The organism is Nocardioides sp. TRM66260-LWL, assembly GCF_020075545.1.
Lineage (GTDB): Bacteria > Actinomycetota > Actinomycetes > Propionibacteriales > Nocardioidaceae > Nocardioides.
In genome coordinates, this window is record NZ_JAIQZK010000007.1 from 56,919 (window position 1) to 113,310 (window position 56,392).

The 56,392-nt window shown below is 74.3% G+C and carries 50 protein-coding genes and 1 tRNA gene (2 of these 51 only partly in view); 15 read left to right on the top strand and 36 right to left on the bottom strand.

Annotated features, from left to right (window positions below):
- Positions 1 to 720, bottom strand: partial view of a leucine--tRNA ligase gene (gene leuS, locus K8Z61_RS15420; RefSeq protein WP_224130806.1) — the 5' portion only. The gene continues 1,767 nt to the left of window position 1, outside the view; only the first 720 of its 2,487 coding nucleotides appear in the window; its start codon is at positions 718 to 720; the stop codon falls past the left edge of the window.
- Between the two features lie 210 nt (positions 721 to 930).
- Between leuS and K8Z61_RS15425 the strand changes: the two genes are divergently transcribed.
- Positions 931 to 1,746, top strand: a complete 816-nt coding sequence (locus tag K8Z61_RS15425) for an SDR family NAD(P)-dependent oxidoreductase (RefSeq protein WP_224130807.1) — start codon at positions 931 to 933, stop codon at positions 1,744 to 1,746.
- On the opposite strand, the gene K8Z61_RS15430 is transcribed toward K8Z61_RS15425, so the two are convergent.
- Positions 1,733 to 2,746: a helix-turn-helix domain-containing protein gene (locus tag K8Z61_RS15430; protein WP_224130808.1), complete on the bottom strand. Its 1,014-nt coding sequence runs from the start codon at positions 2,744 to 2,746 to the stop codon at positions 1,733 to 1,735. The two genes, K8Z61_RS15425 and K8Z61_RS15430, sit on opposite strands and share 14 nt — an antisense overlap.
- Before the next feature lie 50 nt (positions 2,747 to 2,796).
- Here K8Z61_RS15430 and K8Z61_RS15435 point away from each other — a divergent pair, with 50 nt between their 5' ends.
- On the top strand, positions 2,797 to 4,260 hold the full coding sequence (locus K8Z61_RS15435) for an NAD(P)/FAD-dependent oxidoreductase (RefSeq protein ID WP_224130810.1): 1,464 nt from the start codon (positions 2,797 to 2,799) through the stop codon (positions 4,258 to 4,260).
- On the opposite strand, the gene K8Z61_RS15440 is transcribed toward K8Z61_RS15435, so the two are convergent.
- Positions 4,257 to 5,072: a hypothetical protein gene (locus K8Z61_RS15440; protein WP_224130811.1), complete on the bottom strand. Its 816-nt coding sequence runs from the start codon at positions 5,070 to 5,072 to the stop codon at positions 4,257 to 4,259. The genes K8Z61_RS15435 and K8Z61_RS15440 overlap by 4 nt on opposite strands.
- A 98-nt stretch (positions 5,073 to 5,170) precedes the next feature.
- On the opposite strand from K8Z61_RS15440, the gene K8Z61_RS15445 reads away from it, so the two are divergent.
- The 3 genes from K8Z61_RS15445 to K8Z61_RS19065 all read left to right on the top strand — a co-directional run bounded on the left by K8Z61_RS15445 (position 5,171) and on the right by K8Z61_RS19065 (position 7,434).
- Positions 5,171 to 6,658: an MFS transporter gene (locus K8Z61_RS15445; protein WP_224130812.1), complete on the top strand. Its 1,488-nt coding sequence runs from the start codon at positions 5,171 to 5,173 to the stop codon at positions 6,656 to 6,658.
- Positions 6,659 to 6,752: 94 nt separating this feature from the next.
- Positions 6,753 to 7,172: a hypothetical protein gene (locus tag K8Z61_RS15450; RefSeq protein ID WP_224130814.1), complete on the top strand. Its 420-nt coding sequence runs from the start codon at positions 6,753 to 6,755 to the stop codon at positions 7,170 to 7,172.
- Positions 7,173 to 7,308: 136 nt separating this feature from the next.
- On the top strand, positions 7,309 to 7,434 hold the full coding sequence (locus K8Z61_RS19065; protein WP_263431176.1) for a hypothetical protein: 126 nt from the start codon (positions 7,309 to 7,311) through the stop codon (positions 7,432 to 7,434).
- Positions 7,435 to 7,467: 33 nt separating this feature from the next.
- Here the strand turns inward: K8Z61_RS19065 and K8Z61_RS15455 are convergent, their stop codons facing one another.
- The 6 genes from K8Z61_RS15455 to K8Z61_RS15480 form a co-directional block, all read right to left on the bottom strand.
- Positions 7,468 to 8,727, bottom strand: coding sequence for a histidine kinase dimerization/phospho-acceptor domain-containing protein (locus tag K8Z61_RS15455; protein ID WP_224130815.1), 1,260 nt, complete (start codon positions 8,725 to 8,727; stop codon positions 7,468 to 7,470).
- Positions 8,724 to 9,476 carry a response regulator transcription factor gene (locus K8Z61_RS15460; RefSeq protein ID WP_224130816.1) on the bottom strand — a complete coding sequence of 251 codons (753 nt, stop codon included), beginning with the start codon at positions 9,474 to 9,476 and terminating at the stop codon, positions 8,724 to 8,726. Before K8Z61_RS15460 ends, K8Z61_RS15455 begins: the two co-directional genes overlap by 4 nt.
- Positions 9,473 to 9,964: a hypothetical protein gene (locus K8Z61_RS15465; protein ID WP_224130818.1), complete on the bottom strand. Its 492-nt coding sequence runs from the start codon at positions 9,962 to 9,964 to the stop codon at positions 9,473 to 9,475. Before K8Z61_RS15465 ends, K8Z61_RS15460 begins: the two co-directional genes overlap by 4 nt.
- Before the next feature lie 65 nt (positions 9,965 to 10,029).
- Entirely contained in the window at positions 10,030 to 13,914 is a 3,885-nt protein-coding gene (locus K8Z61_RS15470; protein ID WP_224130819.1) for a Pls/PosA family non-ribosomal peptide synthetase, read from the bottom strand.
- A 124-nt stretch (positions 13,915 to 14,038) separates the two neighbouring features.
- Positions 14,039 to 15,748: an asparagine synthase-related protein gene (locus K8Z61_RS15475; RefSeq protein ID WP_224130820.1), complete on the bottom strand. Its 1,710-nt coding sequence runs from the start codon at positions 15,746 to 15,748 to the stop codon at positions 14,039 to 14,041.
- A 213-nt stretch (positions 15,749 to 15,961) separates the two neighbouring features.
- A complete protein-coding gene (locus tag K8Z61_RS15480) occupies positions 15,962 to 16,966 on the bottom strand; it encodes a hypothetical protein (RefSeq protein ID WP_224130822.1) in 1,005 nt (334 codons plus the stop codon).
- A 123-nt stretch (positions 16,967 to 17,089) separates the two neighbouring features.
- On the opposite strand from K8Z61_RS15480, the gene K8Z61_RS15485 reads away from it, so the two are divergent.
- Positions 17,090 to 17,995: an esterase family protein gene (locus tag K8Z61_RS15485; RefSeq protein ID WP_224130823.1), complete on the top strand. Its 906-nt coding sequence runs from the start codon at positions 17,090 to 17,092 to the stop codon at positions 17,993 to 17,995.
- 166 nt (positions 17,996 to 18,161) lie between these two features.
- Here the strand turns inward: K8Z61_RS15485 and K8Z61_RS15490 are convergent.
- From K8Z61_RS15490 to K8Z61_RS15535, 10 genes are all read right to left on the bottom strand, one after another.
- A tRNA-Ala gene (locus tag K8Z61_RS15490) sits at positions 18,162 to 18,237 on the bottom strand.
- A gap of 77 nt (positions 18,238 to 18,314) precedes the next feature.
- Positions 18,315 to 18,929 carry a histidine phosphatase family protein gene (locus K8Z61_RS15495; protein ID WP_224130825.1) on the bottom strand — a complete coding sequence of 205 codons (615 nt, stop codon included), beginning with the start codon at positions 18,927 to 18,929 and terminating at the stop codon, positions 18,315 to 18,317.
- Entirely contained in the window at positions 18,926 to 19,303 is a 378-nt protein-coding gene (gene rsfS, locus K8Z61_RS15500; RefSeq protein WP_224130826.1) for a ribosome silencing factor, read from the bottom strand. The genes K8Z61_RS15495 and rsfS overlap by 4 nt, the downstream gene beginning before the upstream one ends.
- Positions 19,300 to 19,992, bottom strand: a complete 693-nt coding sequence (nadD, locus tag K8Z61_RS15505; protein ID WP_224130828.1) for a nicotinate-nucleotide adenylyltransferase — start codon at positions 19,990 to 19,992, stop codon at positions 19,300 to 19,302. The genes rsfS and nadD overlap by 4 nt, the downstream gene beginning before the upstream one ends.
- Positions 19,993 to 20,002: 10 nt before the next feature.
- Positions 20,003 to 20,161: a hypothetical protein gene (locus K8Z61_RS15510; RefSeq protein WP_224130830.1), complete on the bottom strand. Its 159-nt coding sequence runs from the start codon at positions 20,159 to 20,161 to the stop codon at positions 20,003 to 20,005.
- Positions 20,162 to 20,190: 29 nt separating this feature from the next.
- The gene (locus K8Z61_RS15515) at positions 20,191 to 21,468 is read right to left on the bottom strand and encodes a glutamate-5-semialdehyde dehydrogenase (RefSeq protein WP_374227974.1); all 1,278 of its coding nucleotides are present in this window, start codon (positions 21,466 to 21,468) and stop codon (positions 20,191 to 20,193) included.
- 78 nt (positions 21,469 to 21,546) lie between these two features.
- A complete protein-coding gene (locus K8Z61_RS15520) occupies positions 21,547 to 22,500 on the bottom strand; it encodes an electron transfer flavoprotein subunit alpha/FixB family protein (RefSeq protein WP_224130834.1) in 954 nt (317 codons plus the stop codon).
- Between the two features lie 29 nt (positions 22,501 to 22,529).
- Complete coding sequence (locus K8Z61_RS15525; protein WP_263431177.1) at positions 22,530 to 23,315, bottom strand: electron transfer flavoprotein subunit beta/FixA family protein; 786 nt, start codon at positions 23,313 to 23,315, stop codon at positions 22,530 to 22,532.
- 198 nt (positions 23,316 to 23,513) lie between these two features.
- Positions 23,514 to 23,870 (bottom strand): hypothetical protein, encoded by a 357-nt coding sequence (locus K8Z61_RS15530; protein ID WP_224130838.1) that lies wholly within the window; start codon positions 23,868 to 23,870, stop codon positions 23,514 to 23,516.
- Positions 23,860 to 24,639 (bottom strand): enoyl-CoA hydratase/isomerase family protein, encoded by a 780-nt coding sequence (locus K8Z61_RS15535; RefSeq protein ID WP_224130839.1) that lies wholly within the window; start codon positions 24,637 to 24,639, stop codon positions 23,860 to 23,862. The genes K8Z61_RS15530 and K8Z61_RS15535 overlap by 11 nt, the downstream gene beginning before the upstream one ends.
- A 95-nt stretch (positions 24,640 to 24,734) precedes the next feature.
- Between K8Z61_RS15535 and glgX the strand changes: the two genes are divergently transcribed.
- A complete protein-coding gene (gene glgX, locus K8Z61_RS15540) occupies positions 24,735 to 26,921 on the top strand; it encodes a glycogen debranching protein GlgX (protein WP_224130841.1) in 2,187 nt (728 codons plus the stop codon).
- Positions 26,922 to 26,955: 34 nt separating this feature from the next.
- On the opposite strand, the gene glgP is transcribed toward glgX, so the two are convergent.
- On the bottom strand, positions 26,956 to 29,541 hold the full coding sequence (gene glgP, locus K8Z61_RS15545) for an alpha-glucan family phosphorylase (protein WP_224130843.1): 2,586 nt from the start codon (positions 29,539 to 29,541) through the stop codon (positions 26,956 to 26,958).
- 167 nt (positions 29,542 to 29,708) lie between these two features.
- On the opposite strand from glgP, the gene K8Z61_RS15550 reads away from it, so the two are divergent.
- The 4 genes from K8Z61_RS15550 to glgB all read left to right on the top strand — a co-directional run bounded on the left by K8Z61_RS15550 (position 29,709) and on the right by glgB (position 37,316).
- Positions 29,709 to 31,733, top strand: a complete 2,025-nt coding sequence (locus tag K8Z61_RS15550) for an alpha-1,4-glucan--maltose-1-phosphate maltosyltransferase (protein WP_224130844.1) — start codon at positions 29,709 to 29,711, stop codon at positions 31,731 to 31,733.
- A 71-nt stretch (positions 31,734 to 31,804) separates the two neighbouring features.
- Entirely contained in the window at positions 31,805 to 33,562 is a 1,758-nt protein-coding gene (gene treS, locus K8Z61_RS15555) for a maltose alpha-D-glucosyltransferase (RefSeq protein ID WP_263431193.1), read from the top strand.
- Positions 33,559 to 35,073, top strand: coding sequence for a maltokinase N-terminal cap-like domain-containing protein (locus tag K8Z61_RS15560; RefSeq protein WP_224130847.1), 1,515 nt, complete (start codon positions 33,559 to 33,561; stop codon positions 35,071 to 35,073). The genes treS and K8Z61_RS15560 overlap by 4 nt, the downstream gene beginning before the upstream one ends.
- Complete coding sequence (gene glgB / locus K8Z61_RS15565) at positions 35,073 to 37,316, top strand: 1,4-alpha-glucan branching protein GlgB (RefSeq protein ID WP_224130849.1); 2,244 nt, start codon at positions 35,073 to 35,075, stop codon at positions 37,314 to 37,316. Before K8Z61_RS15560 ends, glgB begins: the two co-directional genes overlap by 1 nt.
- 18 nt (positions 37,317 to 37,334) lie before the next feature.
- Here the strand turns inward: glgB and K8Z61_RS15570 are convergent, their stop codons facing one another.
- Both K8Z61_RS15570 and K8Z61_RS15575 read right to left on the bottom strand, forming a co-directional pair.
- Positions 37,335 to 38,846, bottom strand: coding sequence for an LCP family protein (locus K8Z61_RS15570; protein ID WP_224130850.1), 1,512 nt, complete (start codon positions 38,844 to 38,846; stop codon positions 37,335 to 37,337).
- A gap of 106 nt (positions 38,847 to 38,952) precedes the next feature.
- The gene (locus K8Z61_RS15575; protein WP_224130851.1) at positions 38,953 to 39,459 is read right to left on the bottom strand and encodes an acyl-CoA thioesterase; all 507 of its coding nucleotides are present in this window, start codon (positions 39,457 to 39,459) and stop codon (positions 38,953 to 38,955) included.
- A gap of 22 nt (positions 39,460 to 39,481) precedes the next feature.
- Here K8Z61_RS15575 and K8Z61_RS15580 point away from each other — a divergent pair, with 22 nt between their 5' ends.
- Both K8Z61_RS15580 and K8Z61_RS15585 read left to right on the top strand, forming a co-directional pair.
- On the top strand, positions 39,482 to 40,702 hold the full coding sequence (locus K8Z61_RS15580) for an LCP family protein (protein WP_224130852.1): 1,221 nt from the start codon (positions 39,482 to 39,484) through the stop codon (positions 40,700 to 40,702).
- The gene (locus K8Z61_RS15585; RefSeq protein WP_224130854.1) at positions 40,699 to 41,586 is read left to right on the top strand and encodes a crotonase/enoyl-CoA hydratase family protein; all 888 of its coding nucleotides are present in this window, start codon (positions 40,699 to 40,701) and stop codon (positions 41,584 to 41,586) included. Before K8Z61_RS15580 ends, K8Z61_RS15585 begins: the two co-directional genes overlap by 4 nt.
- 40 nt (positions 41,587 to 41,626) lie before the next feature.
- Here K8Z61_RS15585 and K8Z61_RS15590 read toward each other — a convergent pair whose 3' ends face one another.
- The 6 genes from K8Z61_RS15590 to K8Z61_RS15615 all read right to left on the bottom strand — a co-directional run bounded on the left by K8Z61_RS15590 (position 41,627) and on the right by K8Z61_RS15615 (position 47,330).
- Positions 41,627 to 42,190, bottom strand: a complete 564-nt coding sequence (locus K8Z61_RS15590; protein ID WP_224130856.1) for a Dps family protein — start codon at positions 42,188 to 42,190, stop codon at positions 41,627 to 41,629.
- A 61-nt stretch (positions 42,191 to 42,251) separates the two neighbouring features.
- Positions 42,252 to 43,007, bottom strand: coding sequence for a dienelactone hydrolase family protein (locus K8Z61_RS15595; RefSeq protein WP_224130857.1), 756 nt, complete (start codon positions 43,005 to 43,007; stop codon positions 42,252 to 42,254).
- 88 nt (positions 43,008 to 43,095) lie between these two features.
- Positions 43,096 to 43,905 carry a protein-glutamate O-methyltransferase CheR gene (locus K8Z61_RS15600; RefSeq protein ID WP_224130858.1) on the bottom strand — a complete coding sequence of 270 codons (810 nt, stop codon included), beginning with the start codon at positions 43,903 to 43,905 and terminating at the stop codon, positions 43,096 to 43,098.
- Between the two features lie 32 nt (positions 43,906 to 43,937).
- Positions 43,938 to 45,506 carry a methyl-accepting chemotaxis protein gene (locus K8Z61_RS15605; protein WP_224130860.1) on the bottom strand — a complete coding sequence of 523 codons (1,569 nt, stop codon included), beginning with the start codon at positions 45,504 to 45,506 and terminating at the stop codon, positions 43,938 to 43,940.
- A gap of 210 nt (positions 45,507 to 45,716) precedes the next feature.
- The gene (locus K8Z61_RS15610) at positions 45,717 to 45,971 is read right to left on the bottom strand and encodes an RNA-binding S4 domain-containing protein (protein WP_374227975.1); all 255 of its coding nucleotides are present in this window, start codon (positions 45,969 to 45,971) and stop codon (positions 45,717 to 45,719) included.
- Between the two features lie 18 nt (positions 45,972 to 45,989).
- Positions 45,990 to 47,330 (bottom strand): DUF445 domain-containing protein, encoded by a 1,341-nt coding sequence (locus K8Z61_RS15615; RefSeq protein WP_224130861.1) that lies wholly within the window; start codon positions 47,328 to 47,330, stop codon positions 45,990 to 45,992.
- A gap of 58 nt (positions 47,331 to 47,388) precedes the next feature.
- Here K8Z61_RS15615 and K8Z61_RS15620 point away from each other — a divergent pair, with 58 nt between their 5' ends.
- Positions 47,389 to 47,826 carry an adenylyltransferase/cytidyltransferase family protein gene (locus K8Z61_RS15620; protein WP_224130862.1) on the top strand — a complete coding sequence of 146 codons (438 nt, stop codon included), beginning with the start codon at positions 47,389 to 47,391 and terminating at the stop codon, positions 47,824 to 47,826.
- Between the two features lie 117 nt (positions 47,827 to 47,943).
- Entirely contained in the window at positions 47,944 to 49,503 is a 1,560-nt protein-coding gene (locus tag K8Z61_RS15625; RefSeq protein WP_224130864.1) for an MXAN_6640 family putative metalloprotease, read from the top strand.
- 15 nt (positions 49,504 to 49,518) lie between these two features.
- Here K8Z61_RS15625 and K8Z61_RS15630 read toward each other — a convergent pair whose 3' ends face one another.
- The 8 genes from K8Z61_RS15630 to K8Z61_RS15665 all read right to left on the bottom strand — a co-directional run.
- A complete protein-coding gene (locus K8Z61_RS15630; RefSeq protein ID WP_224130865.1) occupies positions 49,519 to 50,217 on the bottom strand; it encodes a hypothetical protein in 699 nt (232 codons plus the stop codon).
- Between the two features lie 236 nt (positions 50,218 to 50,453).
- On the bottom strand, positions 50,454 to 52,445 hold the full coding sequence (locus K8Z61_RS15635) for a cytochrome c oxidase assembly protein (RefSeq protein ID WP_224130866.1): 1,992 nt from the start codon (positions 52,443 to 52,445) through the stop codon (positions 50,454 to 50,456).
- Positions 52,442 to 53,035 (bottom strand): copper resistance CopC family protein, encoded by a 594-nt coding sequence (locus K8Z61_RS15640; protein ID WP_224130868.1) that lies wholly within the window; start codon positions 53,033 to 53,035, stop codon positions 52,442 to 52,444. Before K8Z61_RS15640 ends, K8Z61_RS15635 begins: the two co-directional genes overlap by 4 nt.
- Positions 53,032 to 53,688, bottom strand: coding sequence for a vitamin K epoxide reductase family protein (locus tag K8Z61_RS15645; RefSeq protein ID WP_224130869.1), 657 nt, complete (start codon positions 53,686 to 53,688; stop codon positions 53,032 to 53,034). Before K8Z61_RS15645 ends, K8Z61_RS15640 begins: the two co-directional genes overlap by 4 nt.
- Positions 53,685 to 54,506, bottom strand: a complete 822-nt coding sequence (locus tag K8Z61_RS15650) for a thioredoxin domain-containing protein (protein ID WP_224130870.1) — start codon at positions 54,504 to 54,506, stop codon at positions 53,685 to 53,687. The genes K8Z61_RS15645 and K8Z61_RS15650 overlap by 4 nt, the downstream gene beginning before the upstream one ends.
- 83 nt (positions 54,507 to 54,589) lie before the next feature.
- Complete coding sequence (locus tag K8Z61_RS15655; RefSeq protein ID WP_224130871.1) at positions 54,590 to 55,360, bottom strand: hypothetical protein; 771 nt, start codon at positions 55,358 to 55,360, stop codon at positions 54,590 to 54,592.
- Positions 55,361 to 55,384: 24 nt separating this feature from the next.
- The gene (locus K8Z61_RS15660) at positions 55,385 to 56,086 is read right to left on the bottom strand and encodes a DapH/DapD/GlmU-related protein (protein ID WP_224130872.1); all 702 of its coding nucleotides are present in this window, start codon (positions 56,084 to 56,086) and stop codon (positions 55,385 to 55,387) included.
- A 41-nt stretch (positions 56,087 to 56,127) separates the two neighbouring features.
- Positions 56,128 to 56,392, bottom strand: partial view of a DUF1905 domain-containing protein gene (locus K8Z61_RS15665; RefSeq protein WP_224130873.1) — the 3' portion only. The gene runs 47 nt beyond the window's last position; 265 of the gene's 312 nt are visible here — the last part of the coding sequence; the start codon falls outside the window, past its right edge; the stop codon is at positions 56,128 to 56,130.

Genomic DNA, 56,392 nt, shown 5'->3' on the forward strand with positions numbered 1-56,392 from the left:
GCCCTCGGAGCGGCCGATCCAGTTGCGCTGGGCGTTGACGACCTTGCCGATCCAGGTGGCCTGCAGCTCCTCGAGGCAGTCGTGCAGCTCCTGGGCGTAGGCGGTGGTGCGGAAGTACCACTGGGTCAGCTCGCGCTTGGTGACCTCCGCGCCGCAGCGCTCGCACGTGCCGTCGCCGAGCACCTGCTCGTTGGCCAGCACGGTCTGGTCCTGCGGGCACCAGTTGACCGGGCTGTTCTTGCGGTAGGCCAGGCCGCGGGCGTGCAGCTGCAGGAAGAGCCACTGCGTCCAGCGGTAGTACGCGGGGTCGGAGGTGTGCAGGCGCCGGGTCCAGTCGAAGCTGACGCCGTAGCGCTGCATCGAGGCCAGCTGGGTCTCGATGTTGGCGTAGGTGTAGGTGGCCGGGTGCTCGTCGTTGCGGATGGCGGCGTTCTCGGCCGGCAGGCCGAAGGAGTCCCAGCCCATCGGGTTGAGCACCTCGTAGCCGCGCTGCCACCAGTAGCGCGCGATGACGTCGTGCAGCGCGAAGACCTCGGCGTGACCCATGTGCAGGTCGCCGCTGGGGTAGGGGAACATCGTCAGGGCGTACCGCTTCTCGCGCTCGCCGGAGAGCACGGCGGCGTCGTCGGCGCGGAACGGCTCGAGCCGCTGCCACACCGGCAGCCACCGCTCCTCGGCGGCCTTGACGTCGTACCCCTCGCTGGCGTGCGTCTCGCTCATCGTCATCTCTCTCGCGGTGGTCGTCGGGTCCCGGACATGAAAAAGCCCCTCGGGCAGAGGGGCGGCCGCGTCGTGTGCGCTGGTCAGCGCGGGCGACGCGGCTGGAGAAGGAGCAGGGTCCGGGCCACGGGCGCATGTTACCGCTCCGCGCGCGCCGACCGCTCCCCGGCGCCGTGCCCCGCCCTGCCCCGCCGTGGCTACAGTGCGCGCATGACGCGTGACGCCGACCACTCCCCCGCTCCGACCACGGCCTCGACCCCCGCCGGCACCGTGCCCGAGCTGTTCCGCCTCGACGGCCGGGTCGCCATCGTCACCGGCGCGTCCAGCGGCCTCGGGGTCGCGTTCGCGCAGGGCCTGGCCGAGGCCGGCGCCGACGTCGTGCTCGCGGCCCGACGGGTCGAGCGGCTGGCCGACACCGCGGCGCTGGTCGAGGCGGCCGGACGCCGGGCGGTCGTCGTCGAGGCCGACGTCGCCGACCCCGAGGCGTGCACCCGGGTGGTCGCGGTCGCGATGGAGCAGCTCGGCCGGGTCGACGTGCTGGTCAACAACGCGGGCATCGGCACCGCCGTGCCGGCCACCCGCGAGAGCGTCGAGGAGTTCACCCGGGTCATCGACGTCAACCTCAACGGCTGCTACTGGATGGCGCAGGCCTGCGGACGCGTCATGGGCCGGGGCTCGAGCATCATCAACATCTCCTCGGTGCTCGGCATCACCACCGGCGGGCTGCCCCAGGCCGCCTACTCGGCCTCGAAGGCGGGCCTCAACGGCCTGACCCGCGACCTCGCGCAGCAGTGGACGGGCCGCAAGGGCATCCGGGTGAACTCGATCGCGCCGGGCTTCTTCGCCTCCGAGATGACCGAGCAGTACCCGCCGGGCTACCTCGAGGCGATGCAGGCGCGCATCCCCACCGGACGCAAGGGCGACCCGCGCGAGCTCGCCGCCACCGTCGTCTTCCTCGCCTCCGACGCCGCGGGCTACGTCACCGGCCAGACCATCCCGGTCGACGGCGGGCTCACGATCGCGTAGTCGACCGGCCGGGCGTCCGGCCGGTCCAGCGCCGGTGCGCCCGGATGAACGTGGTGGCGTCGGCGTACCCGAGCCGGCGCGCCACCTCCTGCACCTCCAGCGCCGCCGGCGGGGCCAGCAGCTGGGCCGCCAGCGCCGAGCGGACGGCGTCCAGCTGCTGCTGGTGGGTCGTGCCCTCCGCGCCGAGCCGGCGCCGCAGCGTCCGCTCGCTCCAGCCGAGGTGGGCGGCGACGTCGACGGCGCGGGCGCCGTCGAGCAGCCGCTGGGCGATCACCACCCGCACCTCGCGCGTGGCCGGCCCGAGGTCGCGCCGGGCCTGCGCCAGGGCGTCGCACCACGCCTCGGCGGTGGCGCGCTCCACCGGGACGTCCCCCGGGGTCACCGGGACCTCCAGACCGGCGAGCGGGAAGCGCAGCAGGGCCCGCTCGGGGCCGACGACGAGGTCGGCGTCGAGCGTCGGCGCCAGCTCGCGCAGCACCCGGACGATCGCGACGGCGTCGCGCTCCACCAGGTAGGACCGCACGTCGGCGGGGATCGTCGCCCCCTCCAGCACCACCTCGACGGTGTCGCCCTCGAGCCGCGCCTGCGGCACGACGAAGGCGTGGCTGAGGTCGACGTAGCGCAGGAAGAGGTCGACGAGGTCGAGCACCGTGCGGCTGGTGGCCAGCGCGTAGCCCAGCGCCCCGAAGGTCGCGGCGCGGTACGAGGCGCCGAGGGCGGCGGCGCCGTGCGGCCGCAGCCGCTGCAGCGTCCGGACGACCCGCAGCTCCTGCGCCGCGGTGACGGCCGCAGGACGCTCGCCCGGACGCGTGCCCCAGGCGGCCTCCAGGCCCGTGCCCGCCAGCAGGACGCGGCGGGTCAGGCCGAGCCGCTCGCCGTGCGCGAGCACCAGCTCCAGGCCCGCCGCGGAGCGCGGGAACGCCCAGTCCTCGATGGCGGCCCGGCCGAGCACGACCGGGTGTCCCGGCGTCGCGCCACCGCTGTCGTCGCCCTCGACCATGGCCGCGATCATCGATCACCGGCCCGCGCGGCGCCAGTACCGTCCGCCGGGTGGAACCTCGTGTGGTCATCATCGGCGCCGGCTTCGGCGGTCTCGGCACGGCGCGCGAGCTGCGGCGTCGCGGCCTGAGCGACATCACCGTCCTCGAGCGGGCCGACGACGTCGGCGGCGTCTGGCGCGACAACACCTACCCGAACGCCGCGTGCGACGTCCCCTCGCCGCTGTACTCCTGGTCGTGGGCGCCCAAGCCCGACTGGAGCCGCCGCTACGGCACCCAGCCGGAGATCCTCGACTACCTGCGCGAGACCGCCCGCGAGGCCGGTCTGCTCGACCTCGTCACCACCGGCGTCACCGTCGCCTCCGCCGACTTCGACGCCGAGGCCACCACGTGGACCGTGACGTCCGACGACGGCCGCACCTGGACCGCCGACCTGCTCGTCTTCGCCACCGGCCAGCTGGCCAACCCGGTGATCCCGCCGATCCCGGGAGAGCTCGACGGCCCCACGTTCCACTCCGCGCAGTGGCGTCACGACGTCGACCTCACCGGCAAGCGGGTCGCGGTCATCGGCACCGGCGCCTCGGCCATCCAGTTCGTGCCGGGCATCGTCGACGACGTCGCCGCCCTCACGGTCTTCCAGCGCTCGGCGCCCTACGTCGTCCCGAAGCCCGACCAGGCCTACCACCCGCGTCACCAGTCGCTGTTCCGCAAGGCGCCCGCCCTGCTCTCGGCCGAGCGGGCCTCGTGGTTCTGGCTGACCGAGCGGTTCAACGGCGCGCTCACCGGCGACTCCCCCGTCAGCCGTCCCGTGCTGCGCGGCGTCGAGGCCCTGTGGCGCGCGACGCTGCGCCTGCAGATCAAGGACCCCGCGCTGCGGGCCAAGCTCGTGCCCGACTACCCGCTGGGCTGCAAGCGGCTGCTCTTCTCCAACCAGTGGTACCCGGCGCTGGCCCGCGAGCACGTCGAGGTCTGCACCGAGAAGGTCGAGGCGATCGAGCCCGACGGCGTCCGCACCGCCGACGGCACGCTGCACCCCGCGGACGTGCTCATCTGGGGCACCGGCTTCGCCGCGACGTCGTTCCTGCACGGCATCGAGGTCACCGGCCCGGCCGGACGCCTGGCCGACGCGTGGGAGGGCGGCGCCCGCGCCCACCTGGGCCTGAGCGTGCCCGGCTTCCCGAACCTCGCGATCGTCTACGGCCCCAACACGAACCTCGGCGGCTCCTCGATCATCAAGATGCTCGAAGGCCAGGCGACGTGGATCGGCGAGCTCGCCGAGGCGCTGCGCGCGGGTCGCGTGCGCACCGCCGCCGCGCGTCCCGAGGTCCTGGAGGCCTACGACGCCGAGATGCAGCAGCGGCTCGCGCACGGCGTGTGGTCGGGCTGCAGCAGCTGGTACGTCGAGAAGACGCCCGGCGGCGGCACCCGCATCACCACGAACTGGCCGGGCCTGGTCGAGGAGTACGTCGAGCGCACCAGCCACGTCGACTGGGACGCGCTCGAGGTCACGCGCTAGGCCGCACCGGAGCCGCGCCCGCGCGCGAGGCCGACGAGCGCCGTGGCCGGCGGGATCGACACGGCGACGAGCAGCAGCACCATGCCGCAGCGGCCCGCGAGGAGGAGCCCGGGCGAGGTGACCGTGACGTCGTCCGGGCTCATCCACAGCAGCGGCCGGACGTCGCGGCGCCGCGGGCTGTCGTAGCCCACCGCGCCGAGGCCCGCCAGGAGCAGGCCGGCGAACAGCATCGGCAGGAAGGCGGCGAACGCGGCCGCGCCAGGCTGTCCGTCGCGCAGCAGCACCGCCACGGCGCGCAGCCCGAGCAGGAGCCCGCCGAGCAGCATGGCTCCCGCGAGCCCGCTGAGCACGGTGAGCACGGCCAGCAGCAGGGCGACGAGACCGGCCGTCGCGCCGTCGCCCTGGCTGGCGCCGAGGACCACGCCCACCCCGAGCCCGTGGGCCAGCCAGAGGCCGAGCGCGCCGAGCACGACGCGGGCCGGGCGGCCGCGCGTGCCGGCTCCGGACGGCTCGCGCCCCGCCTCGCCCTGCGTGCGACGCCCGAGCCAGACCAGCCACAGCGCCGTGCTCGGCCCGCCCAGCAGCAGGGCGACCGCGGCCCCGCGACCGTCGTCGTCGATCAGGACGAGCGCGAGCGCGGTGGCGGGCGTGGCGACCAGCAGCCAGGCCACCCCGAGCAGGAGCGCGAGCCGGTCGACCGGACGCACCGGGCCGGCCGGCAGCGCCGCGCGCGTGCCGTCGGGGCGACCGCCCGGACGTCGACGCGCCGCCGGACGACGCGCGGCGCGCCGCGCGGAGGGGGTCGGGGTCACGGCGGCGATCCTGCCCCGGCGCGGATGCCGGGAATCGTCCGCCCACGCAATAGGTTGCCCTCGGCAACCAACCCGCTGGCCCCAGGAGACCCCACCCCATGTCGGTGCACGACGACGCCCGCCCCGCGACCCTCCCCGACCCCCACGCGCCCGCCCCCGAGGCGGTCGCCGCCGAGGCCGAGATCCGCAGCCACACCTCGCCCGGACGCGCCCGCGCCGAGCTGCTCGTCGTCGGCACCGCCGGCCTCGCGGTCTCGATGGCCCAGACGCTGCTGGTGCCCGTGCTCCAGGTGCTCCCCGGACGCCTCGACGCGACGCCGTCCGACGTCGAGTGGCTGCTGACCTCGACGCTGCTGGTCGCGGCCGTGTCGGTGCCGGTGATGGGCCGCCTCGGCGACATGTTCGGCAAGCGCCGGATGCTGCTGGTCGCCCTGGCCGCGCTCGTCGTCGGCTCCCTGCTCTGCGCGCTCACCGACGACCTCGGCCTGCTGATCGTCGGCCGCGGCATCCAGGGCGTCTCGGTGGCGGCCATCCCGCTCGGCATCAGCCTGCTCAGCACGCTGCTCCCCCGCGAACGCGTCGGCTCGGCGATCGCCGTGGTCAGCGCGATGCTCAGCGTCGGCGGCGCGCTCGCCCTGCCGATCGGCGGGCTGGTCGGCGAGCACGCCGACTTCCACGTCCTGTTCTGGATCACCGTCGCCGTCGGCGCGGCCTCGCTGGTCGCCACCCTCGCGGTGGTGCCGGAGTCGCCGGTGCGCACCGGCGGGCGCATCGACGTCGTCGGCACCGTGCTGCTGGCCGGCGCGCTGGTCGCGCTGCTCCTGCCGCTCGCGGAGTCGGCGTCGTGGGGCTGGACGTCGGGCCGCACCCTCGGGCTGCTGGCGCTCGGCGTCGTCCTCGTCGCCGTCTTCGGCTGGACCCAGACGCGCATCGCCGAGCCGCTCGTCGACCTCGTCGCGCTGCGGCGTCCGCCGATCGTGCTCACCAACGTGGCCTCGATCCTCTTCGGCTTCGCGCTCTTCGCCTCGATGATCGGCACCGCGGGCTACCTGCAGGCGCCCGAGGCCACCGGCTACGGGTTCGGCGCCTCGATCGTCTTCAGCGGCGTCTGCATGCTGCCCGGCGGCCTCGCGATGCTGGTGCTCTCCGACGCCACCGCGACGATCATCGGCCGCATCGGCGGCGCCCGGACGCTGGCCCTCGGCGCGGCGATCCTCGCCGCCGGCTGGCTGATGCGGATCGTCCTGACCTCCGAGCTCTGGATGGTCGTCGTCGGCAGCGCCGTCGTCGGCGTGGGCGCCGCGATCGGCTACGCGGCGATGCCCAGCCTGATCAACGAGCACACGCCGGTCTCGGAGATCGCGGCCGCGAACGGCCTCAACTCCCTGGCCCGCAGCCTCGGGACGTCGGTGGCCAGCGCCGTCGGCGGCTCGGTGCTGGCGGCGAACACCGTCCTCGTCGGGGCCGGCGCGGCGTCCTTCGAGCTGCCCTCGCTGGGCGGCTACCGGCTGCTGTTCGCGCTGTGCGTCGTCGCCTCGGTGGCCGCCGGCGCCCTCGCGCTGGCCATCCCCCGACGGCGGATGTGACGCGGATCCGGGCGACGCCCGCCGGACCGGCACCCGCCGGAGGCCGTCCGGATGCCATGATGTGACCACGGTTCCCACGAGCGCAGGAGTCAGCATGACCACCCCCGTCCGTCGTCAGCAGGGCTACGTCCCGGTCCCCCGGCGGCCCACCGACCAGATCGTCGAGCAGCCCGTCGTGCTGCACACGACCTCCGACGCCGGCTGGGGTCTGCTGGTCGGTGCCGGCGCGATCGTCCTGGGCTTCAGCTGGACGCTGTTCCCCCTCGACAACCCGGGCATGTGGGCCGGCTACTGGTGCTCGCTGCTCGGCATGTTCGTCCTGCTCGCGGGCCTCGGCCTGCGCACCCGCATGGGTCGTCTGCCGCTGCTGGCCACCGCGGGCGGCTCCGGCGCGCTGCTGGTGATCATCCCGCTGCTGCGCGACTGGGGCACCTGGGCCACGACCACGATGGTCATCGGCGGCGCCATCGTCATCCTCGGCACCGTCCTCGCCGGCGCCCGCGGCAGCGACTGACGTCCCCACCCACGTCCCGAGGCCGGTCCCGCAGCGCGGGACCGGCCTCGCGTGCGTCCGCGCCGATCCGTCCCGTCCTCCGTGCCGCGCCTAGGCTGGAGGCGTCCACCCGAGAGCCGACTTGCGAGGTCCCGCCATGTGCGTCCCCATCCCGTGCCGCGTCTGCGGCGACAAGATCACCTGGAGCGGCTGCGGCGAGCACGTCGACGACGTCCGCGCCGTGGTGCCCGCCGAGCAGTGGTGCGAGGGTCACCAGGGCTGACGCCCGCCTCGGCTCGCCGCCGATCGAGCCGCCTCAGACCACGGTGAGTCGGACGGTCGCGACCGCGCCGTCGTCGTTGGCCAGCGTGAGCGTCGCGCCGATCTGCCGCGCATAGGCGTCGGCCAGCGCGAGGCCGAGCCCCGCGCCCGCGGTGCGTCCCACCGCGTGCAGGCGCTGAGGGCCGGCGAGGAGCACCTGCGGCGGGTAGCCCTCGCCCGCGTCGCGGACGACGACCCGCTCGCCGTCGATCCGCACCCGCACCGGCGCGCTGCCGTGCCGTCGCGCGTTGGCCAGCAGGTTGACGAGCACGCGCTCGAGGCGGCGCTGCTCGCCGAGGACGGGCACGGGATCGGTCACGACCAGCTCGTCCGGGGCGAGGTCGGGCAGCTGCGCGACGATGCGAGCCAGCAGGTCCGGCACGTCCAGCGGCGTCAGGGCCTCGACGGCGGGCGCCGCCTGGTCGGCCCGGGCGAGCTCGAGCAGGTCGTCGACGAGGAGGCGCAGCCGCTCCACCTGCTGGCGCACCAGGACGCTGGCCGCGTCGTCCGCGGGCAGCAGCGACGAGGCCGAGACCAGCGCCGTGAGCGGCGTGCGCAGCTCGTGCGCGACGTCGGCGGTGAAGGCCTGCTCGGTGCGCACGCGGTCGCGCAGCGTGGAGGAGAGCGCGTCGATGCCGGCGACGAGCTCGTCGACCTCGTCGCGCCGTCGGGTGCGCAGCGGCTCCGGCGCCTGCTGCAGGGCGCCCACCTCGACCCAGCGCGCGGCCCGGCGCAGCCGTCCGGTGATGGGTCCGGCCACGAGCCAGCCGACGAGGAAGGCCACCAGCAGCAGCTGCAGCCCGACGAGCAGGAACGTGCGGTGCAGGTGGTCGCGCTCGCGGGCGAGGGAGTCCGCGGAGACCTCCGCGGCGAGCACCTCCCCTCCGTCGAGTCGACGCGCCGCCCACATGCGGCCGTCGCTGAAGTACGTGACCATCCGGTGCTCCGGGGCCGCCCGCGCCGCCTCGACCAGCGGCGGCGGCAGGGGGACGGGCGCGCTCGGCTCGCGGGCGTCCGCGGCGACGAGCGTCGCATCGCGCGCCACTGCGCCGGTGAACTCGTAGGACGCCTCCGCAGCGCTGAGCCGGGCCTCCGCCTCGGCCCGCAGCCGGGTGAGGCCCTCGCTGACGGCGCTGCGGTCGGACACGTAGCCGATCACCAGCGCCGAGCAGACGGCGCTGAGGGCGACGGCGAGCGCGATCGGCAGCCGCAGGCTGCGCCACCACGGGACGCCGGCGGGCGCCACCGGGGTCACGGCACCACCAGCTTGTAGCCGAAGCCGCGGACCGTCTCGATCGCCGCCGGGTCGAGCTTCGCCCGCAGCCGTCCGACGTTGGTGTCGACGACGCGGGCGTCGGTCCACGAGGAGTCGCCCCAGACCGCCTCGAGGATCTGGCCGCGCGACACGACCCGGCCGACGTTGCCGGCGAGGTACTCCAGCAGGCGCAGCTCGGTGGCGCTCAACGCGACGGGCACGCCGTCGAGGGTGACGACCAGCGCCTCGGGATCCAGCTCGATGCGTCCCAGCCGCACCGTCCGCACCGCACGCGCGGGGGCCGCGGGCGGCCCGGGCAGTCCGACCAGTCCGGCCGGGGACGACGCCGCGGCCGGACGACGCCGCACGACCGCCCGGAGCCGGGCGGCCAGCACCTCGCCGTCGAAGGGCTTGGTGACGTAGTCGTCGGCGCCGGCGTCGAGGCCCGCGACGACGTCGGTGGGCAGGTCGCGGGCGGTGAGCAGGACGATCGGCAGATCGTGCTCCTCGCGGAGCCGACGGGTGAGTCGGATGCCGTCGAGGCCCGGCATCGCGACGTCGACGACCGCCACGTCCGGCGCCCCGTGCGACGCGATCCGCTCGAGCGCCTGGAGCCCGCCCTCGACGGCGTCGACCTCGAAGCCGTGCGCCCGGAGCACCAGCGACGTCGTGACGCGCACCGCCTCGTCGTCCTCCACGACGAGCACCCGGACCCGGTCCGGCGCGGTCGAGGGGATCGAGGGGGTCATGGACGCGCTCCGGGAGCGAGGTCGAAGCGCAGCGGCGGGCGTCCGACCACGCGGATCACGAGCTCGGTGTAGACGGCGGTGCGCGATGCCGGCCGCACCCGCTCGAGCACCGCGGTGGCCGCCGCGACGTCCTCGCGGCGGCCCTCGCACGCCCCCGCGCAGGGCACGACCCACCGGCCCACCGCCTCGGCCCGCGCGCCGCCCCAGTCGGCCCAGCGCAGGTCGGCGAGCGCCGGCCCGTCCGGCCCGCACGAGGGCGCGAGGCGGGCCGGACGCTGCACGGCCTCCCGGCCGCAGTCGAGCACGTAGGTGGCCTCGGCGAGGTCGGCGGAGCGGCCGAGCGTGGAGTCCGAGAGCCGGGGGCCGGCGTCGGCGTGCTCGGAGCCGAACTCGATCCGGGCCACCACCGCCAGCACCAGGGCGACGGCGAGCAGGGCGACGACGGCCGTCGCCGGGGCCGCCTGCAGGCGAGCCAGCCGACCGCGCATCCCCGTCCCCCTCGACATCCCGACCCCGGATCCTCTGCCCCCGGGCCCCGATCGCCCGGCCGGCCTCAGGCCTGCCGGGCGATCGGCACGCCGGCCCAGCGGGTGGCCTCCGGCAGCGCCTCGCCGCGCATCAGCACCGAGCCGAGGCCCACGTGCGTGCGGGGTCCGACGACCGTGTCGAGGAGGATAGCGCTGTGCGGTCCGACGCTCGCGCCGTCGCCGAGCACCGCGGGCCCGATCTGCATCACCCTGTCCTGGAACAGGTGGGTCTGGACGCACGCGGCCCGGTTGACCGCCGCGTCGACGCCGATCACCACCTGGTCGAACTCGTAGGTCGCCAGGGTGCCGACGTAGGCGCCGCGGCCGACCCGGGCGCCCATCAGGCGCAGGTAGAGGTTGACCACCGGCGTGCCGAGCGCGGCGCGCAGCAGCCACGGCCCGGCCACCATCTCCTGGCAGCTGTTGAGCAGCTCGTCGCGCCACACGAACGTGGAGAAGAACGGGTGCGAGCCGACCCGGTAGCGCCCGATGAGCAGCCACTTCAGGACGATCGTCACCGCCACCCCGAGGCCGCCGACGGCGCCTAGGAGCAGCGGTCCGACGAGCAGCAGGACCCCGAGTCCGGCCCGCTCGTCGACCACGGCCGCCAGGTCGAGCAGCAGGCTGGCGAGCCAGGCCAGCAGCACCGCCGGCACCACCAGCCGGACGACGTCGAACACCCGGCGCAGCGCCCGCACCCGTCGGGACGGGAAGAGCGTGCGGGACGGGTCGGCGTCCACGGGCGTGCGGGGCAGCTCGAAGGCCGGCACGCCGAGCCAGGTCGAGCCGTCGGGCACCCGCGCCGGCGGCACCGACTGCAGGCCCACCAGGCAGCCGCTGCCGACGCTCGTGCCGCCCGGCACGGTCGCGGTGTTGCCGAGGAACGAGCGGGCGCCGACGCTCACCGGCCGCAGCTCGGTCCACCCGTCGCGGGTGCGTCCGGTGGCGAAGCCGATGGCGTCGGTGGAGAAGCAGAGATCGCCGTACGACACCAGCCGGTTGAGGCCGCTCGCCGTCGAGACCTCGGTGCCGCGACCGACCGTGATGCCGCACCAGGTGAGCCAGCGCCGGGTGAGGCTGGAGGAGAACAGCGCGAAGAGGGAGTGCGTGGCGTCGTTCATCAGGCCCTCCGCGAGCCAGCGGGCGGCCGCCGCCGGCGCGTCGGTGCGCTGCCAGCCCGGACGCACCCGTCGCCCCGCCAGGCGCACGGCGAGCGCGGTGCCGAGGGCCAGCAGGACGAGGTAGCCGACGGCCAGCAGCGGCCCGCCGACGAGCTCGCCGCCGAGGGTGTCGACCGCGCCGCTCAGCACCAGGGCCAGGCCCGGGAGCGCGCACAGCCAGGGCAGCCCCTCCCGGACGAGCACCGCCGCGGCGAAGGCGCGGCGTCCGCCGGGCGCCGGCTCCGCGGCGGCCGCCGGCACGGGCCAGTCGTCGCCGGCCCGCCCCACTCGACGGGCCACCGCGCCGGACCACCGCTCCCCCGCCGGCACGTCGCCGGTGACGACGGCGGCCGGCTCGACCTCCGCACCCTCCCCGATCCGGACGCCGGGGTGCAGCATCGCCCGCCGCGCGATCCGCGCACCGGCACCGATGACGATCGGCCCCGCCACGATCTCGGCGCCCTCGACGTGCCAGCCGAGCAGGTCGACCTCCTCCTCCAGCGTCGCCGCGGCGCCGACGGTCACCAGCGCGCCGAGCGAGGGCAGGGTCGCCAGATGGGCGCCGGGGCCGACGTCGACGCCGGCGACCCGGGCCCAGCGCGCCGCCCACGGCGTCCCCGCGAGCCGCTCCAGGTGCAGCACCGAGCCGACGGCCTCCAGCAGCCAGAGCCGCAGACCGAGCCCGGAGTGCCGGGAGCGGCGGACCACGACCCCGGGCTCCAGGCGCGGCAGGAGGGCGCGCCGCAGCGCACCCCCGACGAGCAGGCGTCCGGGCGTCGTGCCGAGCAGGGCCAGCAGCGGCACCAGCACCCACCAGGCCGCACGCGGGAGCGGGCTGGAGACGTCGAGCAGGCCGGCGACGTCGCCGAGGAGGAGGAGCCCGGCGAACCAGGGCGCCGCCCGCAGGGCCAGCACGCCGCCGAGGCCGACGATCTGGAGCGCGCCGACGACGGCCGGACGTCCGCCCGCCGTCGGCTCGGGGTCGGCGCTCGTCGCGTCGTCGGGCACGGCCTGGCCCGCGTCGGCGTCCAGCTCGTCGAGGTGCGCGGCGAGGAGGCCCAGCCGGGGGCAGCGGTACACGTCGGCGATCGCCAGGCGCGGGAAGCGCTCGCGCACCGCCGTCACCATCCGGGCCGCGATCAGGGAGCTGCCGCCGAGGTCGAAGAAGTCGCTGTCGGCGGTCACCTGCAAGGGGCCGAGCTCGGTGCGCCAGATCGAGGCCAGCCAGGCCGCGGTGGCCGACAGGCCGGGGTCGGCGCCGTCCTCCGCGGCCGTCGCGACCCGCTCGGGCGGGGGCCAGGGCAGGGCCGCCCGGTCGACCTTGCCGCTGGAGCGCTGCGGGAGCGCGTCGACCAACACGACCAGCGGCGCGACGCCGCCCGACGTGCGTGCGGCGACGCTGCGGCGGACCGCGACGAGGTCCAGCACCACGCCCGCCTGCGCCACGACGTACCCGACGAGGAGCGGGTTGCCGTTCTCGGAGCGACGTACGGCCGCGGCCGCCGCGGCGACGCCCGGAACGGCCGCCAGGTGGGCGTCGACCTCGCCGAGCTCGATGCGTCGGCCGCCGATCTTCACCTGGTCGTCGCGCCGGCCGAGGAAGGCGTACCCGGCGGGCGTCTCGACGGCCATGTCGCCCGAGCGGTAGCCGCGCTCCCAGCCCAGGTGCGGCAGGGGCGCGTACCGGACCCGGTCGAGCCCGGGGTCGAGGTAGCGGCCGAGGCCGACTCCCCCGATCACGAGCTCGCCGGGGCTGCCGGGCGGCACGGCGCGTCCCTCCTCGTCGACCAGCGCGGTCAGCCAGCCCTCGAGCGGACGCCCGATCGAGACCGGCTCGCCGGGCACCACGCGCGCCGCCGTGGAGACGACCGTGGCCTCGGTGGGGCCGTAGGTGTTCCACACCTCGCACGACGTCGCCAGCCGGTGGGCCAGCGGGTCGGGCAGGGCCTCGCCGCCCAGGATCACCAGGCGCAGGCCCTCGAGCACGTCGTCCTGCCACAGGGCCGCCAGCGTCGGGACGGTGCTGACCACCGTCACCCCCCGCTCGCGGATCCACGGCCCCATCTCGACGCCGGCGCGCACGACCGAGCGCGGCACCGGCACCAGCGCCGCGCCGTTCGACCACGCCGTCCAGATCTCCTCGCAGCTGGCGTCGAAGCTCACCGACAGCCCCGCGAGCACGCGGTCCTCCGGGCGGACGTCCCACAGCCGGTGCTCGGCGCGGACGAAGGCGGTCGCCGACGCGTGGGTGATCGCGACGCCCTTGGGCGTGCCCGTGGTGCCGGAGGTGAAGATGACCCACGCGTCGTCCGCGGGCTCGACCGCCGCGCCCGGCTTCTCCCGGCCCGCGCGGCCCGCGCGGCGGACCTCGAGCGCGAGCCCGTCGGTGAGGACGCCCAGCACGTCGGCGCCGTCGAGGACCGCCGCGATCCGCTCCTCGGGGTCCTCGGCGTCGACCGGCACGTACGCCGCACCGGCCTTGAGCACCGCCAGGATGCCGGCGTAGAGCTCGGCGGTGCCGCTGGTGATGCGGACGCCGATCCGCTCCCCCGGCCCGGCGCCGGCGGCCCGGAGCCGGCCGGCGATCTCATCGGTCCAGGCGTCGAGCTCGGCGTAGGAGAGGTCGCGGTCGGGCAGGGAGAGCGCCGGCCGGCGGGGGTGGGCCCGGGCGACGTCCGTGAACAGGTCGGTCAGGGTGCGCGCCGGCTGCAGGGGCAGCAGCTCGTCGGCGCGGTAGTCGAGGAACACCATGGGGACGATCGAGCCAGAGCCGCGTCTCAGGCCCGTGGGAGCGCTGTCGCAGTCCTGTGCGGGTTCTGTGACAGTCCTGTGACGGCAGGGGCATCGAGGCCACGGCGGTCGCGTCGCGGTCGGGTCAGCGGCGCAGCCGCGAGCGGAGGAGCTCGACCACACGGCGGGCACGGCCGGAGAGGGCCGGTGTCGTGGCGAGCGCGACGGGGCCCGGTGCGGCCGCGGAGAGCGGGCTGGAGCCGTCCACCAGCCGTGAGGTCGGATCGGACCAGAACCCGCTGGCGAGGCAGCCCGCCGCGGTGGCGATGTGCCAGATCCGGACGACCTCCTGCCGGCTCTGCGGACGCTCGGCCGCGAGCCTCTGCTCGACGCGTCGACGATCGACCACCTCCCACAGGCCGGCGGGAGCGTCCAGGACGATGGACGCCAGCTCCGCGCGCACCTCCGGCAGGTCCAGGCGCCAGTTGAACGTCGCCTGGTCCCCGCGGCCGCTGTCGACCGGCGCTCGCGCCTCCCACGCCTCGAGGTCGCGGCGATCGGAGGGTCGCGTGTCGAACTTCCATCGCCTGCCCGCGAACGGGACGTCGCGAAGCGCCGGCGCCAGCTCCCCGAGCAGGGTCGCGACCAGGCGCTCGCTCATGCGCTCGTGCAGGTCGACGGCCCGCACCGCACGGATCACCTCGTGGTCGAGGAAGGGTCGACGGGCCGAGCAGCCGATGCTCGCCGCGTGTCGAGCCGCGCCGGTCCAACGGCCGGTGCGCTGACGCACGTAGAAGTCCTCGAGCGCGGCCGGCCCCTGCTGGGAGGCCGCGATCGTCCACGGAGCGACCTCGGCCTCGTACGCGAGGCGAGCGTCCGCCGTCAGGTTCCTCACCGAGCCCAGCACCCGGCCGCGCAGGTAGCTCGCGACGGCGAGGGGGTCGGCGGGATCCTTCACCGCGGCGGCGTAGTAGCCGCGGAGGATCTCGCCTCCGGTGCCGCCGAACGGGGCTCGGCGGGCGTCGTACCGCTCGCCGACGCGCCCGACCCGGTCGTAGGCCGACAGCATGCCGTCGGCCAGCACGATCGCCTCCTTGACCCGGCCGCGGACGTCGACGACGACGCCGCCCTCGTCGATCTCCGCTCCGCGGGGAGGCGTGATCCGGTGCGGGATGCCCAGCGTCGCGGCGACGCGGCTGGCGACGACGACGTCGGGATCTCCCGGCAGCCCGGAGGTGCGGGCGTCGACCTCGATGCCGCGATCGGCGAGCAGGGCGAGCATCAGGCGCGAGTCGCGCCCGCCGGTCAGCCCGAGCGGGACGCGGCCGTGCCCGTGGGGAGCGAGTGGTCCGAGACTCCCCCGGAGGGCGTCGAGCACGGGAAGCGGCTCGGAGGCCCACCGGGCGTCGCCGATCTCGAGCCGGCCGTCGCGGTCGACGCAGGCGTGCGTGGCCGGGGGAAGCGCCCTGACCCCGTCGAACACCGTACGGTCGGTCGTCGAGTAGCCGACGCTCACGATGCTGGTCAGGCCGAGGGGATCGGCGTGGGGGCCGGACGGATCGACGATCAGGTGGGCGAGCAGCGCGCGAGAGCTGACGACGACGACGTCGGCGCCCTCGGCGACGAAGACCTGCTCGGCGCCGGACGCACAGGTGACCGCCCCGATCCCGTCGGCCTCGGCGCCGAGCAGCGACCAGACGCCGGCCAGCCGCGGGAGCGGTCGCCGTCGGACGATCGCCTCGGACGTCGGGGCGTCGCCGACGAGGTAGCCGGTGTGGCCGACCACACCGGCCCCGTCGGGAGCCTCGGACCACGCGGGGCCGACCGACTCCGCGGGCTCGTTCGTCCACAGCATCAGGCGGATCCGCCCGTCCGGTGACGACCACGAGACCCGGACGCCGGAGTCGTCATGGAAGGGGAGCGACCGCTGCGCTGCCCGCGTCAGCCGGTCATCGAGATCCGGAGGGACGGCTCTCCTGGCGACGACACCGACGAACACCCGCACGCGTACCCCCTCGAGACAGCGGACGCCGCAACCTAGCGGACGGCCGACGGCGGTGCGAGCGGATCAGAGGGGTCGGAACCCGGTCGTGGTGGCCGGGAAGTGGACGACGACGGACGGTCCGCTGAGCACCTGGACCTCGGTCCAGACCTTGATCCGGTTGCCGCAGCCCTGCTTCGCGGACAGCGAGATGGTGCCCTCCACCGCGGTGCCGAGGTGGTGCCGCCGGGCGGTGATGCGGAACTGCTTCGTGGAGCCCGGCACGACCGTGGTCGCGCAGACGGACCCGCCCGGCGTGTACTGACGGACCAGCAGTCGCTCCCGCACCAGCGATCCGTTCGGGGCGTCGACCGACCGCGGGCAGAGGTCGCGGCCGTCGGTCGTCTGGTCGCGGGAGCCGCCCCGGAAGGTGCACGTCGTCAGGTACGCGTTGCCGGTGACGAAGGCCTGCGAGCCGGGGGCCGCCGAGGTCACCAGCTCGCTGGCGTGGGCCTGCTGCTTCGGCTTGGCCAGGAACGACCGGCCCGAGAACCCGCGGTTGGCGTCGTCGAAGTCGAAGCGACGGCTCTCGACGGTGCGGTCCGACACCGGACCGGAGATGGTGAGCGTGACGCGGGCCAGGAGCCGTCGGCTGGTCAGCGGCTTGGACGAGCTCTTCAGGCCCATCGTCGTGCCGTACGCGAAGCAGGCGCCCCGCTTGTCCTTGATCGTGAAGTAGACGCGCGTGCTCATCGGCAGGGTCTCGCCGCGGACGATGTTGCTGCGTGTGCCGATCTGGTCGGCGACGCTCGACTCCTCCTTGCACACCAGCGAGAGCGAGACGAGCTGGACGGCGTCGACCGACTGGTTCTTCACCGTGGCGTCGAGCTCGGCGTAGTACGTGCCCGGCGCCGGCACCTTGACGTAGCCCAGCCGGACGCTCGGGCCCGACTGCTCGGCGCCCGCGCGGGGCGTCAGGTAGGCGGAGTCGGTGCCGGAGTAGGTGTGCGGCGTCGGCGGCTCGGCGGAGGCCGGGAGCGCGGCGAGCAGCCCCAGGACGAGGGCGGCAGGGGCGAGGGCGCGGAACCACATGGGCCCCAGGGAACCACGATTCCCGTGGCGGCGGAGGCCGTTCCGGACGCGAGGGCCCCGGATCGCAACCGGACCCGTTCGACGTGCGTCATCATGCGACCGGCGACCAGGAGGAGGCAGGCGATGGACCGTCCGACGAGGGCCCTGTCCAGACGCCGTCTGCTGTCCGGCGGCGGCGCCCTGCTCGGCCTCGGTGTCGCCGGCGCGGTCGCCGTCGACAGGGAGGTGCTGCCGGGACGCTCCCTGCTCTACCGCGAGCTCGGCCTCGACGGCGCTGACGGCGTCGTCCCCGACGTCGTCCCGGGTCGGGTGACGTCCGGCTCCTTCGACTCCCGCGCTCGCGGCCTCCGCGTCGGCTGGAGCATCGCCCGGCCGCCGGCCGCGTCCGGGAGCCCCGCGCGGCTGCCCGTGGCGATCGTCCTCCACGGCCGCGGCGACGACCACACGGCCGCCTTCAGCCCCGAGCACCTGGGCCTCGACCGCTTCCTCGCGGCCGCCGTCGCCTCCGGCGTGCCGCCGTTCGCGCTGGCCAGCGTCGACGGCGGCGAGGCCTACTGGCACGACCGCGCCGGCGGCGATCGCTGCGGGACGATGGTGCTCACCGAGCTGCTGCCGCTGCTGCGCGACCACGGCCTCGACACCCGTCGGATCGCGTTCCTCGGCTGGTCGATGGGCGGCTTCGGGTCGCTGCACCTCGCCGGGACGCTCGGGGCCGCGCGGGTCGCGGGCGTGGCGGTGATGAGCCCCGCGCTGTGGCACGCCTTCGGGCAGACGTCCCCCGGCGCCTACGACGACGAGGCCGACTTCGAGCGGGTCGGCGTCATGGGCCGCCAGGCGACCCTCGCCGGCGTCCCGGTGCGGATCGACTGCGGCGAGAGCGACCCGTTCTACGCCGCGACGCGCGACTACGTCGCCGGCTTCGCCGAGCGTCCCGCCGGCGGCTTCGAGCTCGGTGGCCACACCCTCGGCTACTGGCGTCGGACAGCGCCCGCCGCCCTGCGTCACCTGGGGCTCGCGCTGCGGGCGTGAGGCCTAGGCGTGGATGGCCGCGCAGCGGCCGATCATGGCAGGCAGAACCAGTCGTCGGCAGGCGAAGTTTCGCCCGCCCGCGACCGGTTTCCCCGGGCGCCCGGGGAAACCGACGCCCGCCGCATCCGCAACGCACGAGAGCCGGGCCCGCAGGCCCGGCTCTCGATGGTGGAGCTGAGGGGACTCGAACCCCTGACCCTCTGCATGCCATGCAGATGCGCTACCAGCTGCGCCACAGCCCCATCCGCCGCTCCGCTCTCGCGGCGCGACCTGCGGAACATTAGCCGATGGCGGACGGCGAGGAAAATCGGGGTGTCGCTCAGCCTGCGACGACGCGGTTGTACGCGCGCAGCCGCAGCGGCGCGTCCGGTGTGAGCCGGTCGAGCACCACCCAGCCGCAGTTGTCGAGGCCGTGCAGCGTCGAGCGCGCGGCGTCCGGCCAGCCGAGCAGCGCCGGGACGACGTCGCGGATCGCCGCGCCGTGCGACACCGCCACCCCCACGCCGTCGTCGGGCACGAGCGCCAGCAGCTCGAGCAGCGCCTCGGACATCCGCGCGACGACCTGCGCCGCGGTCTCCCCGCCGGGCACGACGTCGAAGTCGCCGAGTCGGAACCGGGCGAACTCCTCGGGCGCCACAGCGGCGTACTCCGCGTGCGTGAGGCCCTGACGCTCGGCGAGGAAGTACTCGCGCAGCCGCGCGTCCAGGCGCGCAGCGAGGCCCGTGGCGGTCGCGACCGCGGCCGCGGTGTCCCGCGCCCGCACGAGGTCGGAGGTCCACAGCACGGCGGGCTCGAGCCGCGCGAGCGCCGCCCCCGCGGCCGCGGCCTGGGCGCGGCCCACCTCGTCCAGCTCCGACTCAGCCTGGCCCTGCACCCGGTGCACGGCGTTCCAGGACGTCCGGCCGTGCCGCAGCACGACCAGCCGCCGGCTCACCGCTGGGTCGTGACGACGTCGGCCGGCAGCTCGATCAGCGGGCAGTCGCGCCACAGCCGCTCGAGGGCGTAGAACTGCCGCTCCTCCTCGTGCTGCACGTGCACGACCACGTCGCCGTAGTCGAGCAGCACCCAGCGTCCCTCCCGCTGGCCCTCGCGGCGGATCGGCTTGGCGCCGGCCTCGCGCAGGCGGTCCTCGACCTCCTCGACGATCGCGCCGACCTGGCGCTCGTTGCCGGCGGAGGCCAGCACGAACGCGTCGGTGATGGCCAGCTGCTCGCTGACGTCGAAGGCGACGATGTGGGCGGCGAGCTTCTCGCTGGCGGCGCGGGCGGCGACGTGCACCAGCCCGACGGCGTGCTCGGTGGCGGTCATGGGATCTCCCTGGGGATGGTGGGCGAGGTGGTCGCGAGCGCGACGGGGTCGGTCGGCGGCGCGACGGCCCGCGGACGGTGCGCGCCCGCGGTGACCGGGTAGAGGTCGTGCTTGGCGACGTACTGGACGACGCCGTCGGGCACGAGGTACCAGACCGGCTCGCCGCGGCGGGCCCGCTCGCGGCAGTCGGTGGACGAGATCGCCAGCGCCGGGATCTCGAGGATGGTGACGCGGTCGGCCGGCAGGTGCGCGATGGCGCCGAGGTCCATCTCGTAGCCGGGCCGCGTGCACCCGACGAACCGCGCGAGGTCGAAGAGGTCCTCCGCGGCCCGCCAGGTGAAGATCTCGGTGAGCGCGTCGGCGCCGGTGATGAAGTACAGCTCGGCGTCGGGCATCGCCGTGCGGAGGTCGCGCAGCGTGTCGATCGTGTACGTGGGTCCGGGGCGGTCGATGTCGACCCGGCTGACGGTGAACCGCGGGTTCGCCGCGGTGGCGATCACCGTCATCAGGTAGCGGTGCTCGGCCGGGGTGACGACGCGGTCGGACTTCTGCCACGGGTCGCCGGTGGGCACGAAGACGACCTCGTCGAGCCCGTAGCACGACTGCACCTCCGACGCCGCCACCAGGTGACCGTGGTGGATGGGGTCGAAGGTGCCGCCCATGACGCCGACCCGGCGCCGACGCGTCATGAGCCGAGGCTCAGCTGTGCTCGCGGCCGTTGCCGAACGTGACCAGCGCGAGGAGCAGGATCAGCAGGACGCCGAGCGCGATCGCGCCGATCAGGTACGGGTTCGGGCTCGCCGAGTGCGTGCCCTCCTCGGCGGCGCGGACGAGCAGCGGGACGGTCGTCGTGGTCATGGCCCCAGCCTACCGGGACCGCGCCGGCCTCAGCGGACGTGCCCGTCCCCGACGACGAGGTACTTGGTGGAGGTCATCTCCGGCAGGCCCATCGGCCCGCGGGCGTGGAGCTTCTGGGTGCTGATGCCGATCTCGGCGCCGAACCCGAACTCCCCGCCGTCGGTGAACCGCGTCGAGGCGTTGACGAGGACGGCCGCGGAGTCGACGGCGGCGGTGAACAGCCGCGCGGCGCGCTGGTCCTCGGTGACGATCGCCTCGGTGTGCTGGCTCGACCACCGGCGGATGTGCGCGATGGCGTCCTCCACCGAGTCGACCACCCGCGCCGCGATGTCGAGGGAGAGGTACTCCTCGGCCCAGTCCTCGTCGGTCGCCGCGACGACGCCCTCCTGCGCGGCGAACGTCTCGTCCCCGTGCACCGTGACGCCGGCCTGCTGCAGCGCCGCGGTGATCCGCGGGACGAACTGCTCGGCGACGTCCGCGTGCACCAGCAGGGTCTCGGCGGCGTTGCACACGCTCGTGCGGTGCGTCTTGGAGTTCAGCACCAGCGAGACCGCCATGTCGAGGTCGGCGGCGGCGTCGACGTAGACGTGGCAGTTGCCGACGCCGGTCTCGATCACCGGCACCGTCGACTCCTCCACGACCGCGCGGATCAGGCCCGCTCCCCCGCGCGGGATCAGCACGTCGACCAGGCCGCGGGCCCGCATCAGCGCCTTGACGGTGTCGTGGGAGTCGGCCGGCACCAGCTGCAGCACCTCGGGGTCCAGCCCGGCGGAGGCGACCGCGTCGCGTAGCACCGCCACCAGCGCGGCGTTGCTCGACGCGGCGCTCGACGAGCCGCGCAGCAGCACGGCGTTGCCGGACTTCAGGCAGAGGCCGGCGGCGTCGGCGGTGACGTTGGGCCGCGCCTCGTAGATCATCCCGACGACGCCGAAGGGCACGCGCACCTGCCGCAGCTCCAGGCCGTTGGCGAGCGTCGAGCCGCGCACGACCTCGCCGACGGGGTCGGCCAGCCCGGCGACGTCACGCAGCCCCTGGGCCATGCCCGCGAGGCGCTCGGGGCTCAGCCGCAGCCGGTCGACGATGTTCGCCGGCGTGCCAGACGCCTCGGCGCGCGCGACGTCGTCGGCGTTCGCCGCGAGGATGCGCGCCTCGTGGACGCCGAGCGCCGCCGCCATCGCCTCGAGGGCGGCGTCCTTGACCAGGCGCGTGGCCAGCGCGAGCCCGTGGCTGGCCTCGCGGGCGCGGACGGCGAGGGCGGTGACGTCGTTCGAGCCGGAGCTGCCGGGCGTGCTGGTCATGGGCGTCATCGTAGTGAGCCCGGACGCGCCGAGGCCCCCGTCCCGCGGGCGGCGGGACGGGGGCCTCGGACGGGCGGAGCCGGAGGCTCAGCCCTTGCGCTGGTTGATCTCCTCGGTGGCCTTCGGCAGCACCGCGTGGAGGTCGCCGACGACGCCGAAGTCGACGAGCTCGAAGATCGGCGCCTCCTCGTCCTTGTTGACCGCGACGATCGTCTTCGAGGTCTGCATGCCGGCCCGGTGCTGGATCGCGCCGGAGATGCCGTTCGCGACGTAGAGCTGCGGCGAGACGACCTTGCCGGTCTGGCCGACCTGGAAGCTGTGCGGCATCCAGCCGGAGTCGACGGCGGCACGCGAGGCGCCGACCGCCGCGCCCAGGGCGTCGGCGAGGCCCTCGACGGGCTCGAAGTTGCCGCCGGTGCCACGGCCGCCGGAGACGATGATCGCCGCCTCCGTGAGCTCGGGACGCCCCGAGGCCTGACGCGGCTGCGAGGCCACGATCTGGGCCTTCTTGGCGGAGTCGGAGATCGTCGCCGCGAACTGCTCGACGGCGCCGGCGCCGGCGGTCTCCTCGGGGGCGGCCGCGTTCGGCTTCACCGTGATGATCGGCGTGCCGGTGGTGACCTTCGCCTTGGCGGTGAAGTTGCCCGCGAACACCGACTGCGTGGTGGTGCCGTCGGCGTCGACGTCGACGGCGTCGGTGATCAGGCCGGAGCCGGTCTTGATCGCCAGGCGACCGGCGATCTCCTTGCCCTCGTAGCCGGAGACGATCAGGACGGCGGCCGGCGAGGTCTTCTCGATCAGCTGCTGGAGGACCTCGGCCTTGGGAGCGACGAGGTAGCCCTTGATCTCGGCGTCGTCGACGACGTAGACCTTCTCGGCGCCGAACGCCGTGAGGCGGGCGACGGCGGCGTCGGTCTGGTCGGCGCTCGCGATGAGGACAGCCGAGGGCGAGCCGATGCGCTTGGCGATGGCCAGCAGCTCGAGGGTGGGCTTGCGGATGGCTCCGTCGACGTGGTCGACGAGCACCAGGACTTCGGACATGAGTGCTTCTCTTCCTCTCGCAGCGCTCGTCAGATGAACTTCTTGGACGCCAGGAAGCCGACCAGCGCGGTCGCGCCGGCGCCGTCCTCGTCCTTGACGATCTCGCCGGCGGTGCGCGGCGGGCGGGCCGCGGTCTCCTCGACGCTGGTCCACGCGACCGACAGGCCGACCTCGGAGGCGTCGACGCCGATGTCGCTCAGCGACCAGGTCTCGAGCGGCTTCTTCTTCGCGGCCATGATGCCCTTGAAGGACGGGTAGCGGGCCTCGCCGGTCTGGTCGGTGACCGACATGACCAGCGGCATGGTGCCGCCGACGATCTCGGTGGCGGTGTCGGAGTCGCGCTTGATGCGGACCTGGTCGCCCTGGGTCTCGATGACGGCCGCGAAGGTGACCTGCGGCAGGTCGAGGCGCTCGGCGAGCATGGCCGGGACGACGGACATGCCGGCGTCGGTGGAGGCCATGCCGCACATGACGAGGTCGGGCACGCCGATCTTCTCGATGGCCTTGGCGAGCACCAGCGAGGTGGCGATGGCGTCGGAGCCGGCGATGGCGTCGTCGACGACGTGGATGCCCTTGTCGACGCCCATCTGCAGCGCCTTGCGGACGGCGTCGACGCCCTTCTCCGGGCCCACGCACAGCGCGGTGACCTCGATGTCCTCGCCCTTCTCCTTGAGCTGGAGGGCCTGCTCGACGGCGTACTCGTCGAGCTCGGACAGCAGGCCGTCGACACCGACGCGGTCGACGGTGTTGTCGGACTCGAACTGGCGGTCCGCGGTGGCGTCGGGGACGTACTTCACACAGACAACAATGTTCATGGTGGTGATCGGCCGGTTAAGGCCCCTCCTGTGCACTCGGATGTGTTCGTGAGGTTACCGGCCGGTCACCTCGCCGCACATGCGGATGCGCGGGTTGGCTTCGTCACATCGTCGACAGCGTCGCTGTCACGGTGGACGGCGACGCAGCGACGGTGCGACCGGCTGGTCGGGGTGGTGCGGTGTGCGGGGCTGTGGCGGTCAGCGGGCGGTGCCCGGACGCACGAGGCGCTCGAGCAGTCGTCCCACGACCAAGTAGAACACCGCAGCCAATCCCCAGTTGACAAGGGCGTTGAGCGTCTCGGCGTTCTTGCCGTCGAAGCGCAGCACGCCGTTCTCGCGGGAGAACACCCCGAGGTCGAACGCGCGGGCGGCGTCGAGCACGAGGCTCACCAGATCGTTGTCGCGGTTGGCGTCGACGGCGACCAGCAGCGCGCCGACCGCGAGGACCAGGGCGAGGACCAGGCAGACGGTCCAGAGCACCTGCGCGGCGACGGTGCGGACGGTGTGGACGGTGTGGGGGTCTCCGGCCTTGCGGTCGGTGTGCTCAGCGGCCAACGAACTGTGCCTTTCCGGGTCCGTTCTGGATGAACGAGGCCATGCCGATGGCACGGTCCTCGGTGGCGAAGAGCGACGCGAACTGCATGCGCTCGATCTCCAGCCCGGTCTCGAGGTCGGTCTCGAGACCGCGGTCGATCGCCTCCTTGGCGGCGCGGACCGCGTAGGTGGCGGCGTGCGCGAACTGCTGCGCCCAGGCGACGGCCTCGGCGTAGACGTCCGCGGCGGGGACGAGCCGGTCGACGAGGCCGAGGGCGAGCGCCTCGTCGGCCTTGACGAACCGGCCGGTCAGGATGAGGTCCTTGGCCTTGGACGGGCCGATCAGGCGGCTCAGGCGCTGGGTGCCGCCGGCGCCCGGGATGATGCCCAGGAGGATCTCGGGCTGGCCGAGCACGGCGTCCTCTGCGGCGAAGCGGACGTCCGCGCACAGCGCCAGCTCGCACCCACCACCCAGCGCGTAGCCGGTGATCGCGGCGACCACCGGCTTGGGGATCCGGGCGATCGCGGTGAACGCGGTGGTGAGGCCGGAGGAGCGCTTGACCATGTCGACGTGCGACATGTCGGCCATCTCCTTGACGTCGGCGCCGGCCGCGAAGACGCGCTCGCCGCCGTAGATCACCACGGCCTTGACGTCGTCGCGCTCGGTGGCCTCGGCTGCCGCGGCGCGCAGCTCCTCCTGGACCTGCTCGCTGAGCGCGTTCATCTTCGGACGGTCGAGTCGGATCGTGCCGACGCCGTCGCTCACCTCGAGCCGTACGAACTCCCCCATGACCTCTTCCTTCGTCGCGGGCGCCGGAGCGGATGGGTCCGCCCGGTCTTCGCCATCGGCTCCGCACTCTGCCAGGTTCGGCCAGAATGGGACGGGTGAGCGCGACGACGTGGACGCACCTGGGCCAGACCGCGCGGGTCTGGCCCGGACGCAACTTCCCCCTCGGGGCGACCTGGTCGCCGGAGTCGACGAACTTCGCCGTCTACGCCCCCGCCGCGACCGCGGCCTGGGTGTGCCTCTTCCGCGAGGTCGACGGGCGCGAGGAGGAGGAGCGCCTGGCGCTCACCGAGCGCTCCCAGGGCATCTTCCACGGCGCGGTGCCGGGAGTGGCGCCGGGCACCCGCTACGGCTACCGGGTCGAGGGCCCGTGGGACCCCGAGCGGGGCTGGCGGTTCAACGTCGACAAGCTGCTCCTCGACCCCTACGCCCACGCCATCGCCGGCGGTCTCGACCCGCAGCAGCCGGCCTTCGGCTACGTCTTCGGGCGGCCCGACGTCCGCGAGACCACCGACTCCGCGCCGTACGTGCCGCGCAGCGTCGTCGTCGACCCGACCTTCGGCGGCGGCTTCGACTGGGAGGGCGACGCGCCGATGCACCGGCGCTGGCGCGACACCGTCATCTACGAGATGCACGTCAAGGGCATGACCGCCCTGCACGACCGCGTGCCCGACGAGCTGCGGGGCACCTACGCGGGGCTGGCGACGCCCGCCGTCATCGACTACCTCTGCGACCTCGGCGTCACCGCCGTGGAGCTGCTGCCGGTGCAGCAGTTCGTCTCCGAGCCGGCGCTCACGGAGCGGGGAGCGGTGAACTACTGGGGCTACAACACGATCGGCTACTTCGCCCCGCACAACGCCTACGCGGCCTCGGGCGAGCACGGCGAGCAGGTGCGCGAGTTCAAGGAGATGGTCAAGGCCTTCCACCGGGCGGGCCTGGAGGTGATCCTCGACGTCGTCTACAACCACACCGCCGAGGCCGGGCCGCTGGGCCCGACGCTCAGCTTCCGGGGCCTGGACGACCGCGGCTTCTACAAGCGGGTGCCGCCGCGCCCCGACCCCGCGGGCGGCGCACCGGTCTTCGACGACACGTACTGGGACGTCACGGGGTGCGGCAACACCGTCGACTCCTCCAACCCGCTCGCGCTGCGGCTGATCCTCGACTCCCTGCGCTACTGGGTCACCGAGATGCACGTCGACGGCTTCCGCTTCGACCTGATGTCGGCGCTGACCCGCACCGGCTACGACATCGACATGGGCTGCGACCTGCTCGTCGCCATCGGGCAGGACCCCGTGCTGCGCCACGTCAAGCTGATCGCCGAGCCGTGGGACGCGTCCATGGACGGCTACCTGGTCGGCCGGATGCCGCCGCCGTGGACGGAGTGGAACGACCAGTACCGCGACGAGATCCGCGACTTCTGGCGCAACCACACCTCCGGCATCCGCACCGTGGCGACGCGGCTCGCGGGCTCCTCCGACCTCTACGCCGACGACGGCCGCTCGGCGTACGCCTCGATCAACTTCGTCACCGCGCACGACGGCTTCACCCTGCGCGACCTGGTGACCTACGAGCGCAAGCACAACGAGGCCAACGGCGAGGACAATCGCGACGGCACCGACAACAACCGCTCGTGGAACCACGGCGTGGAGGGCGAGACCGACGATCCCGCGATCGCCGCCGTGCGGCGGCGCCAGGCCGCGAACATGATGGCGACGCTGTGCCTGTCCAACGGCGTCCCGATGATCACCGCGGGCGACGAGCGCGGACGCACCCAGCGCGGCAACAACAACGCCTACTGCCAGGACGACGAGATCTCCTGGATCGACTGGCGGCCCGACGACGCCTGGCTGGACGTCTACGAGGTCACCAAGGCCGCGCTGCGGCTGCGGCGCGAGCACCCCGCGCTGCGCCAGCGGCACTGGTTCGAGGGCCGGCCGGCGATCAAGGGCGGGCCGAAGGACCTCGCCTGGCTGCACCCGAGCGGCCGGGAGATGACCGAGCGCGACTGGCACGACCCCGAGCTGCGCTCGGTGGGCATGTTCGTCTCCGGACGGCCCCTGCGCTCCCCCGGGCCCCGCGGCGAGCAGCAGATCGACGCGTCGTTCGTCATCTGGTTCAACTCCGCCTGGCTGCCCCAGCCGATCCAGCTGCCGGAGAACGACTGGGTGCAGGCCGGCGAGGTCGTGCTCTCCACCGACTTCAAGCTGCCGGTCGGCACGGTCGTCAAGGCAGGCGACCGGCTGTCGATCGGTCGCCGCTCGACGGTGGTGCTGCGGGAGGTCTGAGCCGCTCGGAGCCGCCCGGAGCCGCTCGGCCGTCTCAGGCGGTCGGCAGGGCCACCACGCCGAGCTCGGCGGTCGAGGCCAGGTGGTCGTGCCGCGGCACGACCCGCACCGTGTAGCCGAACGCGCCGGCGTGGTCGAGCACGACGTCGCCGTCGAAGCGGTGGCGCCCGGCCTCGTAGGACTCGGCGAGCGCGAGGTCGACGACGCGGGTCTCGAGCAGCTCGTCGGCCGCCGTCGTGCGGCCGTGCACCAGCTGCACCGCGACGTCCTGCGGCGCCAGCCCGCCGAGGGCGACGAACGCGCGCACCGCCATCGCGGCCCCGACCTCCGGGGCGTCGCCGACGCCGGAGCTCTCGACGTGCTCGACCCGCACGCCCGACCACCCGTCGAGCACCCGCGCCTTCCACTCCGCGAGCGCCACGGCGCCGGCGAAGTCGGCGTCCAGCGCCCGCGAGGCGTGGGCGGCCGGGGTGTAGAGCTCGCGGACGTAGTCGCGCACCATCCGGCTGGCCAGCACCTTCGGGCCCAGCGAGAGCAGCGTGTGGCGCATCATCTCGACCCAGCGGCCGGGCACGCCGTCGGCGTCGCGGTCGTAGAAGCGCGGCGCGACCTCGTGCTCGATCAGGTCGTAGAGCGCCGCGGCCTCGAGGTCGTCGCGCTTGTCGGCGTCCTCGACGCCGTCGGCCGAGGGGATGGCCCAGCCGTTCGAGCCGTCGAACCACTCGTCCCACCAGCCGTCGAGGATCGAGAGGTTGAGGCCGCCGTTGAGCGCGGCCTTCATGCCCGAGGTGCCGCAGGCCTCGTAGGGCCGCAGCGGGTTGTTCAGCCACACGTCGCAGCCGGGATACAGCGGCAGCGCCATGGCGATGTCGTAGTTGGGCAGGAAGACGATGCGGTGGCGCACGCCGGCGCCGTCGGCGAACCGGACGAGCTCCTGGATGAGCCGCTTGCCGCCGTCGTCGGCGGGGTGCGACTTGCCCGCGATGACCAGCTGGACGGGCCGCTCGGGGTCGGTGAGCAGCCGGGTCAGGCGCTCGGGGTCGCGCAGCATCAGCGTCAGCCGCTTGTAGGACGGCACGCGGCGCGCGAAGCCGATGGTCAGGACGTCGGGGTCGAGGGCGTCGTCGATCCAGCCGAGCTCGGCCTGGGCGGCGCCGCGCTCGCGCCAGGAGTCGCGCAGCCGACGGCGGGCCTCCAGCACCAGCCGCTCGCGCAGCGTGCGCTTGACCGACCAGATCTCGGCGGCCGGCACCTGGTCGACGACGTCCCAGAACGCCTCGACGTCGTCGCCGTGCGGGTCGGCGCCGCGGCCGGCGGCCAGCTCGAGGATCTCGCGGGCGACCCAGGTGGGGGCGTGCACGCCGTTGGTGATCGAGCCGATCGGCACCTCCGCCTCGTCGAAGGCCGGCCACAGGCCGTTGAACATGCCGCGCGAGACGTGCCCGTGCAGCAGCGAGACGCCGTTCGCGCGCTGGGCCAGCCGGAAGCCCATGACCGCCATGTTGAAGACGCCGGGATCGCCGCCCGGGTAGTCCTCCGAGCCCAGCGCGAGCACCCGCTCGACCGGGACGCCGGGGGTGGCGCCGGGCTCGGCGAAGTACTGCTCGACGAGGCTGCGTGCGAACCGGTCGATGCCCGCGGGCACCGGCGTGTGGGTGGTGAAGACCGTGGACGCACGGCTGACCTCGAGCGCGGTGGCGAGGTCGAGGCGGGGGCCGGACTCGGGCACCGTGAGCTCGCGGATGCGCTCGAGGCCGAGGAAGCCGGCGTGGCCCTCGTTGGTGTGGAAGACCTCGGGCTCGGGGTGCCCGGTGATGCGGCAGTAGGCCCGCAGCGCCCGCACGCCGCCGACGCCGAGCAGCAGCTCCTGGCGCAGCCGATGCTCCGACGTGCCGCCGTAGAGCCGGTCGGTGACGTCGACGTAGGCCTGGGGGTTGCCCTCGACGTCGGTGTCGAGCATCAGCAGCGGCACGCGTCCGACCGACGCGACCCAGATGCGGGCCACCAGGTCGGGGCCGCCGGGCATCGCGATGGAGATCGTGGCGCGCTCCCCGGACGGCTCGCGCAGCAGCGAGATCGGCAGCTCGTCGGGATCGAGCACCGGGTAGGTCTCCTGCTGCCAGCCCTCGCGGGAGAGGGCCTGGCGGAAGTAGCCGTGCCGGTAGAGCAGACCGACGCCGATGATCGGGACGCCGAGGTCGCTGGCGCTCTTGAGGTGGTCGCCGGCGAGGATGCCGAGGCCACCGGAGTACTGCGGGAGCACGGCGGTGATGCCGAACTCGGGCGAGAAGTAGGCGACCGTCCGCGGGCCGTCGTCACCGACGCGCTGCTGGAACCAGCGCTGCGAGCCGAGGTAGCGGTCGAGGTCGTCGGCGGCGGCGCCGAGGCGGGCGAGGAACGCCTCGTCGGCGGCGAGCGCCTCGAGCCGGTCGCGCGAGACCGCGCCCAGCAGCCGCACCGGATCGTGGCCGGTGCTCTCCCACAGGGCCGGGTCGACGGCGGCGAAGACGTCCTGCGTCGGCGGGTGCCACGACCAGCGCAGGTTCGCGGCGAGGGTGCCCAGCGCGGCCAGCGCGGGCGGCAGGACGGGACGGACGGTGAAGCGACGGATGGCACGCACGGCGCGACGCTAGTGCAGAACTTTGATCGTTCCAACCCTTCCGGGCGTAGCGGCTCCGCGGAGCGCCGATGGTCTGAACCAGCCGGGCCACCACCCCTCCGCAGACCCCGCGCCGACCACCCCCGCGGCGGCTTGCCTGCGGGCCTGCGGGCCGGTTGGGTGGGCGCATGGTCGGTCGCATCCCCGTCATGGACGTCATGCCGCTCGTCGACCCCGGGGCCTCCGCCCAGGTCGGCGCACCGGGTCGGCAGGCCTCGCCGCTGCGCCCCGCGAAGGCCACCGTCGGGGAGCCGCTGCCGATCACGGCCACCGTCTTCCGCGAGGGCCACGACCGGCTCGGCGCCGAGGCCGTGCTCGTCGCCCCCGACGGCACCCGCCGTCCGCCCGTGCGGATGACGCCGGTGCCCGACGTGCCCGACCTCCTGCGGGCGTGGGTGGTGCCGGACGTCGAGGGCGCGTGGTCCTTCGAGGTGCACGCCTGGAGCGACCCGCTGGCCACCTGGCAGCACGCGGCCGGGGTGAAGATCCCCGCGGCGATCGACGTGGAGCTGATGTTCGCCGAGGGCGCGCTGCTGCTGCAGCGGGTGCGCGACGCCCTCCCCGTCTCCGCCCCCGACGCCGCCGGGGCCCGGGCGCTGCTCGACGCCGGCATCAAGGCCTGCGGTGACCGACGACGTCCGCCCGCGGCCCGCCTGGCGGTGCTCGAGGACGACGCGATGACCCGCGTCCTGCGCGAGCACCCGCTGCGCGAGCTGCTCACCGTCGAGGGCCCGTTCCCGCTCTTCGCCGACCGCCCGCGCGCGCTCTTCGGCAGCTGGTACGAGCTCTTCCCGCGCTCGGAGGGCGCCGCGCCGGACGCCGACGGCGTGCTGCGCAGCGGCACCTTCCGCACCGCCGCCCAGCGGCTCGACGCCGTGGCCGCGATGGGCTTCGACGTCGTCTACCTGCCGCCGATCCACCCGATCGGCGAGGTCAACCGCAAGGGGCCGAACAACACCCTGACCCCCGGACCCCACGACGTCGGCTCGCCGTGGGCGATCGGCTCCAAGGACGGCGGCCACGACGCGATCCACCCCGACCTGGGCACGCTGGAGGACTTCGACGCCTTCGTCGCCCGCGCGGGCGAGCTGGGCCTGGAGGTGGCGCTCGACCTCGCGCTGCAGGCGGCCCCCGACCACCCATGGGTCACCTCGCACCCCGAGTTCTTCACCACCCGCGCCGACGGCTCGGTGGCGTACGCGGAGAACCCGCCGAAGAAGTACCAGGACATCTACCCGATCAACTTCGACAACGACCCCGAGGGCGTCCGTGCGGAGATGCTGCGGGTGGTGCGGCACTGGATGGACCACGGCGTGCGGATCTTCCGCGTCGACAACCCCCACACCAAGCCCCTGGACTTCTGGGAGTGGCTGCTCGGCGAGGTGCGCCGCACCGACCCCGACGTGCTGTTCCTCGCCGAGGCCTTCACCCGGCCCGCGATGATGCGCGCGCTCGGCTCGGTGGGCTTCCACCAGTCGTACACGTACTTCACCTGGCGCACCGCCAAGGGCGAGATCGAGGACTACCTGCGCGAGCTGTCGTCGGAGACCGACCACCTCATGCGGCCCAACTTCTTCGTCAACACCCCCGACATCCTCCACGCCTACCTGCAGTACGGCGGTCCGGCGGCGTTCAAGGTGCGGGCGGCGCTGGCCGCGACCTCCTCCCCCACCTGGGGCGTCTACGCCGGCTACGAGCTCTACGAGCACGTCGCGGTGAAGCCCGGCAGCGAGGAGTACCTCGACTCCGAGAAGTACCAGCTGCGGCCGCGCGACTGGGCCGCCGCCGAGCGCGAGGACCGCACGCTGGCGCCCTACCTGACGATGCTCAACGAGGTGCGGCGCCGGCACCCGGCCCTGCAGCGCCTGCGCAACGTGACGCTCCACCGCAGCGACGACGAGCAGGTGCTCGTCTACTCCAAGCGCGAGGGCGAGGACCGCGTCATCGTCGTGCTCAATCTCGACCCGCACGGCACCCGCGAGACCACCGTGCACCTCGACCTCGCGGGCCTCGGCCTCGACTGGGGCGAGTCGTTCGTCGTCCACGACGAGGTGACCGGCCAGGACTGGACCTGGGGCGAGCACGACTACGTGCGCCTCGACCCGCACCACGAGCCCGCCCACATCCTCTCGGTCAGGAGGACCGCCCCGTGAACGACTCCCCCGCCGCCGCAGCCGCCGCCGACGCCGAGCCCGGCGAGCTGCGCCCCGAGAGCGACCCGTCGCTGGTGGAGGGCCTCGAGCCCGGCCCGTCCCCGGAGCCCGCCCGCGAGGTCGAGCACGCGAACCACGCCGACGCCGAGTGGTTCAAGACCGCGGTGTTCTACGAGGTGCTCGTCCGCTCCTTCCGCGACTCCAACGGCGACGGCACCGGCGACTTCCGCGGCCTGATCGAGAAGCTCGACTACCTGGCCTGGCTGGGCGTCGACTGCCTGTGGATCCCGCCGTTCTTCCCCTCCCCGCTGCGCGACGGCGGCTACGACGTCGCCGACTACACCGGAGTGCTGCCGGCCGTCGGCACGATCGAGGACTTCCGCGAGTTCCTCGACGAGGCGCACCGGCGCGGCATCCGCGTGATCATCGACTTCGTCATGAACCACACCAGCGACCAGCACCCGTGGTTCCAGGCCAGCCGCACCGACCCCGACGGGCCCTACGGCGACTTCTACGTGTGGAGCGACACCGACGAGAAGTACCAGGACGCGCGGATCATCTTCGTCGACACCGAGCCGTCCAACTGGACCTGGGATCCCGTGCGCCAGCAGTACTTCTGGCACCGGTTCTTCTCCCACCAGCCCGACCTCAACTTCGACAACCCGGCCGTTGGCGACGCGATGATCGAGGCGATGGCCTTCTGGCTCGACCTCGGCATGGACGGCTTCCGGCTCGACGCCGTGCCGTACCTCTTCGAGCGCGAGGGCACCAACGGCGAGAACCTCCCCGAGACCCACGCGTTCCTCAAGCGGGTGCGCGCGTTCGTCGACGAGCACTACCCCGGCCGCGTGCTGCTGTGCGAGGCCAACCAGTGGCCGGCCGACGTCGTGGAGTACTTCGGCGACTACGAGGTCGGCGGCGACGAGTGCCACATGGCCTTCCACTTCCCCGTCATGCCGCGCATCTTCATGGCGGTGCGGCGGCAGTCGCGGTTCCCGATCTCGGAGATCCTCGAGCAGACGCCCGCCATCCCGGACTCCTGCCAGTGGGGCATCTTCCTGCGCAACCACGACGAGCTGACGCTCGAGATGGTCAGCGACGAGGACCGCGACTACATGTGGAACGAGTACGCCAAGGACCCCCGCATGAAGGCCAACATCGGCATCCGCCGGCGGCTGGCCCCGCTGCTCGACAACGACGTCAACCAGATCGAGCTGTTCAACGCGCTGCTGCTCTCGCTGCCCGGCTCGCCGGTGCTCTACTACGGCGACGAGATCGGCATGGGCGACAACATCTGGCTCGGCGACCGCGACGGCGTCCGCACGCCGATGCAGTGGACGCCCGACCGCAACGCCGGCTTCTCCTCCGCCACGCCGGGGCGCCTCGACCTGCCGCTCATCCAGGACCCCGTCTTCGGGTACGCGGCGGTCAACGTCGAGGCGCAGATGGAGAACCCCTCGTCGCTGCTGCACTGGACGCGGCGGATGCTGCACGCCCGGCGCCACCACCCGGCCTTCGGCCTCGGCTCCTTCCAGGATCTCGGCGGCTCCAACGGCGCCGTGCTGTCGTTCGTCCGCGAGCACGCGGCCGCGGACGGCACCGAGGACGTCATCCTCTGCGTCAACAACCTCAGCCCGTTCCCGCAGCCGGTCGAGCTCGACCTGCGGCGCTTCGTCGGACGACGCCCCGTCGAGCTGCTCGGAGGTGTGCGGTTCCCCGAGATCGGGGACCGTCCCTACCTGCTGACGCTCGCCGGCTACGGCTTCTACTGGTTCCGGCTCACCGCGCCCAGCCCGACCGCCGCCACCGAGGAGGGACCCCAGCTGTGAGCGACCCCCACCATCCCGCGAACACCCCCGCGACCACCCCCGACGCCGTCACGCACCTCGACCACGGCCTGCTGGCCGACTACCTCGTCCGCACCCGCTGGTTCGCGGGCAAGGGCCGCGCGTTCTCGATCGGCGCCGTGCGCCGCCTCGGGACGATCGGCGACCCCGCCGCCGACCCGGCCGTCGTCGTGCTGCTCGTCGAGGTGCTCTTCGACGACGCGGTGGGCGGCCGTGCCGACTACCAGGTGCCGCTCTCGCTGCACCGGCAGCCCGAGCCGACGCTCGAGCACGCCCTGATCGGCGTGTGGACGGAGTCCGGGGCCCTCGACGCCGCGATCACCGGCGAGGTCCACGCCTACGACGCGCTGCACGACCGGCGGGCGATGGGCCGCTGGCTGCGGGCGTTCGACGCCGCCGGCGGCGGCCCCTCGAGCGACGCGGGGCTGGCCTTCCACCGGCTGCCCGGCCACGACCTCGACCTCGACGCCCCGGCCAGCCTCTTCAGCGGCGAGCAGTCCAACTCCTCGGTGTTCTTCGGCGAGGACTCCGTGCTCAAGGTGTTCCGCCAGGTCGGCGCCGGCCTCAACCCCGACGTCGAGGTGCACGAGGTGCTCACCCGGGCGGAGTCGACGCACGTCGCGTCGCTGTACGGCTGGACCGAGACGCGCGCCGACGCCGGGCAGGACGACGTGCTCCAGCTCGCGATGCTCCAGCAGTTCCTGCGCACCGCGTCCGACGGCTGGGAGCTCGCGCTGGGCAGCGTCCGCGACCTGTTCTCCCAGACCTTCACCCAGCCGCTCGACCTGCGCGACATCGCCGCCGGCGAGGTGCATGCCCGGGAGGCCGGCGGCGACTTCGCCGGCGAGGCGACGCGACTCGGCGAGGCCGTCCGCGCCGTGCACGACCTGCTCGCCGAGCGGTTCCCCGCCCAGCGGCTCGACGCCGAGGGCGCCGCGGCCCTGGCGGCCGACATGACCCGACGCCTGCACGAGGCGGCCGCCGCGGTGCCGGAGCTCGCCCCGCACGTCGAGGGTCTCGAGGCCGTCTACGGACGCGTGGCCGCGCTCGCCGACGTCGAGGTGCAGCGCGTGCACGGCGACCTCCACCTCGGGCAGACGCTGCGCACCTCGCGCGGCTGGAAGATCGTCGACTTCGAGGGCGAGCCGTCCGCGCCCCGGGCGGAGCGGGTGCGGCCGGCCAGCCGCTGGCGCGACGTCGCCGGCATGCTGCGCTCCTTCGACTACGCGCCGCGTGTCGTGGGCCGCGACCTCGCCCTCGACCACCCCGAGGACGCCGCCATGCTCGACGAGCGGGCGGCCGAGTGGGCGCACCGCAACCGCAACCACTTCCTCGCCGCCTACGCCGGCGGCGAGCTCGACGTCGACGCCCGCGTGCTGCTCGACGCCTACCTGGCCGACAAGGCCGTCTACGAGACCGTCTACGAGTCCCGCAACCGGCCCGACTGGGTCGCCATCCCGCTGCGTGCCGTCGCGGAGATCGGAGCCGCCTGATGCCCAGCCGGACGCCCGCCACCCCGGACCCGTCGATCCTGCCCGTGCCGACCGCCGAGCTCGACCAGCTCGTGCGCGGCGAGCACGGCCACCCGCACGCCCTGCTCGGCCCGCACCCCCACGACGGCGGCGTCACGCTGCGCGTGCTGCGTCCGCTCGCCGCACGGGTGCAGGCCCGCGGCGACTTCGGCGTCGTCGACCTCGAGCACGAGCACGGCGGCGTGTGGGCCGGCGTGCTCCCGGTCGCCGACGTGCCCGACTACCGCCTGGCCGTCGTCTACGGCGACGAGGCGATCGAGGACACCGCGCCGGTCGACGACCCGTACCGCTTCCTGCCGACCCTCGGCGAGGTCGACCTGCACCTGATCAACGAGGGCCGCCACGAGCTGCTCTGGCAGGTGCTCGGCGCCCGGGTGCACCACTACGACTCCCCGACCGGCACGGTCTCCGGCACCTCGTTCGCCGTCTGGGCGCCGCGCGCCCGCGCCGTGCGGCTCAAGGGCGACTTCAACTCCTGGGACGGCCGCGAACACCCGATGCGCCAGCTCGGCACGTCCGGCGTCTGGGAGCTCTTCGTGCCCGGCGTCGGCAGCGGCGCCTCCTACAAGTACGCCGTGCTCGGTGCCGACGGCACCTGGCGCGAGAAGGCCGACCCCATGGCCACCTGGGCCGAGGTGCCGCCGCGCACCGCGTCGCGGGTCTTCGAGTCCGCCTACACGTGGGGCGACGACGCCTGGATGGCCGCCCGCGCGGAGCGGCAGCCGGTGGCGGCGCCGATGAGCGTCTACGAGATGCACCTCGCCTCGTGGCGGCGCCACCCCGACGGCACCCTGTGGGACTGGGAGCGCCTGGCCGACGACCTCGTCGCCTACCTCGCCGACCTGGGCTTCACCCACGTCGAGCTGATGCCGGTGATGCAGCACCCGTTCGGCGGCTCGTGGGGCTACCACGTGACGTCGTACTTCGCCGCCGACAGCCGGTTCGGCGACCCCGACGGCCTGCGACTGCTGATCGACCGGCTGCACCAGGCCGGGATCGGCGTGATCCTCGACTGGGTGCCCGGCCACTTCGCCACCGACGAGTGGGCGCTGGCCCGCTTCGACGGCACGGCGCTCTACGAGAGCCCCGACCCGCAGCGCGGCTGGCACCCCGAGTGGGGCTCCTACATCTTCGACTTCGGCCGCGCCGAGGTGCGCAACTTCCTCTACGCCAACGCGCTGTTCTGGCTCGAGGAGTTCCACGTCGACGGCCTGCGGGTCGACGGCGTCGCCTCGATGCTCTACCTCGACTACGCCCGCAAGGACGGCGAGTGGACGCCCAACGTGCACGGCGGCCACGAGAACCTCGAGGCGGTGCAGTTCCTGCAGGAGATGAACGCCACCGTCTACAAGCGGGTGCCGGGCATCACCACGATCGCCGAGGAGTCCACCTCGTGGCCCGGCGTCACCCGGCCCACCTCGGCCGAGGGTCTCGGCTTCGGCTTCAAGTGGAACATGGGCTGGATGCACGACTCGCTGGGCTACCTGGCCCGCGACCCGATCCACCGCTCGTACCACCACGGCGAGCTGACGTTCGCGCTCGTCTACGCCTTCAGCGAGAACTACGTGCTGCCGCTCAGCCACGACGAGGTCGTCCACGGCAAGGGCTCGCTGCTGCGCAAGATGCCGGGCGACCGCTGGCAGCAGCTGGCCAACCTGCGCGCCTACCTGGCGTTCATGTGGGCGCACCCCGGCAAGCAGCTGCTCTTCATGGGCGGCGAGCTGGGTCAGGAGTCGGAGTGGGCGGAGTCGCGCGAGCTCGACTGGTGGCTGCTCGACCACCCCGAGCACCGCGGCGTGCACGACGTCGTCCGCGACCTCAACGCCGCCTACCGCGAGACCCCCGCGCTGTGGAGCCGCGACGCCGACCCGTCCGGCTTCGCCTGGATCGACGCCAACGACGCCGGCCACACGGTCTTCTCGTTCATCCGGCGCGGTGACGCCCCCGACGGCGGCGCGGCGTCCGACCTGGTGTGCGTGGCGAACTTCGCCGCGGTGCCGCACCACGGGTACCGGCTCGGCCTGCCGTCGGCCGGCCGGTGGCGCGAGGTGCTCAACACCGACGCCGAGGGCTACACCGGCTCCGGCGTCGGCAACCTGGGCGCCGTGCAGGCGGTCGAGGGCGCGTGGTCGGGCCAGCCCGCGCACGCCGACGTCGTGCTGCCCCCGCTCGCGACGATCTGGCTGCGGCGCGAGGACGACTGACGCCGGGACGGCCTCGGCTCAGCAGGCGGAGCCGAGGTCGTCGGCCTGGTTGGCCACGTAGCCCGTCTTGAGCGTGCCGACCGAGCCGCCGGTGATCGGCTGGTCCGACGGCCGGGGCTTGGGCTTCGAGCCCCCGCCCGAGCCGGAGCCTGCGCCGCCCGCCTGGACGACGGGCGCGTCGCCCTCGGCCTTGGCGATCGCCTCGGCGACCTTGCGGTGCACGAGGTCCATGTCGGGCGCGCCCGTGTTGATCAGCGGCGGCACGAGGGAGAGCGTCGAGATGCGCTGACCGCGGGCCTTCAGGGCGAGAGCGGCGAAGGTGCCGAACTGCGAGGCCGGGAGGTCGGTGGAGATCAGCGCGGCCGAGGCGTCGGCGATCTTGGAGAAGTGCGCGATCGCCGACTGCGGGCTGATCTGCTGCAGCATCGCGTTGAGCACGCACTTCTGCCGGGCCATGCGCGAGTAGTCGTCGGAGTCGGCGCGCGAGCGGGCGTACCAGAGGGCCTGGTGGCCGGTGAGCCGGTGCGTGCCGGCCGGCACGTAGCCGTAGACCTTGCTGCCGATGCCGCCGATCGGGATCGGCGTGCGGACGTTCAGCGTCACGCCGCCGACGGCGTCGACGAGGTCGCTGAAGCCGCGCAGGTTGACCATCGCCCAGTAGTTGATCTTCAGGTCGGTGACGCCCTCGATCGCCGAGATGGTGGCGGTCATGCCGGGGTCCTTGTCACCCGGGAACAGCTCCTTGTGGTCCTGGGCCCAGGTGTTGACGCCGTTGAGGTAGTCGGCGTCGAAGCCCTTCGGGAACTGGCGGGCCATCACCGAGCCGGCGGGGAAGGTGAAGTTCTTGAGGTTGCGCGGCATCGAGATGAGCACGGTGCGGCCCGTGGAGGCGTCGATCGAGGCCACCGTCATCGAGTCGGGCCGCAGGCCCCAGCGGTCGGGGCCGGAGTCGCCGCCGATGAGCAGCACGTTGTAGCGGCCGTCGTGGGCGTCGGAGACGACGCCGTCGCCCGAGAGCGTCAGCACGAGGTCGCGCTGGACGTTCACCAGGTGCGCGCCGAAGAGCAGCGTGCCCGCGACGCCGAAGCAGAGCACGCCGTTGACCCCGACGACCGCGCGCCGGTGACCGAGGCTGAGGGTCAGCGGCTGGCCGAGCCGCCAGGCGTCGACGATGAGGAAGGCCCAGCCGAGCGCGAGCGCCACCAGGCCCAGACGCAGGAGCAGGAGCAGGCCGGGCGCGAAGGCCAGCCGCAGGCCGAGCTCGGGGTCGATCGCCAGCGCGATCGCGGAGACGAGCGCCACGACGATCAGCGCCAGCCACGTGCGCAGCGCGATCCGGCCGACGCGGCGGCTGCCGGCCACCAGCTGCGCCGAGCCGGGGACGACGAGGGTCATCGCCATCAGCGCCAGCGCGCGACGGAAGCGGATGCGGGCGGCCCGCTCGGCCACCGGGGTGCGGGGCGGGTCGATCGACGGGCGCATCGGGACGCGGCGAGCAGCGGTCGACCCCGGGGAAGCGGCGGGCGGCATGCACAGCAGTATCACCAGTCACAGACGTCACAGACGTCGCGACGCGCCCGCCGATCGGTCACGAGCGCGTGCCACCCGCGGCCCGCGACGGCCGGGGCGGCCGGGCTCAGGCCCGCCCGGACTCGATCTCGGCGATCCGGGCCATGCGGTGCGCCCGCCGGATCTCGGCCTCGCGGTGCCGGCGGCGGTCGTCGTCGGTCTCCAGGATCAGCCCCGGCACCGGGCGCGGCCCGCCGTCGGAGTCGATGGCCACGAAGACGAAGTAGGCGGTGGCCACGTGCAGCGCCGTCTCCGACGGGTCGTTCCACGGCTGCGCCTCGACCTTGACGCCGATCTCCATGCTCGAGCGCCCGACCCAGTTGACCTGGGCGTCGGTGCGCACGATGTCGCCGACGTGCACCGGACGCAGGAAGACCATCTCGTCCAGCGCGGCCGTGACGGCGGGGCCGCCGGAGTGCCGCTGGGCGACGGCACCGGCCGTGGAGTCGGCCAGCTTGACGATCTCACCTCCGTGCACGTTGCCCAGCAGGTTCGTCTGGGCGCGGGAGGTCAGGACGGCCAGGGAGACGCGCGCGTAGGAGGTCGGGTGGCGCGGCACGACGAGGTCGCTCATGCCCGCACGGTAGCCTCCGAGGGTGCCTGAGCGACCCGACGGTCGGGACGGCGGCTTCGGCTGGCTCTACGGGGGCCAGGGCGAGAGGCCGTCCCCGCAGAGCCCCGACGCCACCCGGATGATGCCGACCGTCCCGCGGGACGGCGGGCGTCCCAGTGCCCCGTCGTCGGCTCCGCGCGAGGCCCTGGCGCCGACCCCGGCGCCGACCCCGGGCGGCCCCGGCGGACCGAGCGGCCCGGGCGGTCGCGGGACCACCTACGGCGCCCCCCGCCGCCGACCCCGGCTGCGCTTCCGACCCCGCTACCTCGTCGCGCTGCTCGCGCTGTGGGTCGTGTACCTCGTGGCCGTGCCGATCATCGTGTGGAACAAGGTCGACTCCGTCGCCTTCGAGCCCGACGGCGACCGCCCCGCCGACCAGCCCGGCACCACCTACCTGCTCGTGGGCAGCGACTCCCGCGGGAACCTGACGAAGGCCCAGCGTCGCGAGTACCGCACCGGCAACGCCGAGGGCCAGCGCACCGACACGATCATGCTGCTGCACACCGGCTCGGGGCCGAACCTGCTGATGTCGATCCCGCGCGACTCGCTCGTCGACATCCCCGGGTACGGCACCACCAAGATCAACGCCGCCTTCGCGTACGGCGGGCCGCAGCTGCTGGTCAAGACGATCGAGCAGGACACCGGCATCCGCATCGACGACTACGTCGAGGTCGGGCTCGGCGGCCTCGTCGACGTCGTCAACGCGGTCGGCGGCATCACCATCTGCCCCGAGTTCGCGATCGACGACCCGCTGGCAGGCCTGAAGATCAAGAAGGGCTGCCAGGAGGCCGACGGCCGCGTCGCCCTGGGCTACGCCCGCTCGCGGCACTCCGACCCGCGCTTCGGCGACATCACCCGCGCCAAGCACCAGCGCGAGGTGGTCTCCGCGGTCGGCAAGAAGGTGCTCTCGCCGTGGACGTTCATCAACCCGTTCCGCTACTGGAGCGTCGTCAACGCCGCGCCGTCGGCCTTCGCCGTCGGCAAGGGCATGAGCGCGCCCCGCGCCGCGATGTGGGCCATGGCGATGAACAGCGTCAACGGCTCGAAGGGCCTCACCTGCGGCGTGCCGATCAGCGACCTGGCCGTGCACTGGGACCCCGACCGCTCGAAGCGGATGTTCCAGGCGATCATCGACGACGACACCGCGAGCATCGGCAAGGACCTCTGCTCCCCCACCGGACTACCGAAGGCGATCACCGGATGACCACCCCCGGCACCACCACCGACTACACGACGCTCCGGGTCGAGATCGATGCCGACGGCGTCGCGCTGCTCACCCTCAGCCGGCCCGACGCGCTGAACGCGTTCGACCTGACGATGGCCGAGGAGCTCGAGCGGTTCTTCCTCACCGACGCCCGCGACGACGCCGTCCGCGCCGTCGTCGTCACCGGCGAGGGCCGGGCGTTCTGCGCCGGCATGGACCTCTCGGCCGAGGGCAACGTCTTCGGCCTCGACGAGACCCTCTCCCCCACGCCGGAGGAGTTCCGCGCCCACTACGACGAGGAGCCGTACCAGACCGGCCTGCGCGACACCGGAGGCAAGGTGACGCTGGCGATCCACGCGCTGCCCAAGCCCGTGATCGCAGCGATCAACGGCCCCGCCGTCGGCATCGGCGCCACGATGACGCTGGCGATGGACCTGCGTCTGGCCTCGACCAAGGCCCGCATCGGCTTCGTCTTCGGTCGGCTCGGCATCGTCCCGGAGGCCTGCTCGTCGTACTTCCTGCCGCGCATCGTCGGCATCTCGCAGGCGCTGGAGTGGGTCTACTCCGCCGACATCCTCACCGCCGAGCAGGCGCACGAGGGACGTCTCGTCCGCTCGGTGCACGAGCCCGACGCGCTGCTGCCCGCCGCTCTGGAGCTGGCCCGCTCGTTCGTCCGCGACCGCTCGCCGGTCGCGCTGGGCCTGGCCAAGCAGCTGCTCTACCGCAACAGCGGCGCTCACCACCCGCTCGAGGCGCACCTGACCGACTCGCTGGCGATGTACTGGACCTCAATCGGCGACGGCAAGGAGGGGGTGGCCGCCTTCCTCGGCAAGCGCACCCCCTCGTTCACCGGCAGCGCCGGCGACCTGCCTGTGATCGACTGACCGCGACCGCCGGCGGGCCCGGCGTCAGCCCTCGGAGGGCTCAGCCGTCGGAGGCCTGGGCCGCGGCCTGGGTCTCCGAGGTCGCGCCCTCGGTGCTCAGGTGGCCGCCCTTGTCCTCCAGGTGGGCCCGGATGAACCAGTGGAACAGCTCGAGCTGCTCGGTCTGGGCGATGAACATGTCCTGGGTGACCGGGTCGAGCTCCTCGAGCTCCTTGATGCCGGCCCGGTAGCTGGTGATCAGGCCCTGGTAGACGACGTCGAGCGCACCCAGGTGCTCCTGGGTGGTGGCGCGGCCGATGCTGTACTCGTCCCAGCTGCGGCCCTCGACGATCGCGCCGGGGGTGCCCTTCGGCGAGCCGCCGAGGGTCGCGATGCGCTCGGCGAGGTCGTCGGCGAAGCCGCGGACGACCTCGACCTGGGGGTCGATCATCTCGTGGACCGCGATGAAGTGCGGGCCCACGACGTTCCAGTGCACGTGCTTGAGGGTCAGGTGCAGGTCGTTGGCGGCGACGAGCCGCTCCTGCAGGAGCGCGACGACGCGCTCGGCGTCGGCCTGCTCGAGGCCGGGCGTGGTGTAGGCGAGGGAAGCGGAGTTCGGGGTCATGCTCCCTGCCTACCCATCCGCGAGCCCACGGCCTCCACCTGCCGGGGTGGGCGGCGTCGGCTCAGGCGCGTAGCGCGCCGTCCAGCAGCGCCCGCAGCTCGGTGAAGTGGCGCTCCGCGGACGCCTCGTCGTACATGGACGTGTCGGCCATCGTGTAGCCGTGCTGCGCACCGGGGTAGATCTCGTTGCGGTGCGGCCGGCCGGTGCGCTCGGAGGACGCCGTCAGCTCGCGCTCGAGCGTCGCGACCGCCTCGGGGGGCATGGAGGCGTCCTGGTCGGCGTGACCGTAGACGAAGGCCGCCGTCGCGGCGGCGATCTGCAGGTGCGGGCTGTCGGGACCATCGACGACGAGGCCGCCGCCGTGGAAGCCGCCCACGGCCGCGACGACGTCGGGGTGGCGACCGGCGACCCGGGTCGCGAGGCGCGCGCCGAAGCAGTAGCCCGTGACCCCGACCGGCCCGCGAGCGCCGACGGAGCCGGTCAGCGCCTCCAGCCAGGCGTCCGCGTCGGCGTCGGAGAGCTCGGGCGTGAGACCGGCGACCAGGTCCATCACGCCGCCGGCGAAGAACGCCTCGCGGGCGCCGGCCTCGCGTAGATCGCCCTGCGGCGCGAGCTCCGCGGCGGTGCCGGAGCGGTAGAACGGATGGGGTGCGAGGACGCGGTAGCCCCAGCCCGCGATCCGGTCGGCCATCGCGCGGGTCTGCGGGCGCAGGCCGATCGCGTCGACGAACAGCAGGACGCCGGGATCGCCCTCGGCGCCGGCGACGTAGGCCTCGGCGGTGCCGGCCGGGGCGGGGAGCTCGAGATCGTGACCCATGCGGCGAACCTAGCCACGCCGACGCGACCCAGCGGCCGCCGATCGGGTGAGGCGGTGATCGGGTCGAGGCGCGGCTCGGACCGGCCGGTCAGCCGGGCCGGTACACCCCCGGCAGCCCCGCGACCGGACGCCACGCGTCGTCCAGCCCGACGGTCGACTCCGTGGCCCCGAGCATGAGGTACCCGTCGGGCGCCAGGACGCGGCGCATGCGGCGCAGCACCTCGCGCTTGGTCTCGACGTCGAAGTAGATCAGGACGTTGCGCAGCAGGATCACGTCCTGCTGCTCGGCCACCGGGAGCGGACGCGTCAGGTTGACGACCTTGGCGCTCAGCGCAGCCGTGAGCTCCGGCCCGGCGCGCCAGTGCTCGCCGTCGGCGACGAACCAGCGCATCAGCCGCTCGCGTCCCAGACCACGCGCGACCTCGACCCGGCTGTAGCGGCCCTCGCGGGTGCGCTCGACCATGGCGGCGCTCAGGTCGGTGGCGAGCATCTGCACGGCGATGCCCATCATGTCCGGCGTCTCGAAGGCGGTCATGAGGGCGCTGTACGGCTCCTGGCCCGACGAGCAGGCCGCGCTCCAGAGCCGGACGCGGCGAGCCGGACGGGCCCGCACCAGCTCCGGCAGGATCACCCGGCGCAGCGCCGCGAACGGCTCGAGGTCGCGGAACCACAGCGTCTCGTTGGTGGTCAGCGCCTCGACGACCCGCGAGGTCGTGCGCGCCGCCGGGTGGTGGCGCAGGTCGCGGACGAGGTCGGAGAGACCCCGGTAGCCGAGGTCGTGGGCCACCGGCGTGACCCGCGAGCTGACGAGGTAGTCCTTGCCGGACTCCAGCACGATGCCGCTCTCGCGGCGCACCAGGTCGCGCAGGAAGGTGAGGTCGAGCGAGAGCTCCGTCATGGGCGGGTACGCCTGTCTGTGGTCGGCCGGGGTCAGAAGCGGAAGTGGAGGACCTCGGCGCGCAGCTTCTCGGCCATCCGGGCCAGCTCCTCCGCGGCGTCGAGGTTCTGGGCGACCGCCTGGGTCGTCATGGACGTCGCGGTGGCCACGCCGGACACGTTGTGCGCGATCTCGCCCGCGCCCGCGCTGGCGGCGTTGATGATCCGGTTGATCTCGTTGGTCGTGGCCGTCTGCTCCTCGACGGCGGCGGCGATCGTCATCTGGTGGTCGTTGATCGCCACGATCGTGTCGAGGATCTCCGCCATCGCGGCCATCGCGGCCTGCGTCTCCCCCTGGATCGCCTCGACCCGGGCCGAGATGTCCTCGGTGGCGCGGCCGGTGGACTGCGCGAGGTCCTTGACCTCGCCCGCGACGACAGCGAAGCCCTTGCCGAGGTCGCCAGCGCGGGCCGCCTCGATGGTGGCGTTGAGCGCGAGGAGGTTGGTCTGCTCCGCGATCGAGGTGATCACCTTGACCACGTTGCCGATCTCCTGGCTCGCGGTGCCGAGGCGTCCGACCTGGTCGTGGGTGCGCTGGACGACGGTCACGGCGTCGCTGGCGACCCGGGCGGCCTCGTTGGCCGACTGGGCGATCTCGAGGATCGCGGCGCTCATCTGCTCCGAGCCGTCGGAGATGGTGGTGACGTTGCGCGAGACCTCGTTCGCCGCGTCCGAGACCACCGCGGCCTGGGTGGCGGTCTCCTCGGCGCCGGCGGCGATCTGGGTGGAGGACGACGAGAGCTGGCCCGACGCGGTCGCCACCAGCTCGCTGGAGCTCATCACGGTGGAGACGACGTCGGCCACCGAGGCCATCGAGGAGTTGATCGAGCGCTCCAGCTCGCCGAGCTCGGCGGAGGAGCGCTCGGGGACGCGCTGGCTGAGGTCGCCCTCGGAGAAGCGACGCAGCGAGGTCGCGATCGCGCCGAGCGGACGCGTGATGCTGCGGGTGATCAGCCACGCCAGCGCGATCAGCACCGCCAGGGCGAGGCCGCCGACGACGAGCACCGTCATCGACAGGTGCGCGATCGTGGCGTCGAGCGACGCCTGGGAGGTGCTGCGGTCCATCGCGAAGTCGTCGAGCGATCCCTTGATCTGCTCGTCGAGCCGACTGATCGCTCCCTCCACGGCCGGCAGCTCGCGACGCGCCGCCGCGCGGTCCTCGCGCGCCAGCTGGAGGAAGGTCCCCATCGACTTCTCGACGCGGTCGAAGGAGGCGGCGATGTCGGCGGCCTGGCCGGTGTTGTGCTCGTCCAGCGGGAGTCGCTGGAGGTCGGCGAGCGAGCCCCGCGCCTGCGCGATGTCGGCCTCCGCGGCCGCCTGCGCGCCCGACGCGTCGCCGACCAGCGCCTGGTAGGCGGCCGCCTGCACGCGAGCCGAGGAGGCCTCGACCGCGGTCATCAGCGTGCGTCCCTCGGCGATGGCGGAGGCCGCCTGGTTGTCACGGTCGATCGCGCCGGCGCTCCGCTCGGCCGCGAGGCCGATCACCGAGGCCGCCAGCACGCCGGTGGCGGCGATCGCCGCCAGCCGACGACCCACCGTCCACGTCACCTTCACCTGTCCCATCGCACCCCCCTGAGCGACTCGACGGCATCCGTCTGCACCGTCGTCTTCCGGAGGCCCTCATCGGCGCTGAGGACGCGTGCTTGACCTGATCCCGCAGTGCGGACGAACTCGGGACCTTGGTCCCGGGTCCGCGGGACGTCCCGCCCTTCCCGTTGATCGATCGATCAGGCAGGTGGCGCGCAGGTGCGGTGCAGGGTCACCGGAGCAGGATCACCAGGGCAGGTCGTCGTAGGCCGACTCGTCGCTCACCCGGGCCGAGGCGCCGGCGACCGCCGCGACGTCGCCGCGCACCAGCTGGCGGCCGCGCCGCTGCTCGACCTCGCCGTTGACCGTGACCCGACCCGAGGCGATCAGCTCCTTGGCGTCGGCGCCGGACTCCACCAGGTTGGCGAGCTTGAGGAATTGGCCGAGCCGGATCGACTCGTCGCGGATCGGCACGTCGAACGGCTCGGCAGGCTCGGACACGGGGTCCATCCTGCCCGCTCAGCCCAGCACGACCGAGATCGCGTGGATCAGCACGCCGACCAGGCCGCCCACGATCGTGCCGTTGATGCGGATGAACTGCAGATCGCGACCGACGTGCAGCTCGATGCGCTCGGCGGCCTCGCGGCCGTCCCATCGCTCGATGGTGCTGGTGATGACCGACGTGAGCTCGCGCCCGTAGCGGTCGACCGCGAAGACCACGGCGTCCGCGGCGAGTCCGTCGAGCCGCTGGCGCAGCGCGGCGTCCGCGCCCAGCCGCTCGGCGAACCGGGAGAGCTCGACGAGGGCACGGCGGCGCACCTCGCCGTGGGGGTCCTGCAGCGAGCCGACCAGCGCGCGGCGCAGGGCGTCCCACAGCGACACGAAGGTGCCGAGCACCTGCGGCTGGTCGAGCAGCCGGTTCTTCAGCCGCTCCGTGCGCTCGCGGGTGTCGGGGTCCTCGCGCAGGTCGTGCGCCAGCTGGCGCAGGAGGCCGTCGAGCGCCTGCCGCGCGCGGTGGTCGGGCTCGTCGCGGATGTCGCCGACCCAGCGGACCAGCTCGAGGTGCACCCGGGCGGTGACCCGCTCGTTGACGCTGACCGGCGACCACCAGGGCGCGCGCTCGCCGAGCACGTCGGTGACCGTCTCCGGGTTGTCGATCAGCCAGCCGTGCAGCTCCTCCAGCGCGAGGTCGACCAGCCCGTGGTGCAGGTCGTCGCGCATCGCCTCGGCGAGCAGGTTGCCCAGCAGCGGCGAGATCGGCTCCTCGCGGAACCGCGGCACCAGGGCGTCCTCGACCAGGCTGCGCACGTGCTCATCGCGGACCCGGCGCAGCGCGGCGGTGAGCACGGCGGAGCCCTCCTCGACGACGCGCTGCGCGTTCTCCGGCCGCTCCAGCCAGCGCCCCACCCGGGCCGCGACGCCGACGCTGGTCATCCGCTCGCGGATGATCGACTCCTGCAGGAAGTTCTCACCCACGAAGTCCTGCAGGCCGCGACCCAGCTCGTCCTTGCGGCGCGGGATGAGCGCGGTGTGCGGGATCGGCAGCCCCAGCGGGTGCCGGAACAGCGCCGTGACGGCGAACCAGTCGGCCATCGCGCCGACCATCGAGGCCTCGGCGCCGGCGTTGACGAAGCCCCAGACGCCGTCGCGTCCGAGCGTGGCGACGTAGACGATCGCCGCGAAGACCAGCAGGCCGAGCGCGAGCCCGCGCATCTGCCGCAGCTGCCGGCGACGGACCGCGTCGGCGGCGGCGTCGCCCGCGGTCGCCGGGCCGCTCGGCGCGGCCGCGTCCCGCTCCGCGGGCGCGTCGGGACGAGGGTCGGAGGGCCGGGGGACGTCGGGCGGAGCGCTGGTGGTCATCGGGAGGGATCATCTCCCACCCCGCGGAGCCCGAACCACCTGATGGGAGACTGCGGGCATGCCCGCCCCGTCCTCGGACCCGACCCCGACGCGCCCGCCGGGTCGCACGGTGATCACCTTCGGCACCTTCGACGTCTTCCACCTCGGGCACCTGCGGGTCATCGAGCGCGCCGCCGCCCTCGGCGACCGGCTGGTCGTCGGCGTGTCCGCCGATGCCCTCAACCGGCGCAAGAAGGGTCGCGACCCGGTCTTCAGCGAGGGCGAGCGGCTCGCGATCGTCGCCGCCCTCAAGCCGGTCGACGCCGTCTTCCTCGAGGAGAGCCTCGAGCTCAAGCGCAGCTACGTCGAGCGACACCGCGCCGACGTGCTCGTCATGGGCGACGACTGGGCTGGCCGCTTCGACGACCTCCGCGACCTGTGCGAGGTCGTCTACCTGCCGCGCACCCCCGCGATCTCGACCACGGCGCTGATCGAGAAGATCGCCGGCGCGGTCTGACCCCGGAGCCCGTGGCGCCGGCCGCCACCTGACCGCCACCTGACCGCCACCTGACCGCGAGCGCGACCGTCCCGGACGGCGCCGGCGAACGGCCCCGGGGTGAGGCACCCTGGGCGCATGCGTCTGACGCCCCGCCTCGCCGCGCTCCTCACCTCCGCGACCTGCGTCGTCGCGCTCGTGGCCCCGGCGGGAGCGGCACCCGGCCCGACCGTCGGCGGGACCGATCCCGCGCGCGCAGTCGCGACCGAGGCGCTGGCCCGCGTCCGTGCGGTGCTGACGACGCCCGCCGCCGGGGCCGGGAGCGCGCGGCGCGCCGTCCCGGCTGCCGTGCGCGACCGCACCGACCGGCTCTCCCTCGCCCTGCGCGACCTCGCCCTGACCCGCTCGGCGCTCACCGGCCCGGAGCGGCGCGAGGCCGACCGCTACCTCGCCCGGCCCACCGACGGCTTCCTCGACCCGCAGGGCGACGGCTACTCCTCGCCGGAGACCCGGCTGTGCGGGCGCTGGTTCTGCCTGCACTACGTCACCGTCGGCGCCGACGCCCCGCCGAGCCGCGCCTGGGTCGGGCGCACGCTCGCGACGATGAACGCCGTGCGCCGCGCCGAGGTGCAGCGCCTGGGGTACCGGCCACCGGCCAGCGACCGCGCGAGCGCGAGCAACGGCGGCGACGGGCGCTTCGACGTCTACCTCAAGGACGTCGGCGGCCAGGGCATCTACGGCTACTGCGCGCCCCAGGACCGCGTCGGCACCGGCAACAGCTACAGCGGCTACTGCGTGCTCGACGACGACTTCTCCGCCGACCAGTTCTCGGCCGCGCCGATCGACAGCCTCACCGTGACGGCCGCCCACGAGTTCTTCCACGCCATCCAGTTCGACTACGACGCCGGCGAGGACCCCTGGCTGCTGGAGTCCACCGCGACCTGGATGGAGGAGCAGGTCGCCGACGGCGTCGACGACAACCGGCAGTACCTCCCGCAGAGCTCCCTCGCGCGTCCGACGGTGCCGCTCGACCGGTTCGACACCGGCCGCGGCGTGACGCAGTACGGCAACTGGACCTGGTGGCAGTACCTCAGCGAGCGGTACGGCACCGACATCGTGCGGGAGGTCTGGCGGGCCGCGAGCCAGTACCCCGGCGAGGGCGGCCTCGGGTCGCTGGCCGCCGTGCGGTCGGTGCTGGCCCGGCGCGGCGGGCTGCCGGCGCGCCTGGCCGCCTACGCCTCGGCGAACACCGAGCCGGCGCGCTTCTACTCCGAGGGCCGCTTCTGGCCGGCGGCCGCCCGGTCGGGCACCGCGACCCTGCACGCGGACGCGCCGCTGCGGGTGCGCACCGGCATCGACCACCTCGCCGCCCGCGACTACCGCCTGGTGCCCGAGCGCGACCTGCGAGCCGGCACCCGGCTGCGCGTGGCGGTGCGGGCACCGGCGACGACCTCGCCGGCCGCGATGCTGCTGGTGCACCGCCGCGACGGCCGGATCGTCACCCTGCCGGTGCGACTGCGGTCCGGGCGCGGCGCGATCGCCGTCCCCTTCACGCCGGGCGCGGTGCGCTGGGCGACGCTCACGCTGGTGAACGCCTCGACCCGCTACCGCTGCGGCACCGGCGCGAGCACGGACGTGTGCGGCGGGACGCCGGTCGACGACGACCAGCCGTTCGCCTTCAGCGCCTCGGCCCGCTGAGCCCGGAGGCCGGGCTCAGCGCCCGGCGTGGGCGGGCGCGCGGGACGGTGCCGGCGACGGCTTGCCGCCGAGGAGGCCGCCGATCAGTCCGCCCACGGTGCCGGTGACGCCGCCGACGACGTCGGTGAGGCCGTTGACGACCGAGTCGCCGGCGTCGGTGGTGTGGTCGAGCGCGTGGCCCAGCGGCTTGGTGATCGGCGAGATCAGACCGCCGGCGGCCGAGCCGAGGCCGTCGACGAGACCGAGCAGGGTCGGGTCGGCGAGCGTCGAGACCGGCTTGCGGGGCACGGGCACCGGCGTGGTGGTCGGGCCGAGGGTGGGCGAGGACGACGGCGACGGCGACGCGGTCGGGCCGTCCGTGGGCGTCGGGGCCGGCAAGGCGGTGGGCCCGGCGGACGGGCTCGCGGTCGGCTGCGGCAGCACGACCACGCCGGGCACGCTCGGCGGGTCGGCCATGCGGCCGCCCGCGCTCGTCGTCCCGGCGTCGGGCGACGCGGGACCGTCCTGGGCGAGCGGGACGAGGTCGATCGAGCGGTGGATGCGCTGCGCCGCGGGCACCGACGGGCCCGTCAGGGCCGGCAGCACGATCTCCTTGACCACCAGGGTGGCGGCGAGCACGACGACGAAGGCGACGGCCCCCATGCCGATCGCGCCGTAGCCGAGGCGGACGTCGACGACGGCCCGGTTGCGGGTGCGCCACCAGCGAAGGCTCACCTCGGCTCCTCTCAGGTACGGGCGCCGATGGCCGATGGGGGCGGTGGCGCGGGCCGGGCGGGGGTCACCCGGTGAGGGGAGTCTAGGGACCCGGCGGCATCGCCTTGAAGGCCCCGCGCGGTGGATCACCCGCGCGGAGCCGTGGAAATGTCCGATCGGATGACCCGATCGGGCCATGCCGCGCGCCGAAGGGACGACATGCCCCCCGGGGCGTCGGCGACCCGCCGGCCCGGCGCTCAGCCGTCCCGGTCTCCGCGCCCGGCCGGTGCGGAGAGCCGCGCGAGCATCTCGTTGTAGGAGGTCAGCTCCGCGTCGTCGTCCCGATCGGCCTGGCGGTCGCGGCGCCGCGCCTCGCGGGTGTCGCTGCGGTACCACTGCGCGAGCAGCACGAAGAGCACGAGCACCATCGGCACCTCGCCGAGCGCCCACGTCAGGGAGCCCCCGACGTACTGGTCCTGCAGCAGGTCGGAGGCGTACGGCCGCTGCAGCAGCTCGTAGTACCGGCCGCCGATGATCGTCTCGCTGCCCATCACCGCGATCGCGAAGAAGGCGTGGAACGGCATGACGATCAGCCCGAGCCCGAGCCGGGCGAGGTGGCTTAGCCGGTGCGGCACCGGAGCGCTGCCGACCAGCACCTCGTAGTAGAGGTACCCCGCCAGCAGGAAGTGCAGCTCCATCGCGGCGTGGCCGAGGTGGCTCTGCATCAGGTGGGTGAACAGCCCGCTGAAGTAGATGCCGTAGAGGCTGACGACGAAGATCAGGGCCGCGACGACCGGGTGGGTGATGAAGCGCGACCACCGGCTGTTGAGCAGGTCGGCCAGGATCTGCCGCGGGCCGCGTCCACCATCGACGTCCGTGCCGGGCAGGGCCCGCAGCGCCAGCGTGATCGGGGCGCCGAGGACGAGCAGGATCGGCGCCATCATCGACAGCACCATGTGGGAGGCCATGTGGGCGCTGAACATGACGTTCGAGTAGACCCCGAGCCCTCCGACCGTCGCGTAGCCGACCGCGAGCAGGCCCAGCGCGAACGAGACGGTGCGCAGCGGCGACCAGGCGACCCCGCGGCGGCGCAGCGTCACGACGCCGGTCGCGTAGCCCGCGGTGCCCAGCAGCACCACGAGCAGGCCGACGCCGGAGGGCGTCACGGACGTCAGCAGCCGGACGGCGTCGGGCGCGGGCGGCAGCGGGCCGCCGAGCAGCGACTCCGCCACGCTGGTGTACGGCTCCCCCGCCGGCGGGGGCGTGCGCGAGAGGGCCACGCCCAGCCCGACCGCACCGGCCATCAGGCTCAGCTCGGCCGCGGTGACCAGGAGCAGGGCCCGGAGCGCGCCGGGACCCGTCGAGCGGTCGACGAGGGCGCCGCGGACGCGAGCCGCCAGGAGGCCGATGCCGCCGAGCAGCACCACCTTGACGAGCACGGCCCGGCCGTAGTCGGAGGTGACCAGGGTGCCGAGGCCGCCGAGCCGGACGAGCGCGTTGATCGCTCCGGAGACGGCGACGACCCCGAAGCACCACGCCGCCAGCGACGCGAACCGGCGGGTGGCCCGGACCCGGACCTCGGGGACGTCCCCGAGGTGCCACCACAGCGACGCCAGCCCGCCGACCCAGACCGAGACCGCGAGCACGTGCACGAGAAGGCTGACGATCGCCGTGTCGTGGCTGCCTGCGGCGGCCGCGTGGCCGGTGAGCACGGGCGGCACGGCGCCGGCGAGCGCCCCCACCAGCAGCCACCGCACCTCCACCAGCCGGAGCGCCCACCGCGAGGCCAGGGCCACCACGAGGGCGATCGCGGCCTGCACCACCAGCGCCTGACCCTGGTCGACCTGCCGGGCGAAGCCGTAGACGTCGCCGAGGTCGAAGCCGCTCAGCGGCACCGCGAACTGGTCGGACCAGGTGAGCACGAGCGTCGCGAGCGCCGCGACCGCCCACGCGAGGCCCAGCGGTCGCACCGCCCGGACGGCCCGCAGCCCACGGCCGCCGACCTCCTCGCCGCTGGCCGCCGTGACGGTGAGCAGCGGCACCAGCAGGGCGCCCGTGACCAGGATCCCGAGCCCCATCGACATCCAGGTCGCCAGGGGCAGGAGGTAGGCCGTCAGCCGTCCGGGGTCGGGCAGGCCGACCGGCTCGGGCCGGTAGCCGCCGCCGCCGAGCGCGAGGGTCAGCGCGAGCACGACCAGGCTCGCGGCGAGCACGCCCAGGGCCAGCCGACCGCGGAGGGCGAGGGTCATGGACGCGAGCCTCCCCGTCGTCGGAGCAGGAGCACGACGCCACCGCCTAGGACGACGAGGGTGGCGGCGCCGGAGGCGTACGCCGGCCAGGGCGTGCCGCCGTCGGCGGACTGCGCGACCGGGGCCGGGGTGACCGGCGTGCTGGACGGGCTGCTGGAGGTGCCGGGGCTGCTCGGGCTGCTCGAGCTGCTGGGAGAGCCGGCCACGGTGAACGACAGCTGGTCGCTCACCGGGTGGCCGTCGGCGGAGACCGCGCGGTAGGCCATCGTGTAGCGCCCGGGCGCGAGGTCGGCGCGGAGCGACTGGACGACCACGGCGTTCTCGACGCGGGGCGCGCCCTGCGTGACGCTCGTGCCGTCGGCGGCGCGGACGACGACGTACGCGGGCTCGGACATCGCCTCGCTGAAGGTGAAGGTCACCTGCCGCGGCGCGGCGTCGAGGGTCGCGCCGTCGGCGGGGTCGGACGACACCAGCGCGGCGTGCGCGAGCGCCGGCGCGCCGGCGCCGAGCAGCGCCGAGGCGGCCAGGAGCAACCCTGCCGCGAGCCGGGGGAACGCGGCCGGCGCGGCGGATCGGAGCGGACGGGTCACAGCAGGGTCCTCCAGTAGTCCCAGAAGCGCACGAGGATCGCGAGCGCGAAGCCGAGGTACCACAGCGCGACGACGAGGAAGCGCACCTCGTACAGCGCCGCCGCCGCCCGACTGCTCGGCCGCAGCTCGCGGTAGCTGATCGTCCAGGTCCAGGTCGCGAGCAGCAGCGTGACCGCCCACACGACCATGCACCACGGGCAGAGGGCGCCGATCTCGTAGAGGCTCTGGTACGCGAGCCAGTGGACGAACACGACCCCGCCCAGCGCGCCGACGGCCAGGCCGACCTGCATCCAGCGCGGCGGGTGCACCCGGCTGGCGTACAGCACGCCCATCGTCACGACGACGGCGTAGCCGATCAGGCCCAGCATCGGGTTCGGGAAGCCGAACGCCGAGGCCTGCGAGGTGCCGATGACCGAGCCGCAGGAGACCACGGGGTTGAGATCGCAGGACGGACGGAACGTCGGGTCCTCGAGCAGGTGGATCTTGTCGACCATCAGCGTGAAGGCCGCGACCAGCCCGATCGAGCCGAGCACGACCAGCGCGAGCCCGTAGGCCCGCCAGGACGGCAGGGGCCGGCCGTCGGGGTCGAGCCGTGCGTCGGCGGGAGCGACTCCCGAGGACCCGGGGTCCTCGGGAGCCCGGGTGGCGCTCACCCGGCCAGGGCGGCGTCGACGGCCGCCTTCAGCGCGGCGGGGTCGCCCGAGGGCAGCTGCTGGCCGTTGACGAAGATCGTCGGCGTGCCCTGGCCGCCCTGGTCGAAGAACGCCTTCGTGGTGGCGGCCGTCCACGACTCGTAGCGGCCGTCGGTGATGCAGGAGGCGACGTCCTTCGCGCCGGCCTGCTCGGCCAGGCTCACCAGCTGCTCGTCGGGCAGGCCGTCGCCGCCCTCGGCGGGCTGCTGGGCGAAGAGCTCGTCGTGGAACCGCTGCCAGACCGTCGGGCCGGAGGCCATGACGCAGGCCGAGGCGTTGAGCGAGCGGGTGGAGTAGCGGGTGCTCGACGCGCGGTCGAGGAACGCGATGCCGCGGTACTCCACGCGCACGTCCTTCGACGCGGCGTACTGGGCGAGCAGCTGCTTGCCGCCGCTCTCCTCGAACGCGCGGCAGGCGGGGCACTGGAAGTCCTCGACCACCTGCACGGTGACCTTCGGCTTGGCGGCGCCGGCCTTGGCCGCGGCGCCGACCACGAACGCGCCGGAGTCGGTGACCTGGTCGGGCGTGCCCGCGACGGGGGCGCTGGGGTCGCTGGCGGCGGCGGGGCCGGCGTCGTCACCGCCGTTGAGGACGACGAGCGTGACGCCGATCGCGACGACCGCGACGACGAGGCCGACGACGGCCTGGACGAGCAGGCGCCGGCGCGCCCGCGAGCGCTGGGCGGCGCGGACGGTCTCGGCGGCGGCCTCCCGGCGCTGACGCGCGGCGTCGCCGCCGCCGGGGAGGTTCGGGAGGTTGGGCTGGGACTTGCTGGCCATGGTGGCGGCTCCTGGACGAGGTGCTGGGGCCGGTGATCCGGCAGGACGGGGACGGCCGCCGGCGCGTCGACCCGGCCTGGGGATCAGGCCGGACGGACGACGGCGGCAGGCTCCCCAGGCGGGCCGCGGCGCACCCGGGCGCGGGCGTCGTCGAGGCGCAGCGCGAACGGGCCGACCGCGACCGTGCGGTGGCGTGCGACCGTGCCGGCCGGCACCGGGAGGAGCGGACGGGCGAGGCGGTCGAGCAGCCGGGCCAGCGGCCGCGCGGCGAGCGCCGCGACGGTCCAGGCGGCCTGCTCGCCGCGCGCCAGCCACCAGCCGACCAGCGCGGCCGCGGCGACGTGCGCCAGCACCATCGGCAGCTGGGCCGGCTGGAGGTCGGCCCACAGGTGCAGGGCCCAGGCGGGCACCTCGAGACGGGGCGCGGCGGGCGCCGGGCGTCCGGCCATGAGCTGGTCGGCCAGGGAGCCGACGCGATCGGTGCGCGTCCAGACCTCCGGGGGCAGGGCCGGCACCGGCGCCGCGACGGCGGCCGGCGTCGAGGCCGCCCGCACCAGCGGACCGGTGACGCCGTCGCCGCGGTGCCCGGCCACCGCGGTGAGCACCAGGTGCACCAGCGTCTGCCCGCCGATCGTCAGCGCGACCAGCCGGGTCGTCGTGGCGGGTCGGGCGAGCAGGCGGGCGGCGAGCCCGAGCAGCAGCACGCCGAGGCCGACGAACCAGGCCGCGCCGGGCGCGTACCCGCCGGTGGTGACGTGCGCGAGCGTGCCGCCGAGCAGCACCACCAGCGTCAGGGCCGCGGCCCGCAGCAGGCGGACGTCGGACCGCACGGCGGTCTCGGACGTCGGGCTCACGTCTCCATTCTGCCGGGCGGGCGGTCAGGGGGCGGGGAGCAGGTCCGCCCTGGTGGTGGCGCGCACGTCGCCGCGCTCGCCGACCCAGCCGAGGCCGGGCTCGAGCCGGCGCACGATCCGTGCAGGCGTCCCGGCCACCACGCAGTGGTCGGGCACCTCGCCGCGCACCACCGACCCCGCGGCCACGACCACCTGGCGGCCGATGGTGGTGCCGGGGAGCACCACCGCGCCGTGGCCGAGCCAGGAGCCGGCGCCGATGCGCACCGGCTCGTGCGGGCCGAGCTGGCGGCCGATGGGCACGTCCGGGTCGCGGTAGCCGTGCGAGGAGTCGGAGACGAGGACGTCCTGGCCGAGCCAGACGTCGTCCTCGAGCACGATGCGGGTGTGGGCGGTCAGCGTCGACCGGGCGCCGATGACGCAGCGGTCGCCGATCACCAGCGCGCGGGCCGGCGCGTGCGGGTCGCCGGGGCCGTAGCCCACCGACAGCGTCGCCTGGCGCCCGATGAGGACGTCCCGCCCGACGTGCACCGACCCGGTGTTCATCAGCGTCGCCGCCGGGAACCCGAGGCAGCTGCCCTCCCCGAAGGAGCCGAACGCCTCGGCGGCACGGGTGCCCGGCACGATCTCGCCGAGCCGGTCGAGCCGGGCCCAGGCAGCCAGGACCACGCCGTTGAGGCTGCGGCGGAGCGTGCGGCGGAGCGTCTGCCGGAGCGGGTCGGGGAGCATCCGCGCAGCGTAGGACCGCGCGGCGAGGTGTGGCGCGCGTCTCAGGTCGGGGCGTCGCCGAGCAGGGCGACCCGCAGCACGACGATGTCGCCGAGGGCGATCCGCTCCCGGCGTCGGATGTCGGGACGCAGCGGCGCCAGGTAGCCGCCGTCGTGCGGCACCAGCGCGGTGCGCCACGCCGTGGCGCCCAGGCTCAGGAGCACGGGCACGCGACCCCAGGCGTCCGAGCCCGTGGCCGGCGAGGCGGCGATCCGGCGGGCGGTCGGCTCGGGCAGCGTGACGACGTGCCAGGGCACCGGCCCGGTC

Bases quoted from the DNA above. Each gene is read 5' to 3' on its own strand.
- K8Z61_RS15425 (WP_224130807.1), top strand. From the start codon at position 931: ATGACGCGTGACGCCGACCACTCCCCCGCTCCGACCACGGCCTCGACC.
- K8Z61_RS15430 (WP_224130808.1), bottom strand. From the start codon at position 2,746: ATGGTCGAGGGCGACGACAGCGGTGGCGCGACGCCGGGACACCCGGTC.
- K8Z61_RS15445 (WP_224130812.1), top strand. From the start codon at position 5,171: ATGTCGGTGCACGACGACGCCCGCCCCGCGACCCTCCCCGACCCCCAC.
- K8Z61_RS15450 (WP_224130814.1), top strand. From the start codon at position 6,753: ATGACCACCCCCGTCCGTCGTCAGCAGGGCTACGTCCCGGTCCCCCGG.
- K8Z61_RS19065 (WP_263431176.1), top strand. From the start codon at position 7,309: ATGTGCGTCCCCATCCCGTGCCGCGTCTGCGGCGACAAGATCACCTGG.
- K8Z61_RS15460 (WP_224130816.1), bottom strand. From the start codon at position 9,476: ATGACCCCCTCGATCCCCTCGACCGCGCCGGACCGGGTCCGGGTGCTC.
- K8Z61_RS15465 (WP_224130818.1), bottom strand. From the start codon at position 9,964: ATGCGCGGTCGGCTGGCTCGCCTGCAGGCGGCCCCGGCGACGGCCGTC.
- K8Z61_RS15470 (WP_224130819.1), bottom strand. From the start codon at position 13,914: ATGGTGTTCCTCGACTACCGCGCCGACGAGCTGCTGCCCCTGCAGCCG.
- K8Z61_RS15475 (WP_224130820.1), bottom strand. From the start codon at position 15,748: ATGCTGTGGACGAACGAGCCCGCGGAGTCGGTCGGCCCCGCGTGGTCC.
- K8Z61_RS15480 (WP_224130822.1), bottom strand. From the start codon at position 16,966: ATGTGGTTCCGCGCCCTCGCCCCTGCCGCCCTCGTCCTGGGGCTGCTC.
- K8Z61_RS15485 (WP_224130823.1), top strand. From the start codon at position 17,090: ATGGACCGTCCGACGAGGGCCCTGTCCAGACGCCGTCTGCTGTCCGGC.
- rsfS (WP_224130826.1), bottom strand. From the start codon at position 19,303: ATGACCGCCACCGAGCACGCCGTCGGGCTGGTGCACGTCGCCGCCCGC.
- nadD (WP_224130828.1), bottom strand. From the start codon at position 19,992: ATGACGCGTCGGCGCCGGGTCGGCGTCATGGGCGGCACCTTCGACCCC.
- K8Z61_RS15510 (WP_224130830.1), bottom strand. From the start codon at position 20,161: ATGACCACGACGACCGTCCCGCTGCTCGTCCGCGCCGCCGAGGAGGGC.
- K8Z61_RS15515 (WP_374227974.1), bottom strand. From the start codon at position 21,468: ATGACGCCCATGACCAGCACGCCCGGCAGCTCCGGCTCGAACGACGTC.
- K8Z61_RS15520 (WP_224130834.1), bottom strand. From the start codon at position 22,500: ATGTCCGAAGTCCTGGTGCTCGTCGACCACGTCGACGGAGCCATCCGC.
- K8Z61_RS15525 (WP_263431177.1), bottom strand. From the start codon at position 23,315: ATGAACATTGTTGTCTGTGTGAAGTACGTCCCCGACGCCACCGCGGAC.
- K8Z61_RS15535 (WP_224130839.1), bottom strand. From the start codon at position 24,639: ATGGGGGAGTTCGTACGGCTCGAGGTGAGCGACGGCGTCGGCACGATC.
- K8Z61_RS15550 (WP_224130844.1), top strand. From the start codon at position 29,709: ATGGTCGGTCGCATCCCCGTCATGGACGTCATGCCGCTCGTCGACCCC.
- glgB (WP_224130849.1), top strand. From the start codon at position 35,073: ATGCCCAGCCGGACGCCCGCCACCCCGGACCCGTCGATCCTGCCCGTG.
- K8Z61_RS15570 (WP_224130850.1), bottom strand. From the start codon at position 38,846: ATGCCGCCCGCCGCTTCCCCGGGGTCGACCGCTGCTCGCCGCGTCCCG.
- K8Z61_RS15575 (WP_224130851.1), bottom strand. From the start codon at position 39,459: ATGAGCGACCTCGTCGTGCCGCGCCACCCGACCTCCTACGCGCGCGTC.
- K8Z61_RS15585 (WP_224130854.1), top strand. From the start codon at position 40,699: ATGACCACCCCCGGCACCACCACCGACTACACGACGCTCCGGGTCGAG.
- K8Z61_RS15590 (WP_224130856.1), bottom strand. From the start codon at position 42,190: ATGACCCCGAACTCCGCTTCCCTCGCCTACACCACGCCCGGCCTCGAG.
- K8Z61_RS15595 (WP_224130857.1), bottom strand. From the start codon at position 43,007: ATGGGTCACGATCTCGAGCTCCCCGCCCCGGCCGGCACCGCCGAGGCC.
- K8Z61_RS15600 (WP_224130858.1), bottom strand. From the start codon at position 43,905: ATGACGGAGCTCTCGCTCGACCTCACCTTCCTGCGCGACCTGGTGCGC.
- K8Z61_RS15605 (WP_224130860.1), bottom strand. From the start codon at position 45,506: ATGGGACAGGTGAAGGTGACGTGGACGGTGGGTCGTCGGCTGGCGGCG.
- K8Z61_RS15615 (WP_224130861.1), bottom strand. From the start codon at position 47,330: ATGACCACCAGCGCTCCGCCCGACGTCCCCCGGCCCTCCGACCCTCGT.
- K8Z61_RS15620 (WP_224130862.1), top strand. From the start codon at position 47,389: ATGCCCGCCCCGTCCTCGGACCCGACCCCGACGCGCCCGCCGGGTCGC.
- K8Z61_RS15625 (WP_224130864.1), top strand. From the start codon at position 47,944: ATGCGTCTGACGCCCCGCCTCGCCGCGCTCCTCACCTCCGCGACCTGC.
- K8Z61_RS15635 (WP_224130866.1), bottom strand. From the start codon at position 52,445: ATGACCCTCGCCCTCCGCGGTCGGCTGGCCCTGGGCGTGCTCGCCGCG.
- K8Z61_RS15650 (WP_224130870.1), bottom strand. From the start codon at position 54,506: ATGGCCAGCAAGTCCCAGCCCAACCTCCCGAACCTCCCCGGCGGCGGC.
- K8Z61_RS15660 (WP_224130872.1), bottom strand. From the start codon at position 56,086: ATGCTCCCCGACCCGCTCCGGCAGACGCTCCGCCGCACGCTCCGCCGC.